Consider the following 49,049-nt stretch of genomic DNA (forward strand, 5'->3'; position numbering starts at 1 on the left):
CTTTTAGTCTGGTGTGGGCGAAGCGCCACGACTTTGATTTAGATTCTATTCAAATAAAATCATTAGCTTGCTAAAGCTGCTAACAAGTTTTGGGGCATAAGCTTGTTAGGGATTTAAGAAAACTCAGCATATTTATTATTGTTAAGCTACTCGTTATCCAGCTCTCGACCCTCTGAATAATCAACTCACTCTTGAGCTTTTATTAGAAAATGCCAGTAAGTTAGTATCAAATAAAAAACCTCTTTGTCGCTGCAAGTATAAGCTGACATAGACCGATTAAAACTTTCAATAACTTAGCTAAAAAATATAACCATATACTGACATAAAATATAACCATAAGCTGACAAATTTATTGTCATTGATAAACCTTCACTTATGACATGTAATTTTATTACAGGTGTTAACTAGCACTTTGCTCTTTCGTAGGTAAATGTCTTTCCATTCTAGAGTGTGCCTCAAGTAAACTATCATGAAGATCAAGTAAACTCGCAACTTTTAGCCCTACACCTAACTCTTTTTGTAATTCATCTACCATTAAATATACTGTTTTTAAAGTTTCTAATTCTGGTTTGAAAAAGTCTTCAATATTATTGAAACTATATCTCTCCTTGATAAATCTAACGAACTGATAAACATCTTCATTAGACCAAGAACGAAGAGCTGCTTCTAATGCTTCTACACTCAGGTTGTGAAAAATAGGTGTATGCATCAAATTTTGGTAAACATCATCCTTTACATTTGCCCAGGATAATTGAAAGTTATGAGAGAATTTCGAATTTTTATTATCTGTCTTTAGAGCATCTAGTTCAGCTTTTTTTAAGTAGAATTTTTTACTTACTTCGTCATCATAAAAGTTAATCCGATATCTATATCCAAACTCATCTTCTGCAGTTGTGATCTTAAATCTATTAACAAGAGTGCCCTCACATAATTCTAACAAACTAGTTTTTGTGTAGTGTTTTGATTCGATAACTTTGTTAGTAAGCATATAGATATATGTATCACAAATACTGAACCATTCATAAATATCTACATCAGTTTCTGAGGATATGAATTCTTCAAGTAATAACACCCCCTTTTGAAACTCGCTTTCAGATAATTGATTTTGTACCCAAGGAGATTTCATGGCATCAAGAAGTGTCTGCTTTATTGGTAAATTTAGTTCTATCTTTAAATCTGTGAATTCATAAAGCCCATCACAGCAGTAATTTATTAATTTTGCATTAGAACCATAGAAGCTACCAGCAAATATTGCATCCAACTTTTTATAATCACTAGTTTCTTCATTGTCTTCTATTCCTCTATCTTTCTTCATTTGACGAATAACTCTTGAATCGATAGCCTCAATGATTTTTTCTTTAGAATAAGAGAGCTCAAACTTTGCACAGCATATTCTTACTATATCCCCTAAAATTCTAGATAGTGCTAGATCAAGAACAACATTTTCTATTTTAGATACTTCTTGTTGAATACGAGTAAATTTTGATATGGCTCTTTTTAGGACTCTAATATTTTTCGAGTTTATAGATGTAATGTTAAGAAGAAGTTCGTTAGCTAATTGGTCACTAAGAGTTGTATATTCTTCTTTAAGGATTGAAGTGACTTCCTCATGTGTAAAACTAAATTTATATTTATCTGCAAATACTTTTTCAATATCATTTTTACAGTTAAGTTTTCCTTCATTTGCAACGACAACTACTTTTATATTTTTTGACTCTGCTAGGCTTAAACTCTCACCTAAAATGTTTTTAATTAATTTTTCATCAGCAACACGTTCTAAGTCATCTAAGATCAATACACAATCATCAAGTTCACCATACAATTTATATTTATATGCCCCTGCAGCTCCGCTTAACACTGCACCAACTCCTCTTTCCCCTAAGTTTATTGCTGCACCATCAATGGCTTTAGAAAAATATTTCGCAAATACAGAGGCTTCTTCTTTGGCAGTTAATGATAATGAGATGATTTTATCTCTAAAGTCATCAATACTAGAAATACCATAAAGAGAAAAAAAATAAATTTTTTGACGGAATTGTTCTTCAATCTTTGCTTTTAAATGGTGTTTTATAAAGTGAGTTTTACCGCTTCCCCATGCGCCATCAAGTAATACAACCTGCGGGAATGAAGTGTCTTGCAGTAGCTCTATTATTTGATCTACTTGCTTCACAATAACCTCGATATTGACCGTGCTAATTAACGCCGTAATTTGCGGCCGTAGTGTAGGTGCGAATCACCGAAACGGAAGTCCGGTAAGCGTAGCGAACGAGGCAAGATCACCTTGTTAAGCGGTTCTTGGCACACGACTAGAATCACTTACCTGTATATTTAGTTCTTTTAGTTTATTCAATGATATTTGAAACTGGCCATTACTTGGAGTTTTCTTTCCGGCGAACTGCTTCCATACCAACTTGCCCGGCCCATTATAAGCTTCTTCAAATTTACCATTTGGAAGAATTTTAATAATAATTGTATGTTCTGGCTCACTACGAAAAGCCACTGACTTTGCTTGAGTAGCTTTAATCTCTACTTCCTTTCCGTCTCTGGCTATAGCATCAAAACCTTTGTTCGATGCTGTTATTAATTCCAAGCCATATGCATCTGCCACAAGGCATTCACCGATACTGCCGACCATATGACCGTCTGGCGTAAAGTGGCGCCCTGGAAACATGGCTTCTAGCTCGCTCACTGTTGAGTAAAGCTGCTTGATTAATCCTTGAAATTTATCGTGATCCATATTTTCCATTTAATTGCCTCTTGTTAGCTGTATTTTAACTGTTATTTTGAGATAACTCGTTGTACATAATTAAATATCTACGGACTAAATCAATTACTGTTATAGACAGAAAAGCGAATATACCCGCTAAAAAATCTTTGTATGAGCTAAATGAGCCTTCACTAACATAACCCCAGGCATTAGGAACAAAAAATAATAATTGCTTAATGCCTGCATAAGTAAAAACTATAATTGGCATGAAACACAAAAATAGATATATTTTTTTGGTGTAGGTTAAAAGAATCATATTGTGCTTGGGGCAAAGAAAGCGGGTATAAAGTGTTTGTGGTGATTTTAATAGGTAGTAAATAAAATGAGATAAGCACCCTAAACTAATTAATGCCATTAAAGTTACAAATATTTGAAAGAAAATTTTCATTAAAGCTCCATTTATCGACAAAACCTAAGATACAGCTAACGAGGCTGTAGATTGACTCGTTTAAAATCCATTTTGATTATTGAATAAACAATATCTGATTTTATATTTTGATTCAATCATTTAGCGATGTTGAGATTATTATTTAACATGCAGATTTATTGTTGTTTTTAGGGGGCTGTAAGGCGATTTTGGTGAGCTTTTGAGGCGAAAAGGGCTTCCCCTTTTAATGCATCACGTTTTGTAGCTTTTCTATATTATGAACAAGACAGTAAGTAACTCTTGGAATGAACCTACTCTCACTGCTTTATAAGTTGCTGGGTATCAAACGATACTTTTGCGGAGGCTTGAGCCTAGTGCAGTGAAAGTTGCACGCTGGGTTCTTAGGAGGGCGGCACTTGGTAACAAGTGTCGTCTGCCCGACATAAATGTGTTATGCCCCTAGCCCTTCAAGAAAAATGTTTTACAAGTTCTGAAAGCTTCAATATTTCAGGTAACATCAGCCATGACAAAGTACAAGTATTACCTACCAGCAAGTGGTCTATTTAGGTAATCCACTACACACTTAAGTATTTGAATAGCGTATCATCCAGACCTTAAAAAGTAGACACTCCCTAGCCCTAAAACTAAATTATTAAAACAATGGTTTACCAATTCTTCATTAAGGGGGAAGCTTCCTAAGAAGGAATCTCCCCCAACAACCCATCTAAACTTGATCACAATCAAAGTTACAACAAAAACAAAACAATAACATAATGATTTGGTTGATTTATTGTTCTTGGGCGTTAACAAAATGCTCTATAAATATCATCTATCTTGTAAGGGTTTTAAATGAAGTCAAATAATTCTATATTGCTAGTTGTCTCTTTTTGCATGGTGGCTTGTGTATCAACAAAAAGAAGTTATTCCCCAGAAGAAAGTGATGACTTTATTTATGATAAATCACAATCATTTGCAATGAATGTAGTAAATGGCTCACTTGGTTTTCATAATGGCATTATGGATGCGAGGATTGCAGAAAATGCAGATATAAAAGCAGATGCATTATCTAAAACAGCTGATACTTACATGGGACTAATGAGTAATGGGATTGGTGGTGCGCTATTAGGTTTACTAGGCTCTTCACACGGGGAATACCCTTTAAACTCAGGATACGGTATCTATTATGTCCCAATTAAAGATACGTCCAACCAGAGTATCGATGAATCATATAATTACGTTAATAGTCAAATAATAAAAGCAACTGAGACGGAATATAACATCAAGTATTCACACAGTATATGGACTCCTGGGCATTCTTATGAAATGATTTATGAAGGATCTTATTGCGCTGATTTACAATCGAAAATCTATCCAAATGGAAAAAAAGTATATACTGAAAAATATATGAGTAAGCGGAACATTACTAAGATTAATCAGTGTGTTAGATCTGGATATAACGATATTTCACTTATGAAGTTCACTACATCTACCCCAAAAGGCCAGCAAGGAAATTATGCGGTAATAGGCATTAAAACAATGGGTTGGTTCAGCAATTTGAAAATCACCGACCAACTTGACTCAAACTTCTATTATATTAGACCAGTATCGAAAATAAATAGTGCTCCGTTTGTATATAATGATGGAAAAGCATGGTTTTTTATTAAACCTGAAAGCGAAGTAAATGAAAGCCTTAGTAAAGACGAGGTTGCTAAACTTTTTCCCAAACTATTTTAGATGCTTATCCTTACTCAATAAAAATTACCAGTTTAAGATCAGCCTCCTTTAGTGGAGAGGTAAACTTTAGTGACTAAGGAATACTGTTTACTACTTTAGAGTTTCTCTAACTAATTACTGGACACATTTATTATTGTTAAGCGACTCGTTATCCAGCTTTCGGCCTTCAGGCTAATCAACTCACTCATTCGGCTTTTGTTATAGAGAAGTCATCCTCAAATAAAAAACCTCTTCCCATAAAATGAGAAGAGGTTTTATTTACTGCCTTTTCGGCAGGTATCTCAAAATCAACTTTTAAGTCACGATTTTCGCGTTTTTTAGCTGCCTATACGGCAGGTCACGCTTCGGATATTGATACAAAAACATTCATAGTATTTTTAGCTGCCTATACGGCAGGTCACAAAGTAACTCAAGTTTATTTATTTTGATTTATATTTTTAGCTGCCTATACGGCAGGTCACGAGTGCTGACTTCAATTACCCAACCTTCACTTATTTTTAGCTGCCTATACGGCAGGTCACAATCAACTTATCAAAAAATCATGATAAAGATCAATTGCTAACTTCAAATATTAACTTTTAACCTAACTAAATCCCAAATGGATAATGTGGTTAAAAATCAACAGCTTGAATAGGTTACACAAAGAAGGTTAAATGGTTTCAACTAAGTCAGATAGATCAGGTACCGTACCATTTAACTGCTCATTAGTAGCAAAGCCATAACTGTTAAATTTCGGCTCAAATTGTTTCCCAACCATAACTTTCTGAATATGAAGAAGGTACTCTTGCTGACTACCATCGCTACTCATTGCAATTCGATGAAACGCTTCTCGCTCTTTTGGTTCAGGGCTTTTGTTTGGATTAAAAACCTCGCCTCTTGCTAACGCCCGCTTTTTCAAACGTTTTAACCTTCTTCGAGTTTCACCAACAAATATTTTTGCTATGCTTTGATTACGCTTAAATCGCACCTCATTACACCCATCAGGAACAGCTTCAATCTCACTGATTTTAAAAAATCCACACTCCTGCATATCTTTAAAATATGATTGCTGCCTGAGGTTATTTAATGCTTCTTCATTAGAGTAAATAAATGCAATGACATTACCGATAGATTCATCACTCCAAGCTGGCAAACTCACACCCAAACCTTGGATCTGATGCTTACGAATAAAGCCATGCATAATCTTAATACACCTCCCAATCAGCAGAGCTAAATTTGCTTCTTTAGGTACAAACTTCACCATAAAGTAAAATCGTTGAGTCCTCATGCTAGACCTTTTCCTTGGCTTCTACCTTTTCTTCATTCTTGGATTTGACGTTCTTCTTAGCCTTTTTCTGAAACATCCCGCCCTTTATTAACACAGCAAACAGATAGTAGATATTTGGACTAATCGAATATTCATCCTCTACTAGGTGTTGGTTTAGCTCAGCAAGATAAAGCTCAGAGTTAACAAACAAAGAATAAAAACTCTGCTCAGATTCTGGTGAACGACGTGCAACACCTAACTCTTTGTCTGCACCATATTCGTGAATACGCAATCGCTTTGAACCGTCATAATCCCACCAGTCATCAATTAACTGCAGTGCTGCCCCAATCTTTACCGAATTAAAGCTCACAGCGTAACGCCCATCAACACATTTCACCTTAGCAAACTGCTTTGAAGCTTCACCCTGTGCCGCCTTTTCACCAAAAGACTGACTTGGGTAGATCTCTTGGCAGAAAGCTGTTTCAATTTTGACAGTAATATTTGCATGCCAAAATACAGTAGGCTCTGTTAACGCTTGATGAACCTCATCACTTAACTCTTCTAATACCTTTTGAGCATCGGCAGGCCAATGACTGTCCCAAGCAAGTTTGCGAGTGTTAGCTATTTGATAGCAATTACCAGAGCTAGTTTGAACCTCTATTTGAGAATTTCCCGTATTTTGGTTACGCCAAAGCCAGGTGCCTAACAGTACGTTTTTACAGTATCGAGTGGCTAATTCTTTGTAACCGCCACACGTTTTAAATTTTGCTGCAAACTCTTCAAGTAAAGCGAATACTGTCGGTTCGCTGCAACCCGCAGGTTTAAGAGAGTTAGCTTGTACTCTTAATGAGAAACGGCAATAAATATGATCAACATTTGGGGGGACGTAGCACTCTTCAAGGATAAGCGGATTACAATGGGCTAAATCTTGCGGTGCTAAGTTTTTGGACTTGAACTGTGGAGTAAAGGCTTCTGTAAACCCAGCCTTTTGACCTCGAATTCGATTAATTTCAGCCTCAAGAGGGACAAAGTCATTTTCTGCTGTTTTGTAGAAGAAAACCGCTTTACTTGGGTACAAAGATCGGTCGTACTTTAAAACATTACATAACTCCATAAAGCATCCTCAAATCCGTTTCATTAGCATTGAAGCTTCTTTTATATCGAGCATCCAAAAAGCCCGTCTAAAAAAGTTACTCATCCCTTGCAACCTTATATCAATCGCGGTTGCATACTCAACTAGTCCAATCGCAGACTCAGCATAACAATGTAATGGCTCCAGCGAATTTTTACGACTATCAGGAATAGCTAATAACAGGTATCCCGACATCACTGGGCACAACGATAAATTTTGCTTCAACAGTCTTAGCATCTCATCAAGGTTAGCAAATTGATATCTAGTCGGCATTATCCATTTACCGGAAGCTGGAAGCCTTCTGAGCTTTAAATAAAGCGATGTTTCACTACGATACAACTCACACCATTCATCGACTGTACCTATCTCAGGAGGAAGCATAACGCCTCCAGCAAAGTTGGCTGGAAAGCTTGCTTTTATAATGCCACTTGCATCATCTAGTAAAGTTAAGTCCTCTTCATAACCATCAATGTGCACCACAAGATCAAACACTAAATCACAATGTTTATTATCTATAATCCCAGCCCGTCTAAACTGGTTTTCTTTTTGCCCTTGCATACCGTACTCAGGCAGTTTTTTACCTGCTACTGATGAGTACTGACGAATAAACCACGAAAATGAAGTCATTCTAATCTCAGTACCTAGCCTTTCATTTAACCGCCGTTGATAGTTATGCATCATCCCCCATACTGCCGTTAACGAAGGGATACCAGCACAATAGGGATTAGATAACGCTTGCGCATCAAATACTTGTATGCCTTTTAAATACAAATAACGCTGTTGGCTATCTTCATCTACTATTTCTCTATTTGACTCTCTAGATAGAGACCCGAGCAACCATTTCAAACTACTTTTCAGCGGCTTCATCAAACGCTGATGGAAAGCATATTTTTGTAACGTATTTGAGTTAGATAAGACAGTATTTAACAGGCTAAACATGGGGTTTAGTAACCCAGCAAGATTTTCTTTTTCAGTAGTTATAAACTGATACTCAAATGAGTTATGAATATTCACTAGTTCGTTAACATTAACCTTGTTCTCTTCTACCTCTAAACACCATTCCAATAATGGCGATAACCACTCAGTCAAAGTTGCTCTTATCTGTCTCATACAAGCTACTTTTTGCTGCCTACGTTGCTTCAGTGCTAACTTAAAACCATTTGTTAAAAGGCCATCTAAAGCGCTGCTAAATTGAGGTTGTGATAATGCACTTTGATTTAATACAGTTTGACCAGCTTGCACCTTTAATACCCAAGAGTCTCTTAATCCATGCACTACATTTCCTATTCTTGGCGGGTAACTCAGTACTTTGACGTTACCACCAAGAGACGCCAATAACTCACTAACAGCCGCAGGACGTGTAAACTCAATATTGGTGTATCGGCCCTTCTTAGACATTGCAGATTGTTGTATTTCTGCTTGCAATGCATGACTAACAACAGGCGTAATCGCCAAATAGCCATCTCGATAAGGCAGGCGAACTTGAATGGAATATTTATCGACACGATTGGGACTTTCATCACTAGGCAAGGAAGCTTTAACCCTGCCGCACACATTCATGAAGAGCTTCACAGGCATACCAAATTGCTGAAAAGCAGACTTCCATTCTTTAGGCGGTTCTAACAATAAAGTGGCAAGACAACACACTCGCTCTTGCCAAATAAAATGACAAGTAAACAACTTTGCCTTATTCACTTTGGCGCTGTCATGTGACCACCCCAAAGTGCTTATGCAGCTTGCACTACTCAATACATTAGGGTGTGATACTGGAGATGCTTTTATCAGTCTTTGCTTACTGACTCGAATATCAGGATATTTCAAATTGTGAGTATGTAGCCATTCCACTTCATTAATACACCCATCAATATGGATCTCATTTTTGAGTGTGGTTTTAGCTAGTTTTTTATCGAGGAGATTATTGACCAACTTTCTGGGGTAAGTTAGGTTGAGTAATATCATTAATGCATCGGCTTCATTGCCCGTCACATCAATCGGTGCTTTATAGGCAGCAAAGGCTCTCCTTAATGCAATATCCCGCTCAGAAATATCCTCAATACCGAGTAACTCTTGGAAACTTTGTTCATCTACCATGATGATAAATACACTCCCTGATTATTACTTCCAAAACTTAATTGAAACTCAATGATTTGCCTTAAATAAAAAACACCAACATGAGGTTCTATTCGATGCCTCATTTTTTGACGAAACTTAGAGACTAAAATACCCTCTTGATAGAGGCGATAAACCTGCTCATGGGTGGTAGACAATAAGACTGCCGTTTCAGCTACAGAAACCAACATATCAGCCACGTTAGGTTTCTTGGTTTTAGGGGAAGACTCTACTAATTTTCTAAGATATTCCATCAAAGCTAGATGAATAAAATGCGGCTCTTTATCTTCTGGATAAATACATTGAGAATTTAAAATAAGCTCACCAAAGATAGAGTGAAATGAAGTTCGATTAAATAAATCAATAAGCTTTAACTCTGCTCCAGCAGTTAGCTTGTCCAGCTCGTTGTAAAAATTATTCGGCCAAGCATCAAAATAGGTAATAGCATTGCTAAAGTCATCACACTTGCCATAGCGTTTTTGATACCAAACCAGTGCGGCAAGCCGATGAGTGGCAGATGTACCCATAAATAACAGAGGATTATTAGATAAAGCGTCACCGTCAAACAAGCTACGGGACAATACAACCTTTTGATTGTCAGCATTAATGCTAGAAGCTAACGCAAACTCAAACCCGCAAGCACAATAAGTAATCGACTCATTCTCAATATAATTGATGGGTAGTTGGCACTCAGGACAGTGATGAAGCAGTTCACACTCATGTTTAGCACATACTTCCACAGGTTTTAGGTGCCAAGCCTGGCGGATATAGGGGTTTTCCTTTAAGCATTGAGGGCAAACAGGTAAAGCTTCAACACCATCTTCAGCGTCGTAACGAATAAAGCTCATCGGAATATCAACACCATTACGGTGCACTGCAGACATGCCTCCCACAAATGTTCTATTAGATCGCAGTAAGGCCAGCTTTTGTAACTCATGAGGAGGTAAATCAAGGAGGGATTCAAGCAAGCTTAATGCCCGCATTCTAAAATGACTATTATGTTTGGCGTGATACACATTAAGGCGTTTTAGCTCAATAGGAAAAGCACCATGAACCTCAAAATCTAACTCATGAAGCTCTTCACGGATCGCTAAACTCAATTGCTGATAGGAATCAAAGAAGTTCTCAGCTACAACTCGTAACAGGTAACTTTCTAATGACTCATCGGAAAAAGCACGTACTTTAGGAGAAAAGAGAAATGCCATACCACACCAAAACTAAGGAATTCTTAGTTTGAGTGTAACCGAAGTCTTCAATTTAATTCAAGGTTAATAAAAGTCACATTTTTTATTAAGGCTTTGAGCATCCTTGATTGTTTCAGGAGAGTTAGGCAGGCTAACATTATCAACGGTCACTCCAGAGATGTTTTTAATGATACTGGTCGCCACTTCTGGCGAAACCCAAGGATACTTAGTACATTCGTGGGATGAACGCTTACCAGGTTTATCCGTGTTATATGGTAGTTGTTTACTTGGGTAGTAATACCATTTCTCGCTATTATTAGCTAAAAATTTCCACACCGGTTTTGGCTTATCCCCAGTAAACATTTTATGGAACCAACTGCCATATACTCTACTTGTTGGCCTCATATGCTGCTCTATCATCAACATTTTATCGTTATGCCAAGCTCCTTCGGCAACACCTGATACAGCATACAAAAGTGAGGCGGGATAAATACCCCAAACAATACTATCCACTTCCTCTTGCTTCCTGCTCAATACATAACCATAAATATTGTCTGCACCCGCTAAATTTTTAAGGTAAATATCGCTAAATCCCTCTTGTGAAATTGCTGGCACAATTAAATTAACAGAAGCCAGTTTTTGCGATTTTTCTTTCATACTTTTGAGCAAATGACCTGTAGGAATAGAACCTGCAGAATGTGAAATGGTATGAATTGGAATGCCAGCCTCCACTAAAGTCTTCACCAACTTGTCACCAGCAGAACCATCAGCAAAACACTCTTGAGCGTTCTTTTTTACAGTATTCCAATGTGCCGTAGCAACCTTTTGAATGCTGAAGCCGCCGATGTTATACGCCCTAAAAGCCTCCTCTTCAAAAGTTGGTACTATTTGGTGATTGGTCCCTAAGGCAATACGTGCAAGTGACTTAGCAATAACCACACTTGTTGAAAAACCAATAATACCTTTTTGAATATCACCATCCTTCAGTGATGTAACAGAGGCACCCGCCAACTCTTCCTCAATTTCTCGAAAGTCTTGATCCAGTTTAACTAAATCATCGTTTATCTGCTGTGCTAAAAAGTCATCTTCTAGAATAGCGTAGTAGTATTCATCACTATCAACAGTAATCGAATTAAATTTATTGTTACTTTTCAAACTAGAAGATACTTGCTGTAGATAGCTCTTAGCCACTTCAGCAGTGGCATCATCAGAATTTAAACCACCAAAACCCTTTTGTGACTTCTTCAGTGTAGAATCTGTAACCATCTTATCTTTAAACTTCTGTCCAGCTTGATTAAAAGCTGTGTCTTTTGCAGCTTCTTCTAGTAACTCAACAAAGCTTTTTCCTAAATTGCCATCTTTATATGGATGAGCATCATAATTAATAAAAACAGGATAGTAGCTATTTAGTGCTTCGGAATTAAAAATAGACTCTTGTAATAGTGGCCCCAAGGTGCCTTTCATATAACCTTCACCACTCAACCCACCATGAAAGTAAAACAACACGCCTTTTAAATCAGATTGGCTAGTAATTTTTTGACTTAAATAATTGAGCTGCTCATCACTTGCTCGTCTACATGCTAAATGATGAGCATCTAGTTCATTCGATGGGGTAGCGACTTGAATATCGGTGGTAATGGGAGTGGAATCGTTGTTTGACGTTGAGGAGCCACAAGCCGACAGGCTCAATAGAGCCAGTATTATAACGAGATATTTCATTTCTCATCCTTGATCAATTTGCAAATCTAAGGTCACAAAAAATCAATACCACAGCAAACATCCATATTGCATTGTGTGACAACCTACTTAAGCGCTAATGTACAAAATAATCATATCCGCACTCACACTAAATGTACAATAAACATACAGGACTTTGGTTAATTCATTATATTTGCGCAAACAAAACCTATTACCCCTCCAACCGCAAAAATAGTAAAAATTCGCCATGGGTTTCTCAACCTTCCTAACTCAACTTTTTCGCGTTTTTTATCTATTTCAGCATAAGGATCTGGCATTGGCTGATAAGGGCTGTCACACATTTCACTGTATAAGTAATGAGTCCCTTACTCTGCTTGATAAAAAGTAAATTTATCAATAGATAAACTGATTTCATCATCGAATTTTATGCAGCATGATGACCCAAAAAGCATTACAGGCATATTACCTTTTCCTCTACCGTTTTTTATCAATTAGAAATAAATGAAAAGCAGGCATAAAAACTTGACCGTAAACCATAACATAGCCATTTTTTACTGATAAGATGAGGTCAATTATTTTCCTATCTAAGACAATGAATAGCCTTAGGCTTATTCAAAGCAACTAATACGACTGACACGCAATGGAGCATCATTATTGGCGTGTTTAGATTATGTGGGAAATGTAGGATAGCCTTCATGACGCGCATAAGCAGCAACAACCAAATTTCACTGACATCAAATCTATATTCGATGCCGGTAACACATTTCAATAGGTAACTCATGTTTGAACAAGTATTTAAAAACGTCGACGACATTTTCCACAAAGACGCAGGTTGCTCTTCTGAGCTAGATTACACCGAGCAATCATCATGGATGCTATTTTTAAAGTACCTCGACGATCTTGAATACACCAAGTCGCAAGAAGCTGAGATGATGATGGAAACCTATGAATACATCATCGACAAGCAATTCCGTTGGAGCGAATGGGCGGCACCAAAAGACGCTGATGGCAAGTTTGACCATAACAACGCCTTAACCGGTGATGACTTAATGGATTTTGTTGATGGTCAACTATTCCCATACCTAAAAGGCTTTAAGCAACGTGCCGATAACGCCAACACCATTGAATATAAAATTGGTGAGATTTTTAGCGAGATAAAAAACAAAATTCAAAGTGGTTATTCACTGCGTGACGCTCTGGAAAAAATTGACTCCTTACGTTTCCGCTCACAGCAAGAAAAACACGAACTAAGCCACTTATACGAAGCCAAAATTAAAAACATGGGTAACGCAGGCAGAAACGGCGGCGAATACTACACGCCACGCCCATTAATTCGCGCGATGGTAGATGTAGTACAACCACAAATTGGTGAAACCATTTATGATGGCGCAGCTGGGTCTGCTGGTTTCTTGTGTGAAGCATTCGATTATCTTTATTATGAAGATGAAAAAAAGCTAAAACCAAAGAGCAGTTTATCGACAAGTGATAGGGAAACCCTGCAAAACAGTACCTTTTACGCTAAAGAGAAAAAGTCTCTGGCGTACGTTATCGCCATCATGAACATGATTTTGCATGGCATCGAAGCGCCTAACGTATTACACACCAATACACTGTCTGAAAACCTGCAAGATATTCAGCCAAGTAACCAACACGATATCATACTGGCTAACCCTCCGTTTGGTGGTAAAGAGCGTAAAGAAGTACAAGAGAACTTCCCAATTCAAACCGGTGAAACTGCATTTTTGTTTTTGCAGCACTTTATTAAAATGCTCAAACCCGGTGGCCGTGCAGCCATTGTGATTAAAAATACGTTCTTAAGTAACACCGACAACGCCGCGATTAAATTACGTAAAGAACTACTGGAAAACTGTAATTTACACACCGTGCTTGATTGCCCAGGCGGTACCTTTTTAGGTGCTGGGGTTAAAACTGTCGTGCTGTTCTTTACCAAAGGTGAACCAACGCTTAATACATGGTTCTACGAGCTAAATGTCGGTCGTAACATGGGTAAAACCAACCCGTTAAACGACAAAGATTTAGAAGAATTTGTTGAGCTACAAAAAGCAGCCATGAGTAACTTAGAAAAAGGCAGCTCAGAAAAATCTTGGGCATTAGCTATCGGTGATATTGACGAAAGCACCTATGACCTGTCAGTTAAGAATCCGAATGTTGAAGAAGCAGTGCCACTGCGTGAACCTAAAGTGATTATTGAAGATATTATCGCGTTAGATAAAGAGTCAGAAGCAATTTTAGTTAAGATTCAGGAGTTGCTGTAATGGTATGGTCAGTTAAAAAATTAGGTGACGTATGCAATATTATTGGCGGTGGAACACCAACAAAGTCTAATAAAAGCTTTTACGAGGGCGTTATTCCTTGGGCTACAGTTCGTGATATGCGAAACGATCGTTTATCTCGTACAGAAATGAGTATTACAGAAGAAGCCATTAAAAAGAGTTCAACTAATCTAATTCCTTCAGGAACAATCATTACTGCGACTAGGGTTGGATTGGGAAAAGTATGTGTTTTAGAGCAAGACACAGCAATAAATCAAGATTTAAAAGCGATAATTCCTAAAACAGAAAGGCTTGATAATACTTTTTTATATTGGTGGCTTAAGAGTATTGCACATGTGATTGTGGGAGCCGGAACTGGCGCTACAGTTCAGGGTGTGAAACTTACTTTTGTTAAAGCCTTGGAAATTCCACTCCCACCAATCCCAGAACAAAAACGCATTGTGGCATTGCTCGACACTGTGTTTGCCGACTTAGAACAAACACGCGCTAAAACCGAACAAAACCTAAAAAATGCCCGCGAGTTATTTGAAAGCAAAAAGCTTAATTTGTTTGAAAGCCTTGGTGTATCTTCGAATTTAAGTTCTTTACCATTAGTTTGCGATGATATATTTGCAGGTGGCGACGCCCCTAAAAAAGGTTTGTTTTCAAAGGAGCAAACCAAAGAGTTTAATATCCCTATCTACGCCAATGCGGTGAAGAATAATGGCCTCTATGGATTTACTGATTACTCTAGAGCCGATGAACCGTCAATAACTATTGCAGCCAGGGGAAGTGGTACTGGTCATATCGAATTGAGAAAAGAACCATTTTTGCCAATTGTGCGACTAATTGTATTAACACCAAATAAAGAAATTATTGGTTTAGAGTATTTGAAGTATGCCCTACAAACATTAGATATTTTAAGAAGTGGGTCGGCTATTCCTCAATTAACAGTGCCTATGATCAAAGAATACTCGCTCCCCGTACCAGATATGATTACTCAGGAAAAGATAGTCAGCGAATTACAAAGTTTGAAGCTATATATTGACAAGATAGAGGCTATTTACCGTAAGAAAATTTTAAAGATAGACGAACTAAAAAAATCCATCTTACAAAAAGCCTTTAGCGGTGAATTAACGCACGACTAAACATCAGCCTAAACAGTAAACACAAGGTAGTGTCATGAGTAGAAACGAATCTGAAACCCGTGCCGAGTTAATCTCGCCTAAATTAGCCTTAGACGGTTGGGGCGTTATTGAACACAGCATAATTCGCCGCGAAGTGAGTATTACTGCTGGGCGTATTTTGGGTGGTGGTAAGCGTGGTTCAAAACTCAGTGCAGATTACGTTTTAGAGTTTCAAGGTCGCAAGCTCGCAGCAGTTGAAGCTAAGCGTGAAAGTTTAAGCTACACCGAAGGTGTACGCCAAGCTAAAGACTACGCTACACGCTTGCAGTGCCGTTTCGCTTATGCCACAAACGGTCATGACATTTACCAAATAGATATGCTAACGGGTGACGAGCAGTTAGTTGAAAGCTACTTAAGCCCAGAAGAAATGTGGGCAATTGCCTTTAATGGCGAAGACGGGAAAAGCGAACCTGAGTTCACCAGCACTTGGCGTGAAAATTTTGCAAAAATCCCCTTTGAATGTAAAGGCGACTGGCAACCTCGCTACTACCAAGAAAATGCGATTAACCAAGCATTAGAGGCGATAGCAAAAAGCAAAGACCGTATTCTACTGACCCTTGCAACAGGTACGGGTAAAACCTGCATTGCTTTTCAATTGTCATGGAAGTTGTTCAATAGCCGTTGGAGTTTGCAAGCGGCTAAGAATCCAAGTAACGCTAAAAAACGCCCACGCATTTTATTCCTAGCCGACCGTAATGTATTAACCAAACAAGCCTTTAATGACTTTGGTGCATTTGGTGAAGATGCGGTAGTGCGAATTACACCTAGCGAAATAAAAAAAGCCAAAGGTGTACCTAAAAATGCCAGTATCTTCATGGCGATTTTCCAAACACTCATGACGGAACCTGGCGGTAATGATGCTGAAGAATTAGAAAGTGAAGAGTTTGATGCTGAGCAAGTAAAAGATACTAGCAACTGCCGATTTAGAGAATATCCAGAAGACTTCTTCGACTTTATCATTATTGATGAATGTCACCGTGGCGGCGCAAATGATGAAAGTTCATGGCGTGAAATTCTTAATTACTTTGCCCCCGCTGTGCAGTTAGGTTTAACTGCTACGCCAAAGCGTACCGACAATGCCGACAGTTACAAATACTTTGGCGACCCTGTTTACTGCTACACATTAAAGCAGGGTATTAGTGACGGATTTTTAACGCCATTTAAGGTGTACCCAATTGTCGGTACCATGGACGAGTATGTTTATACCCCTGGCGATGCGGTTACTTTTAAAGGTGAGCCTGAAGCTGGAAAAGTTTACAAAGAGAGTGACTTTAACCGCATCATCACAATGCCGCAGCGTGAACAGAAACGTGTGCAATATTGGATGGACCATATCAATCCGCAGGAAAAAACCATTGTATTTTGTGCCACCCAAGAACATGCTGGTATGGTGCGCGATTTTATTAATCAATACGCGGTAAAAAAAGGTTGGACAACTAACCCAAGCTATTGTGTTCGAATTACCGCTAACGATGGTGCGGCGGGTGAAAACGACTTACGTACATTCTGTGATAACGAAAAAACCATTCCTACCATATTAACCACTTCACGTAAGTTATCGACAGGCGTAGACGCCCGTAATGTGCGCAACATTGTGCTCATGCGTGAATGTAAAAACATGATTGAGTTTAAACAAATCATAGGCCGTGGTACGCGCATGTACGACGGTAAATCATTTTTCACCGTGTATGACTTTGTAAAAGCACATCATAACTTTTCAGATCCAGAGTGGGATGGCGAGCCACTGCCACCAGATGACAAACCTGAACCAGAGCCTTGTGATATTTGTAACGCCAAACCCTGTATTTGTGTATGTGAAGTCTGTGGTTTTAATCCGTGTAATTGCGGAAATGACGAACCAGAACTCCCTTGTGATAATTGCAATCAGTCACCTTGCGAGTGCCCTGATATTGGCACAGATGAGCCCTGTATTAACTGCGGCAATACTCCCTGTAGTTGTGATACAGACGAAGGCGGTGGGGGAACTGGCAGACCAGAAAAAATATTCATCACGTTAACTGATGGTAAAGTTCGCCAAATACAGCACATGAAAAGCGTATTGTTTATGGGTGCAGACGGCGAAATGCTTACCGCTAAACAATTTGTTGAACAATTGTTTGGTGATTTACCCAGATTCTTTGGCAATGAAGATCAGTTACGTGAAATATGGAGTAATCCAAGCACCCGTGAAAAGCTATTAGCAGATTTACACGAAGCCGGTTACGACGATGAAAAACTCGATAGTATGAAAGATATTATCGACGCCAAAGACAGTGACGTATACGACCTATTAGCCTTTGTAGCTTACGCTAGAGAAACCCACACACGCAAAGAGCGTGTCGCAACTGCCAGACCCAGCATATCAAGTAAGTTTAGCTACAAACAGGTCGAATTTATCGAATTCATTTTAGATAAATACATCGAAGATGGCGTACAAGAATTAGCAGCCAAGAAAATGCGCAGCTTAGTAGAACTTAAATACAACACCATAAGCGATGCTGCAGCAGAGTTCGGCTCACCAACAGCAATACGTGAAACGTTTATCGGATTTCAGAAGTATTTATATGAGTGAACCAACAAAAGTCATAGTTATAGTTGATTTATGCGCCAATCGGCTATAAGTTTAGTTGAAGTCGTTTTTAATTGAAACATGAAAAGCTCTGTGTATAATACGCGCTTCTCCTTATAAGGATATGGACATGATTGCTCAATTAAGTGATTACCAGACATCAAAATCAGCTTCACCAAAGCCTAGAAATGATGTTAATAAAAACTCTAATGTTCGATTATTCGAACAAAAGAAAACATCTATTAAATTTGAACAAGCTAAACGTCAAGTATCTGAAGCTGCATCTAAATTAGATTGGTAAGTGCTTTAGCTTTTAACCTCTGATATCGTATAGTTTTTATAAGATAAGGATATCAGAAATGGCCCAGCCACAACTCGTAAACTTTCCAGGGAAAAAATCCAAAAGCACATTAGATACCATACGAGCAAGGCACTCAAAAGAGCTTGTTATTGGTCTTTGTGGAGCTGTAGGTGCAGGCGTCAAACTGTTGAATAAACAACTTCAAGAAGAGTTAATTTCAGCTGATTACCATGTGGAGCATATCAGCTTAAGTGAATTAATCGCTGCACAATTCGAAAACCCAGAAGAAACACTCAAGCTTAATGGTTATGAACGCTATGATAAATTACAAGATTTGGGTGATGACTTAAGAGCTAACAAATCCCCTTCCATAATTGCTGATATGGCAATACGCAGAATTTCTATTATCCGCACGAGCTTGTTTGGTGATAAAAATACCCCCCCAACTACCGCTTTGAAAATTGACAAAAAAGTGGCATATATCATCAACCAATTAAAAAATCCTGCCGAAGTTAAAATATTTCAAGAAATATACAGAAATAATTTCTATTTATTAGGCCTTTTAAGAACTGAAAATGAACGTATCAACAACATTGTTCAGGAAGGTATCAAAAAATCAGACGCCTACAAACTAGTAGATCGCGACCGTAAAGGTAAAGATGATTTTGGCCAGCAAGTGGAAACTACTGCATTTCTATCTGATTACTTTATCCGAAATATTGATAAAGCCGATAAACTGAAAGCATCCGTTACCCGATTTATTAAACTTGTTCATGGTGTTGAAAATATCACGCCTACTAGAAATGAAAGTGGAATGTTTTCGGCTTATTCAGCCTCTTTACGTTCAGCATGTATGTCTAGACAGGTTGGTGCTGCAATTTCTGATACAGAAGGTCGAATTCTTTCAACAGGCTGTAATGATGTACCGAAATTTGGTGGTGGTCTATACGATACAGATAACGAAGAAGATAATCGATGCTACGGTTACAGAACTGGTGATTGCCATAATGACAAACATAAAGGTTTACTCAGAAAACAGATAGAAGAAGTACTTACAAAAAATGGAATTGATGGCAGCACCAAGTTAGCTGAAGATATAATGGATAACTCAAAAGCCAAAAGCTTAATAGAATATTCTAGAGCAATCCATGCAGAGATGGATGCGATTGTATCTCTAGCTAGAGACACTACCACGTCTACTGTTGGCAAAATTCTATATTGCACTACCTACCCATGCCATAGCTGTGCTAGACATATTGTTGCTGCAGGTATAGAGCGCGTTGTCTATATAGAACCATATGAAAAAAGTTTAGCTTTAGATTTACACGATGATGCAATTTGTTTAATAGATGACAAAAAGGCCAATAAAGTCGTATTTGAAAACTTTGAAGGTGTATCGCCAAACAGATATTCTAAATTTTTTGCATATTCAAAAAAGAAAAAGAAGAATGGTAAAGCTATTGAGTTCGACTTAATTAAGGAAGAGCACATGGATACTCAACCTTTAGATTGCTATGGTGACTATGAACTAAAAGTTGTTGAAATGACGAATGAGCTAGTTGGGGAAGATAATTTTATTCAATACAATTAGATGTATTAGAGTTAACCTTTTTTATTCTCTCAACTAACTCCGCCTTTTCTTCTTCAGTCATTTTCTCAAACAAGCACAGCAACTCAGCTGTGCTTTCTGACTCACAAAAAAAGTAAGCCACGGGCACACCTAACTCGTCGGCCATCGCTTTTAGCGTGGCGTAATCGGGTGTGTGTTTGCCTTTTTCATAATGATTCATGCGTGCGCTCGCCGTGCCCGGTTCCATTCCTAATTGAATGCCCAGTTGCTTTTGGCTGATGCCCATCGCTTTTCTTGCCTGCTTAAGCCTAAGCGGCAGTGGATTGATCTGTTTTTCTGACACGAGTTCATTTTTGTCTGATCCTAGATAACTTAGATTGTCTTAGTTTTTTCACTTAAGGTATACTAAGGAATCCTTAGCTTTTTAAGCTGCATTGTCAAGTTTTAACCAATTTCGTTGAAATATGAACAGGCATTGAAAGAAATAATGAGCGGTATTAATTATTTATAAGTCACGCAACAGCTCATTACACATTGAAATCATTAACAATTGGCAAGCCAAATGAACCAGTCAAAAATCCGATTACACAAAATACTTATCAAGCTGCTGAAAAGTAAAACTCTTACTCAATTTTCTGCAATTGAATTAAAAAAAATGTTTATAGAAGAATTACCTGGCACAAAAAACAAAGATGCAAGCCAAATAGTGCATAGAGCACTGAGTAAGCTATGTAGCGTTGGTTTTCTAGAAAAACAGACTGATGGGAAAAAGGTTTCATTTATCAAAACTTCCATGTTTGATGAAAGCTGTTTCTGCACCACAGTGCCGCGCAATTCCTCTCCTAAAACACCGGTTGTTAATGACTGCACTCCCAAGCTAATAAAACTAAAAGCTACACTCAATCAATATCAAATTGATCTACTGAGCCACATTGGTGAAGCTGAAGAGTTCAAACGGCTTTTCAATGAGTTCCCTGAAACAAAAGCAAACTTGTACTCCCGCTATATGCATGCGCGCAACCAAGGCTCATCAATGGTAGGTAAGATTAAAGCCATAGAAGCCTGTATCAAGACCTTAGAGAGTTAATATCGTGAAGTTAAGACATTGGCAGCAAGACTGCGTTAAAAAGGCCCTAGAGTTATATCAATCTCAAAGTCACTTTATGTGCTTAGCGACGCCTGGAGCAGGTAAAACGGTAATGGCTGCAGAGCTATCAGCAAGACTCATTGAACAGGGGTCTATTGATTTTGTTCTTTGCTTCTCACCATCGTCTGAAGTTAATGAAAGTATCCGTTCTACATTTTCTCGACGATTAAAAAAACGTTTTGATGGCTTAATTGGAGCAATTGGCAGTGTTTATACTTACCAATCTATGCCCTCTTTGACAGCGGATTTCTGGCAACTTCTAAATAGCCATAACGTTTTAGTTATTATGGATGAGGTGCATCATTTGAAAGGAGTTGAACTTAATGATGCCAATGCTTGGGGGGAAGAAGTTCTGCTCAATATCCAAAATAAGGCCAGATATACATTAGCCCTTTCTGGTACGCCTTGGCGTTCAGATTCTGCACCGATTGTACTATCGCGATTTACCGAACCAGATAATACGGTTCATTGTGATTTTATTTATGGCTTAAGGAAAGCTATTGCTGAGGGAGTATGCCGACAGCCACATATTACACTCATCGACAATGAAGAAATTAAATTAGATAACAATGAAAAATCAGAAACATTTACTTCTATTGCGGCACTTTTAGAAGGCTCTAGTTACAGTTATCGCTCATTATTAAACAATCAACAAGTCACACATTACTTACTTAAACAAGGCGTCAGTAAGCTAGAAGATATTCGCAAAAGCAATCCACTTGCTGGCGGGCTTATCGTTGCTACATCGATTAAACATGCTAAAAAGCTCCATCAAATGCTCATTGCCAACTTTCAGCAGACGGCATGTATCGTTACATCCAAATTTAAAAATCCCTCAGGAACAATTAAAACCTTTAGAGAAAACGATACTCAATGGATAGTGAGTGTTGGCATGATCTCAGAAGGTACCGATATTCCGAGGCTACAGGTTTGCTGTCACCTAAGTAGTATCAAAACTGAAATGCATTATCGCCAGGTGTTAGGTCGGATTTTGCGAGTCACTTCCGGTAAAGAGCAACAAGCTTGGTTATTCACATTAGCTGAAGCTAATCTTAGTGAGTTTGCACACCGCATCGGTCAAGACCTTCCCGAGATGCCTGTGATTACAAGTCAAAAAGCACGGCTACCAATCAATTTAGCATTAGCAAATAATTCAAACTATGTCGAAGTTGAGCAAGATGAAGATGAAAATCTAAAATTCTCTAGCTTATCGCTATCAATCGAACAGAGTACTGCTTCAAATAAGTCTAATATTGAGGAAGAGAATGACTATAACTTAGCCCTATTAGGCGGGTACAAAGAGCAAATCGTAAGGATGTTTGATGCTTATTTACATTAATAGGTATATTCAAACACCCTATCAATAATTTCATCTTTCTCTTCTAGAGCATTTGGGTTATACCTTGAAGGGATTGACAGCACTGGAATAGGAATTTCCTTAAACTTTATAGTAAATGGGTTTGAACTTAAGTGTTCACAGCCTAGTTTCTCAAAAGTTTTAGCAAGTATTTTTCTATTTAGAGTAGGTTCTTCATTCAGAAGCGCCATTTTACAAGCTTCATATAGAAAGACCATGAGTTGCCTAAATTCCCCTCGACAAACAGCAAAGAGCGCTCGAGTTAATTCTTTGCTATGCAAAACCGGACGTGTATCAAACGACATTCTTTTTGAAAAGCCAACCAAAAGGAATCTAAAATGTTCACGATCTTCTTTACGTATATAACTAAAATATTCCAAGTGCTTCCTGCGCCGAAGTCTAGACCCCCATTCAGAATCATTAATTATATCTTTCATCCAAGGCATTCCTACTAATACAATAGGTATATTTGCTTCTTCACTAATGAATTTTAGTGCACTCGTAATTATCTGGATCTCTTGGTAACTTTTAAACTTAATTAAATCATGAAATTCATTAATGATAAGTAATTCAACATTAGCTGCTGTTAAATTTTGCACCACTTTTTTGGTCAAGTCGGCTTTCATGCCACGTTTTTTTTGGTGACATCCAAAAGTATCTAAATCTGACAATATTTGTACTAAAGTATTTTTTAATCCCTTATTACTCGAAATATTTGTAATGAGCACAGGAACATCTGAATGCCTAAAGCCACTATTAGCATTCACTCTTCGCCGATACTCTTGGATCAAACGTGTTTTACCTGATCCTGTTTCACCAGTAAGCATCATACATTGAGGATCTGATTGATAATCTCTATTGAATCTTAGATCATCAAAATCTTTAAACGTTTCTGACACTATGGGAAGTTCAATAAAACAAAGCCCAAACTCTTTAAGTGCTGTGTCCTGTTGAGGCGTCAATTTAGTCATCAATATCCTTCCAAATCCATATCCCAATCATCATCTTCCATCTCTGCCTCTACTTGATTGCAGCTAATTAACTTCTGCGGTTCACTTTTGGGGAGGACTATTGTGGATTTACCTGTTGAGCTAATATCAGCTAGTTGAGCTTTCTTCTTAACTCCAGAGAGTGTGGCTTTAGTTTTAGATTCATTAAAGGTTTCTTGCTCTTGCTGTACTCGAGCATGGATTGCCATTCTAGCTTTAGCTAAACCTAAATTATCCTTACTCTCGCGTATAATTTCACGGTTAATCTTCTTAGTTACTTTATGTTCGTGAAGGCTCAAACCATTAGCATACCCAGTAGTATCAGTACAAGGTACTTTGAGGTAGCCCTCTAACTCTTCTAGGTAAACTTGGATATTAGAGAGATCATCAGGGTCTATCTTAATGAGTTTTTTTATAGAGCCTTTCGTTTGTGGATAGTGCTTACGATAATCAGCCAATGCGGTGGAGTCATACATCAACTCTTCGAATTTAAAACCATTTCGAGTTAGCGTTCTTTCATCAGTGATACCCATCAGCACATTAAAACGCTCTTCATCCTCTACGCCCATCTTTAACGGTGGATATATATCAAAACCATGCTGCCACTGCTTTATTGGTATACGTGTATCACGAGAGTCTGAGTCCTGATGGTAAATATCAACAATCCAACGATGAAATTCTTCGACAAATACTGAAAAACGCATAATGGCGTCTTTTTCAGGTTTGTAGTCCTCTTTCTCTAGAATATTTGAAAACGTTTTCCCTGGGATTTCGGTTAAAAAATATTGATTAATCATGCCAAAGAAACGCTCAACAAACGGCTTTAACCATGGCTTACGAACCGGGTTATATTGAATATTGATACCTGCTTCTTTACAAGCATGGTCTAAACTCTTTGACCAAAACTCTGCTCCATTATCAACAACCAAAGTTTCGAATTTACCATAACAAGGCCAATCATTTTGAAGCTCTATTCCGACATTACCCAGAGTTTTAGGCTTTATCGCATGCACAATCGCTTTAGCAGCTGAAACATAAGAAGGAGCTTTATAACTCAAATGAAAGCCTAAAACACAATTGCTAAAAACATCTACAATTAAAGTCAGGTAGGGTCTTCCAAGGGGGAGCAGTAGTTCATCATCGAGAAGGATTAAATCAAGTGGAGTATGATCTATTTCTACCCGTTCTAAAATCCGAGTGGGCGGTATATGAGAAGAGCAATATGCAAACCACTGATCAGCTTTGAACTTACCATGCCTAGCGACAGCTATTGGATAAGGTGGTAGTGACTTTATTCTTTGATTGAAAGCTGTATAGGAGATAATAGGGATTTTCCCATCCACAATTGTTTCATTCTCAATAGTGATGGAATCTTTATAGTACTGGTAGGCAGTTGTCACTTTCGGTCTTTTGGCATCTAGAAAACGAGATAATGCTCGCTCAAAAAATACCTCATCGCCTTCTACTCGCTTATTTCGGTTGCCCATTTTATGACGCTTAACAACCAAAGAAGCTAAATCACCATTACTATCTATATAACTCTTGCGCCAACGAACCACGGTACGCCAATTAGGCCGCTTGTCTACATTACCTTCAAATAGTTTATCAAGAATTGGATCTAGTTTTTTTTGCGTCCAGCCCCCTGAATTTGCCTGCTCAATAAAGCTAATTAGCTTGTATTTATCGAGCGCTTTTTCTTTAAGGAAGTCAGGAAAAGTATCAAGATCGCGCTTAACTAATTTTGAATCATCTAGCTTGACGTATTGAGCAGGGGGTTCAGGCTTTTTGACAGATGCAGACTCTGTAAACTCATCTTCAAAGTTCATCATGCATTACACCAAATAGATGGGTTGCAAGTTAGGTCATCTTGATTCAAATCTGCTTTTATCAATCCTTTATTCATTAACGAATAAAGAAAAGAGCGTGTTTCACCGATTGAAAGTTCATATTCAGCCGCAACATCATCTAGTTGAATTATTCCAGATTTTTTAATCAATTGAAGCAATTCAAGTTGAATATCACTAACACCATAGATACCGGAATACCGGTGCAATAATTTGAGATTATTTAAGATTGGATTTACACGAATTTGCTTATCTGTAACAAGTATAAGCTCAGTACCAAATACCCGAGCAGCCTCTTTTTTAGCTACAAACTTTGCTCTAAAAACTGGATCGAATGTCTTACTGTAAGGTTTATATTCATGAAACTTTGTCGTCCCATCAATATAGTGAAGTATCGCGTCTGGTGTATAAGGTAATCTTTTACCCTCAAAATAGTAATAAAACCCTTCAGGCTGACTGCCAAAATCCTCAATAGTCTCATTATATTCATGGTGAAAACATGCATCGAACTCCAATGTGCTTTCACACATTATCGTTTCGCTCACTTTTGCACTCGCGAATTTAAAGACGTTTTTATTGGGTGAAGGCTTACGTAAATTCCGAATATACATGCGCAAAACTCGAGCAACTTATGTACATTTAGTGTACAGTTGCTCGATATTTTGTCAAATTTGTCAGGCTATGCTTTAATTTTTAACTCAAGCAATTGATTTGTATGAAATTGAATTATGTAGTTAAAATACAAAATATCATTTTATGTCAAACTATGCTTTAAATTTGTCAGACTATGGTTATCTTATGTCAATGTATGCTTTCAGCGACACTCTTCTCACACAAAGCAAGAAGAGGTTTTACTGCCTTTCGGCAGGAGTATCAAAATCGACTTTTAAGTCACGATTTTCGCGTGTTTTAGCTGCCTATGATGTCATTTATGCAGGCTTATGCTTTAAGCAACGGTTACTCATGACCCCAAGGCGTTGGCGGTAATGCCACTGGCTTAGTTAAGTCAAAATCGACTCTAAAATCACGGTTTTCGCGTGTTAAACGATAAGTAAACGTCTCAGGTTCAATATACATGTGCCACACGTTAGTTACTGAAGCTGTTAAACCATTTTCGTTAAAGTTATCAATCGACTCTTGGTCAACAGGAAATGATTGCTGTGTTGCTGTGCCCATATCAGCAGTATCACCGCCGTACATAGTCACTTTGTCTTCAGTGCCATCTTCATGGCGATGATCATGCTTTAAGCGCAAGCCAGTCTCTGTTTTAGTAATAACCCAGGTACGCGAGTGATCATCACCCACATGAAATGGGATTTTAAGTTCTGTATCGCTGCATTCACGAACATGCATAACCAATGCTTTGTTGCTGAATGCTGAGTCAGCTTCATTACCTGCGGTCACTTCACCTGCGAACGCTTTACCGCAATGGGCAGCAATGGCATCAAAATATTGATGCTGTGGGTTTTCTTTAGAGGCATGAGCCATAGCCATCGCAGGCACCATGCTGCTGATTACACCAGCGACCAATATTTTTTTCATTATTATTCCTTTTGGTATCGATCAATTAACTTTTATTAACACACCACAATAACAGTGATTGTTTAATTTAACCTGAAAAAAAACCGCCTGCAAAGACGGTTTTTATATGAGACTCATGACTAGCTATCAGGCTTTATTTCGCTTTAGCTGGTCGTTTACCTTGCTTATGGCTGGAGTTAGCGCCATTGTTAGCCCCTTTTGATGGGCCTGAACTTTTAGATCCGAATGGCTTTTTTTTTTGCGACCATCCCGTTTTTGCTTTGCCCGCAGTGTTATCTTTGCCTTGACCTTCACCTGCTGCCTTGGCTTTATTCGCAGCAGTTGGCTTTTTACCTGATGACTTTCTATCATCAAACTGATTACCCGAGAACCGAGTGAAAGCTTTTTTACTGCCATCATTCTTACCGCCACCTTTACCATTTCGATAACTTTGACGTTCATTGCGCGACTCTGGCGGTACGATATGCTGCACGCCATTACCAATTAAGTGCTCTTTGCCCATAGCAACCAGCGCTTCACGAATAAGTGGCCAACCTGCTGGGTCGTGATAACGCAGTAATGCTTTATGTAAGCGACGTTGACGACCCTTTTTAGGCACGGTGACTTCTTCACTGGTATGTTTTACATTTTTGAGCGAGTTCAGCTCAGTATGATAAATCGTAGTGGCATTCGCCATTGGCGATGGGTAGAAGTTTTGTACTTGATCAAGCTTGAATTTTTCTGATTTCAGCCAAAGCGCCAAGTTCAACATATCTTCATCAGTTGTACCTGGATGCGCCGAGATAAAATACGGGATCAGGTACTGTTTTTTACCCGCTTCTTTCGAGTAAAAATCAAATAACTCTTTGAATTTATGATAACTGCCCATACCCGGCTTCATCATCTTACTTAATGGGCCATCTTCGGTATGCTCAGGAGCAATTTTTAAATAACCACCCACATGATGTTTGGCTAACTCTTTAACGTAGCGCGGATCTTCAGTGGCTAAATCGTAACGCACACCAGATGCAATTAAGACCTTTTTAATCCCAGGGACATCACGAGCTGCGCGGTATAAATCAATGGTGTGTTTATGGTCTGTACCTAAATGGCCGCAAATACTCGGATAAACACAAGATAAACGACGACACGTGGTTTCAGCCTTAACACTGGTACAGCCCAAACGATACATGTTGGCTGTAGGGCCGCCTAAGTCAGAAATAACCCCGGTAAAACCTGGCACTTTTTCTTGAATATCTTTGATTTCTTTGATGATTGACTCTTGCGAGCGGCTTTGAATAATCCGTCCTTCATGCTCTGTAATAGAACAGAATGAACAGCCACCAAAACAACCTCGCATAATGTTAATCGAGGTTTTAATCATGTCATAAGCTGGAATGACCGCTTTACCATAACTTGGATGCGGCACACGCTGATACGGTAAATCAAATACCGCATCCATTTCATCGGTATTAAGTGGCCATGCTGGCGGGTTTACCCATACAGAGCGGTTACCTTGGGCTTGGAATAATGCCCGAGCACAACCTGGGTTTTGCTCTTGATGTAAAATACGCGAAGCATGGGCATACAAAAATTTATCGTCAGCCACCTTTTCATATGCTGGCAGCAACACATAGGTTTTTTCCCATGGCTTTGGTCTTGCAGGCTGGACACTGATGGCTTTAGGCGCATCATTGTCAAAAATTTTCTTATCTGTTGGGCCAGAAAGCTTTTCACAACCCACATCATCCGCGCCATAGGGGTTAGGAATTGGATCGATTTTATGCAGTTGGTCGAGCTTGCGAGAATCCATGCCTTTCCAGCCCGGCAATGGCTCGTGACGAATGACGGCTGTACCACGAATATCGTGTAAATCGGCCATTTTCTCGCCGTTAGCAATGCGATGAGCCACTTCCACTAGCGGACGCTCGGCATTACCGTATATCAAGATATCGGCTTTGGCATCGAAAATGACACTACGACGCACTTTGTCAGACCAATAATCATAATGGGCGATACGGCGCAAGCTTGCCTCAATACCACCAATAACTACTGGCACTTCTTTAAAGGCTTCTTTACAGCGCTGGGTGTAAACAGTCACTGCGCGATCTGGACGTTTACCGCCTTCATCATTTGGGGTGTAAGCATCATCACTGCGAATACGGCGATCGGCAGTGTAACGGTTAATCATCGAGTCCATGTTGCCTGCGGTAACACCGAAAAATAAATTCGGGCGGCCTAGCTTCATAAAGTCGTTTTTATTCGACCAGTCAGGCTGACAAATAATACCAACACGGAAACCTTGGGCTTCGAGCATACGACCAATAACAGCCATACCAAAGCTTGGATGGTCGACATAAGCGTCGCCGCTGACAATGATAATGTCGCAACTATCCCAACCAAGTTGATCCATCTCTTTTCGAGACATAGGAAGAAACGGCGCCGTGCCATAGCATTCGGCCCAGTATCTTGGGTAATTAAATAACGTGGATTCAACTTGCATGAGATTTGCCTACATTAAAACATCATCAATCTGGTGAGTTGCACTACATCAAGTTTAGTTCAACTCACCCAACTTTTTTCTGGAGGCGGAGTATAGCAGTTACGCCACAGCAAGTGTGACTAAAAAAACACCAATTATGGTGTTTTTGTTGTTTTAGGATAATAATATAACCTTATTAAAAACAATGACTTTATAAATTTTGCTGCTTAACTATCTTATAAACCGATAAAAAAACCAATATTTACAATCGCTAAGCCGATAGTCACCACCCAAGTCAGTAAAACACCCCAGATCCGTCCAAAATGCACGCCGCCTTTTCCTGCTGTCAGTCCGATAGCATGTAATAACCGCGCCACAATCCAAACCGTACCAAAACAATGTAATAGTGCCGCAGACAAACCATTATATTCTGCCAGCAAGAACAAAATCAGCACCATAGGTGCGTTTTCAAGTAGGTTCTCGTGTACTCGTTTTGCTAAGGCTAAATCGCTATTGCCACCAGTGCCGATACCGACTTTGTTAAGTCGTCTTTGTTTAATCACTCGTATCGATAGCCCAATGGCTAATAACGCTGTGATACTTGCGTAAAAGCCTGAAATCATCAATGACATGTTCGATATTTCCTTATTGTTATTTTTTACAGCATAAAGCCATTTAGTGACTACAATGGAGTATTCATTCTATACAGATTGAGCCAAAATGGAATTATCACATTTTTAACAAAGATTTGATGATTTGAAGGTATTCAGCCACCCCCATTTCGGTTACTATTCGCGCCAATGACCCACTACCGATGTTAACTAGAGTGACCAACGCCAAATGAACGATGACAACTTCATTGAAAAACGCAGATTTATCATAAGATTAGGCAAAGCGCTGCACAAGTTTGGTACCCCAGCTTATCGGTTAGAATCTCATCTTCAAACCGTGTCTTCTACACTGGGAATTGAGGGTTATTTTTTAATATCGCCAACCTCTATGACATTCGTACTCCAACATGACACCGAGCAAGAATATAATCATGTTGCGCGAGTGAAACCTGGCGACTTGGATTTAGGCTCTTTGGCACGTACGTTCGATTTAGTTGAAGAACTCAGCACGGGTCAACGCACACTGTCTGAAGCATTAGACCGATTAGAAGAAATCAGCAATAAACCTAATCCATATGGTCATGGACTTACCCTAATGTCATTTGGCATTAGTGCGGGTGCTTTTGCCATGCTGATGGATACCAGCTGGAATGACGTATTTTGGTCAGGCATGCTCGGATTACTTGTTTACGGTTTGGTTTTTTGGGCTGAAAGATCTAAGCGTGTTGCAGAAATGCTCGAACCGTTAGCCGCGGTTGTTTGTGCAATTTTAACCTGCGGCATTGCTGCTGTGATTGACCCAAGCATCAATATTCCGGTGGTGATTTTATCTGGCATCATTATTTTTGTGCCCGGTTTAGCGTTAACACTCGGTCTTGCTGAGCTTGCTGCTCGCGATTTAATATCAGGAACCGCGCGCATCATGGATGCGATAATGCTGTTATTTAAACTGTATTTTGGCGCCGTGCTTGGAATGACACTGGGTAAAGTGATGTTCGGTGAGTCAGTATATATTGAACCAGATGCCTTGCCTCGCTACGCCTCTTGGGCGGCTGTTCCGCTATTATCAATGGCATTAGTTATCATCTTTAAAGCACGCATAAAAGATTCACCATGGGGCATTTGCGCTGGTATCGTGGCTTATTTTTCAGCCATGTTAGGTGGCCTTTATTTAGGCGAATCTATTGGTATTTTCGTCGGTGCATTGGCTGTTGGCATATACTCAAACCTTTATGCTCGTTGGATGAAAGCGCCAGTTTCTATCGCCCTGCTTCAAGGTATCGTTATCTTAGTGCCCGGAAGTAAAACCTACATTGGCTTAAATGCGATGATTTCAGGTGAAACCATGCTGGATCAAACGCATATTGGCACCCAAGTCTTCTTAATTTTCATGTCCTTGATCGCAGGGCTGATTTTTGCCAACGTCATTGTGCCACCAAGAAAGAGCTTATAACTTAACGGTTAGCGCTTGATCATTAAGGGAGCATTTAGCTCCCTTTTTTGTCTTCTAAATATGAGCAATGACTCTTATCGCTTTACAGAGGTTGTCAAAAATCTCAATTTTAATTTAAATAATCGGCGAAACTTTGAATACCCGCCATACTTGTTAAAGGTAAATAATTTCAAGGTTCAAGATTAAACCTCTATTTACTCAACAGCTTAATTAGCATCACCTTTAATAATAATTGGGTAGGTATTAATAATAAAAACAAAACAAATAGCGATAAATTTATCTCATTGCGCACTGAGACTTATCGTTGCCAGCATACTCCTTCTGCCCATTCATACGGCAAATGCTAACCAGCAGCCAAAAGCAGAAAAAGCGGTAGCTGAAAAAAACCAACAAACCCCTATGACAGTCGATAACATTGTCGTGGTCAGTAATGCTATTTTCGATGAAACCGATCCCGATGCTTTTTTTATCCATCACTGGGCTAATTGGCTACACATTAATACCACTGAACCCACTATCTTAGACAAACTCACTTTTGAAGAAGGTGATGTTGTCAGCGAGAAAACCTTTGCAGAATCCCAACGCCTATTGCGCGCTGAACCATATTTACGTGACGCAAAAATATATACTTCGAAAAAAGCCCCTGATGCCGATACTCACGAACAAACTGTGGTTGTCGAAACCTGGGATAACTGGTCTTTACTCCCCACTTTTAGCTTAAGCTCAAGCGGCGGTGAAACTAAATATTCAGTAGGGATAAAAGAAGATAACCTCATGGGACTGGGGATTAAAACGCGCCTAAAATATCAATCAAATGCTGATAGAACCGGTTATAAATTTGGTGTTAGCGCGCCCCTTAAAGTCATTAAACACGCCACTGTTTCAGCCAATATTTATGATAATAGTGACGGTCAAGCAGTACATCTTTATTTTAATAAGCCATTTTATTCGCTAGATAGTCAAAATCAGTATTTTGCTGAGTATTTAACAGACCAAAGACTCGATACCCTAAGGCAAAATGGCGAAGACATTAATGAATTTGAACATAATGTTGATTATGCCGCTCTATCTTATGGTTGGCTGTTAAATAAAACTGAAGCAGACTTATCAAGGATCACCCTAGGTATCACCCAAGACAAGCATCAATTTGCCCCCAGTGACACTTTTCCAAATGGCGCTTTACCTCAAGACCGCGACTTTATGTATCCTTGGCTTGGGTTTGAATACCTACAAGATGATTATCATGTATTTACTAATATCCATCTTATTAATAACAACGAAGACTTTAACCTAGGCTGGCGCCATTATGCACGGCTTGGGATTGAGACTAACGATGTCGATGAAAACTCCTCTGTAGGCTACCATCTGAATATGAGTTCTAGCAGGGGGTATCAACAAGATAAAAACCTGCTACTCCTAAACTTTAGTGGCCAAGCCAGCTTTAACACCAGCCAAAAAGACTTTTATAACATCAGTGCACAAGCTGAATACTTTTATAAAATTCACCCCAAGTGGACAGCCTATGCCAAAACCCGTATTGCGACCTCACAAAATAACTATCTCGATAAGCCATTTGCTTTAGGTGATGACACCGGCGTACGTGGCTACCCCAATAATTATCAATACGGTGATAATCAATGGCTCGTCACTGGCGAAGTCAGGTATTACCCAAACATTAATTTATATCAGCTAGCCGAATTAGGCTGGGCAACTTTCGTGGACATGGGGCATGCCTTTGGCGGAACAGATGCAAACAATGAAGTCACGACTCCCATTGGCAGTGTTGGAATTGGTGCTCGGATATATTCTTCTAAATCGAGTTACGGCAGTGTTGGCCATATTGATTTAGCGGTACCTTTTACCAACGGCGAAAATGTCGATGATTGGGAATGGCGATTTCAGGTTAGAAACCGCTTCTAGGTAAACCTTTAATGCTAAATATTAAATGATAAGCGTATGCCTACTTTACACAAGTCAGCATTATAGAATGACACGAGCATGACATGTAAAACACAAAGCAGTATTTTAAAAAGAATTGCTTTCAGCTTCTAAAATAATATTGTTCATCTCACCTGATGCCATAAGCTTGTTGATTGTATTATCAATAATTGGCGCTAATTCAGCATGGTTAGGGTGAATATAAATATACACAGGATGAGTATCTGTTACCGCTGACAACTCAACGATCTTATCAGCATTCATTGCTGCAATGGTGGCTTTTCCATCAACATAACTGCTCACTATGGCATCAACACGCTTTCTGGTAAGCAAGTTCACCAACTGCTCTGGCGTTGAAGCCTTAATCACACTTTTTGCCTCAATAGCTAAGTTTTGGCTATGCTTAACGCCTTCTAACACTCCTATAGTCAGCCCCTTTAAATCTGCGGAGGTTTGAACGTTAATGTCACTTCCTGTTCGAACATACACTGCCGTTTTAACACTGTAATAAGACGTAGGTACTCTAATAAAGGTGGGATGTTCTTCACCGTAACTCCACACTCGCATCACTTCACCTACAGCCTGTGATGCAACCATACTGCGCTCTGCACGTGGGGCAGGTAGCATTTCAACATCACAATTTAATTGCTGTTCAAGGCATAGCTTTTGAAAAACAAACTTACCAATATTTTGAATAGAGGAGCCTTCAACCCCCACAAAATGATAGTCCTCAGCCAACGTTTGTTGGCTCAAGATTATCATTGGCAACGTTAGTATGATTTTAATAACCATAGATTGAATATGTTGAGTCATTTTCAATGATGAACTGAAACAGGCGAATGTGAAACTTAATATTTTATTAGTAGGTGAAGCTGTTAAAGACAATGTGAACTCCAATTCCGTTTGTATATCATGGCTATCATAGAATAGCCTAAGCTAACCAAATAGTAGAAAATTCTGTTATTTATAACTCTAATCACTTCTTATATTGTGGTAGATATTCACAAAAAAGCCACATTTTATGTATGGTTTATGTATCTGCATTGAAACCACTTTATAAAATACTTCAGCCTGTTAGTTAATTTACTGAGAATGATTCAATTTTTGCTCTTATTTGCTGTTCTTGTTCTTTACTTTCGATGCGATAAATTTTCTTAATCTGAGTTCTAGATCTTGGCTCTGATCCTGTCATAACGCTATCAAAGCCGACAGTCACTTTACCCATTCTGGACGATACCACTAAGGCTTGAGCAAACTTCAAATTACTATCAACACCATTTAATACCAACAAGTATGTTTCCCGAGGCCGACTATCAACAAACACGGTTCGGTTATCCATAGTACGCCAGCCATCCATACGAAAATTATCGATTGAATTGACTTCAACCAGCTCATCAAATTGATAAAGCGCAGCTTTCTTTTGTGCTGACTCAGATGCTGTACAGGCTGTCAGTAGCAGCATTGAGCAGATAAGTATTAATCTTTTAATCATAAACATCCCCTTTCACCTTAATCGACTTAATTAACTATCGCCATGCTCTAACGTTATGACATTTATATGAAAATAAACAATAGCACCTTTAATATATATTTGAGTATAGTGAAAAAAGATCACTCCATGCACTTTTAAGAAGTTAATGCGATTACATCATTCCATAACTAGATTTTTAATGATGTATTGAGTTGAATTCCTGTATCCGACTAAGTGCCAAGTCAATGATATAAAATCTTTGATATCAAGTCGCTGACATAAAAACAGCCAAGCTTTTTCAAGTAAGTATTCAAAACCTTAGAAATAAAAAACCGCATCAAAAGATGCGGTTTGGTAACAAGTTTATGCCTCTTAGATTCGGTTTATTTTGACGCTTTTTTACGTCTAAAGCCTAATAAACCTGCTAATAGGATAAATCCTCCCATTGCACCACCACTTGAATCTGAACCTGATTCAGGCTCTGGTGTCGGTGCAATCACCTCAGCCGTGATGGCAATATTAGCCACTGCCGCTACTGCGGTTTTATTACCGTTACTCACCACTAGCTCAATTACTGCCGTACCGTCAGCATCAACGGCAGGTAGCGTTAGCTCAGTTTCCATCGCTGTTGCATCAGCAAAGGTTACCTCAGGGCCAGAAACTTGAGTCCAAGTGTAAGTCAGCTCGTCGTCAGTATTTGGTGCTGTACTACCAGCAGCAGTTAATGTCACGCTAGTAGACTCATCAGCGGTTAATGACACCGAAGTGGCACCATTAATCATGGCAACAGGGATCCCTTCAAGCATCACTGGAGCAAGCTCATCAGATAAGCTTAGCTCTCCTAACTGATGAGACACGTTAAACGTTAATGCTTGCGACATCACAATGGCTTGAGTATCAAAAGCAACAACAATCGTTTGCCCAGCTTCATTCGCTGCTTGAACCATTTCCCAGCTGATCATATCACCTTCAAGTGTTCCTTCATGGCTATCACTATCAATACTTAACCCTTGTGGAATGGTTGCTGACACAGTAATGGTACGCTCTTCATCAGTGATATTATCTGTTAAGGCAATAGATAAAGTGACGATATCACCTGTATCGGCAGCATCAACATCAATACTACTAAAAGCAAAACTTGGAGTGCGATAAAGCTCAATAGGCATTAAACCAATATTGTCCTTCACATCTACACCAGTACCTAACTCCAATACCGTAGTATATAAGGTGTCTGACTTTAACGGCTTATTCCAATTTAGCACCAGTTCAATATCTTCATTACTACCGACTTCCGACTTATAATCTACTGTCAACGCGCCATCATCTTTACCAATGATTGCAAGCTCTAAAATCATTTCATCTTCAACATCTGAAGGTGCTGAAAAGTCACCGAAGTTATGCACTGTTACGTAATATGAACCTGGCTCTGGATCATTAATCTCACACACTTCATAAGCAGTTTCTGTTGCACTCATACATATCAGAGGGTCCATCTCTAATGCATTATCAGGACGGCCGTTATAGTTACTATCTCGACCAATATACATATCTAAATCTGGTGAACTAGTATGCTTTACTCTTGCCACAATACGTTTAGTATTTGGGGTCACATTAATTAACTGAGAATAATATTTACTAGGGTCATTATAGACATTAGTTGGCCAGTATGAGTTATCACTGTCATCACGCGGAATGGTCGTTTCAATCACTTCCACTTCAGCTAATTCAAATACACCTACCTGTAAATCACTTGATCCAACGGTAGTAATTCCTGAGATTTCTGCACTGCCATTATCTTTGGCTGTTGATAATTGCACATCGCTTGGGAAACTCCCTGCAACAAAGCTACCAATAATCGGCATTTTTGACGGTGTTAAACCATTATCGCTTGGGGTTAATACTAAATGCCCCATGCCATATTCTGATGCGTAGCCATTACCAATAGATGCTGTCACATCGAGAGTAATACTTTCACCCGCTGCTAATGTAAAGCTACTTGGTGTAGCGCTTACAGACATACCCGTTGTATCAGAAGAACCAGTCACAGCCCAAGTTGAGTCTGCAGTAGCTGTAAAGGTACGAGTCCAATTACATTCCATCATGCATTCATTTTGTAATGCAGATGCTATGTTCATGTCTTCAGGGACACCGTCTAAGCCAGGGTTTGCATTAAGGTAATCGTCATGAGACATGTCCATTAATAAACCGGCATTTAGCGCAGCATTAATACGTGCACTACCTGCTCCAGCAACGAAGAAGTCAGAAGGGGTCACGCCATCTTCTAGTAAAGTATCGGTTTCAGCACTGAGCATTAGCGCTGACTGAGCCTGCGCAGGTGTCCATTCAGGTCGCAATGCGGCAATCAAGGCATAAGCACCAGTAATATGTGGTGTCGCCATTGATGTACCATCCATGAAGGTGAATGGTGATTCGTTTTTATTAGCGTCGTCATGCCAAGGTTGGTATTCAGTATTAGCCGCATAAATTGCCACACCAGGCGCTGCAATATGTGGCGTTAACCAACGATTCATAATTGATTCTGGACCGCGAGATGTAAACGAAGCGGCAATATCGGCTTTAGAAGGATCTTTTTCCATCACTGATGCACCAATGGTGGCGGTGTGGTCACTACCTAGTGCTAACCAATCCATGAGCGACTGACCCTGGTCAATATCCAGATGAATCGCGGGTAATACATGTAAATCTGCATCAACGGTTTCATCAACACTGGTGACATTAACAAGCACTAACCCACTTGCACCACCAGCAAGCACATTTGTTCCCTTACTCACTCGAGCAATTTCACCACGTTCACATACAACAATTTGATCTGAGAATGTGCCTGCATCAAATGGCTCAAGACAACCCGCATTCCCAAAGTCACCAGCAAACACAATATCCCCTGATATTCCGCTAGTCGCTCCTTTACCTGATAGTGCTTCTAAGTCGTAATCTCCTCCTGTTAGGGTGACGTCCTTGTCTGTGAAGTTACGATCATGGGTATAAGCCGCTACGGTGGTTAACCACGGAGCATTACCCGGAGAGCCAACAGTTTCAGCGCCAGGGCCGTCATTGCCCGCTGCCACAGCAACATGAATGCCCGCTTCACGTGCTGCTAGAAATGCCATTGCATCGCTATCATTCCATGGATCGCTTGCGCCGCCACCGATTGAATAGTTAATGGCTTTTACACCATGCTCAATTGCATGCTCTACGGCATCAGCAGTGATGTCAGTCCAACAACTACCATCAGCCACACACACCTGATATGAAATAATATTTGCATGAGGAGCAACACCACTGATTTCGCCTAGGCTAAATTCAGCTTCCTCGCCGACAGCATTAAACACTGGGACATTTTTAACCACATTACCAGCTGTGGTTGATGCTACATGAGAGCCATGGCCGTTATGATCTATGGCAATTAAATCGTCACCTTCAGGGGTATAATCAGCAAGAAGTTCAGGATGCCCCCAAATGCCGATGAGCTTGTCATTACAATAATGTGCTAACTCTGACTTGGCACAATCACCGGTGTAAACTCCTTCGCCTAATGGATTAGTGTGGTCATAACCATCTGCACCAACGTCAGCAAATGAAGGATGCATTGCATTAATACCGGTATCAAAAATCGCTACTGTGATACCTTCACCCATGCTGCTAACACCAGTTGCAGTGCCATCCCATGCACTTGGTGCTTCAATATGTGACGGGCCGCTATCTGTATTGATGTGACGTAATTCGACTTTTTTAACGCTTTTAATCCCAGCAACTGAAGCAAGCGTTTGTGCTTCTTTATCTGATAGTTCAGTACTAAATCCATTTAAGGCAATTTGGTATTCACTTTTAATTTCGAGTTGACGATTGAATCGTGACTTGGCTTGAGCAAGCGTTTGTTGTCTTTGGCTTTTCAAATACTGAATATAGTTCTGGCTGGCGGCACTGTTAATATTTAATACGCCATTACCTTTACGGCTATTAGTTGGATTACTTAGCAAGCTCGTCGCCGCTAAATTATCAACATCACCACGGTATGTTGCCAATGGCTGATCATCTAAAAGCACAATATAAAGATTTTCAATATTACGCTTACTTGTTGTAGCTAAGCGCAGGTTAGTTACATTTCCATCCGTATCCAACCCTCGAGTATCAATAACATTGGCATTGATACTAGGGGCGAAAGCTAAAGATAATGCAGCGGCTATTAAGCTCTTTTTATAAATCGACGTCACAATGTCTTCCTCGTTATCATTATTATTTATCTCACAAACCGACCGCGGATAATCTTGAGTGTTAGCCTGCAAATTGGAATGTTGTTGTTTGCTATAACCTTGATACTCGATTGATTTATTGCGAGGCAAATATACGGCGACTATTCGATTTCATTTAAGCTTCAATTTTCTTTCAATTCCTTTTTTTTCATGCAGTTACAAACCACACTTGTATCCATATGTATCAAGCTGTCACTAAAAAAAGTCATTATGGCTCCTAACACAAAAATATGACAATTATCTGGTAACTCATCAAAGAAACCTCAAAAAATGCAATCTGTATCTTATTGTTTTAAAAGCAATTGAAAGTTTTATGAAACATAAAAGAAACAAAATCAACAGCGTTTAACTTGTGGTTTAGCTGCAATTGAATGAAAACCTTATGTACGAGTGTTGAGCAGGATAGTTCTGACTTAACTCGCCGAGGAAGCAAGAGGCTACTCAAGCAAAAAAATAATAAAACGATTAAACGTTAACTTTGAAGGGAAACCCTATGTCATTTAAGAAGTCAAAACTCGCAAGCTGTATCGCGCTAGCAGCATTAGCACCTACTGCAGTCTATGCCGCCACACAAACAGATACCTTATCTGCATTTTCAAGTTCTGTAGCGCAAACCCAAAACGCCACTCTATTTGTTTATCTGTCAGAGCAGGGTTCATTGACTAAGGCAACTATTAACAACAAGCAAAAGTTTGCTGCATCTTTACAGCAAATCGAAACCAATCAACAAGCAATCATTAACGACATAAAAGCCCTTGATGGCAACATCAAAACCCTACCAGGCTCCAAGCTTGTCAGTAACTTTATTCGAGTTCAGGCAGACACCAGCTACATCGAAACAATCAAAAAAATGCCAGGTGTTCAAGCGGTTGTCGTCGCAGCTTCTCCTATTCAAGTTCCTCGCAATGCCCTTAAAACAGCCAATACTGCAAAACAAGCAACTGATTCAATTAAAGCACCTGCATTATCAGATGACATAACAGCTGGCGAAGGCATTAAAGTCGCTATTATTGGTAGTGGTGTGGATTACACACACACTGGGCTAGGTGGTGATGGCAGCGTTGAAGCTTACGCTGAAGCCATGGAAAACTCGATCAATGCTTTTGATGGTTTTCCAACAGAGGTCGTCGTTGAAGGAATGGATTTAGCCAGTGATGCAGGCTGGGGAGTTGATCCAAACCCAATTGATCAAAATGTTTATTTTACACGTGATTATGATGGTGCAACTCACAATACGGGCCACGGCACACGTCTAGCAAGTGTGGTACATGCCTTAGCACCAGCTGCAAAAATTGCAGCTTATAAAACCTCTAACGTGTCAGACCCATACGGCTATGGATATAGCCTTGCGGCAGAAAGCTCAAGCAGCTTTATGATGGCATTAGAATACGCTTTAGATCCAAACCAAGATGGCAGTTTTGATGATAGAGCAGACATTATTGTTGTTGATGCACTGGGTGGTAATGCCTTTTACGCCGAACATGACAATGGGGTTTCTAGCTCAATTATCGAAGCCTATGCCATCCAAATGGCTTCTGCATTAGGCAGTTTAGTCGTGGTTAATGCAGGTAACGGCGGAGAGTGGTACGACAATAACTTCAATATGACATGGCGTGGCGCTGCGCCTAGTGCATTAACCGTGGGTGGCATCAAAGCTGATACTGAAGACAGCATGATGGTGACAGATAAAACACCATACGGCCCCGTACGTGGCGCAACAAATTATACCAAACCTGACATGGTCAGTTACGCTGAAAATATTGATGTTGCCGTCGTCGGTGGTGGTGATGAAATGGACACCACATCTCACACGGTAATGGCAGTGGCACGCGTTGCAGCAGCAGCGGCAGTGTTAAAGTCAAAACGTCCTGAATTATCAATGACCGAAGTCAAAGCACTATTGATGAACACTGCTAACAACGAAGTGATGGATCTCAATAGCAAACAGGGTGAAATCACTCTGATTGGTAGCGGCGTTGAAGATATGGATGCAGCCTTAATGTCTAGCGCTGTCGCATGGGAAAAAGGCAGTTATCAACCAAACTTAAACTTCGGATTCCAAGAAGGTACTGGAACACAGCGCTTCATGAAAGAAGTGCAGCTGAAAAACCTGTCCGAAGAAACAGTAACCTATGATGTTGCTTTAAATAGCATCGAGAAAAGTGGCACTCCTGCTCTAACATGGGAATACCCTTCAACCATCAGCGTACCAGCAGGTCAAACTGTTGTATTCCCAGTGACCATGGTGGTTAATTTTGACCAACTTGAAAACTGGCCAATGAAAATGGGTTCAGACTTAACCATTGAAAACTGGCAAGCGGTTGAGCTTTCGGGTCAATTACAATTAACTGCTGAAGAGACTCCAACCATTGCGATGAACTGGTTAGCAAAGCCTCGTAATGGCAGCAAAATCACTCGAGACTTTAATACCTTTGAAGAGCACTACGGTACTGAATTAACAGCAAAATTCAGCGCAGATGCTGGAGCACATGTTCAACAATTTACTAATGCCAGCACGACTGAGAGCACATATGCTGTATTCCCAGCTATGTTCAATAGAACCCAGCTCCCCGTTGGTAAAGAGAATACCCAAGGCAACATATTAAAAACAGTAGCCGGTGGTGTTTACGATGAAGCCATGTGTTCATCAGGTAAAAAGCTAGTTGTGGCTGGTCAGTTTTTTAAACCTAACGATGTCGGCATGGCAAACCACTTTGATAAAGCGGGCGCTGCGATGGTGTTTTGGAGTGCTTACCAAGAGCAATTTGTACTAGACCAAGGCTTAGATCAAGCAGTCACTGGCGATCCATATATGTGGGATGAAGCGACCCAAGCAGCCATGAGCGGATTTATTGAAGTCGATGAAAATGGTCAGCCACAATCTTGGTATATTGATTACAAAAAAGAGTATGACTGGACAGATCATTATGGTCGTTACACTAAATCGACCCTTCCGACTTATTTTACCGGCCATGGACAAAACTTTGTGGCGCAATACTGTATGGAAGAGCTTTATCACGGCGAAAACATGGCTAGCATTGAAGACTTTGATCAAAATCAGGGTTGGATATTTGGTACTGACCGTGACGCTGCAGACGAACTAGGTGAACCTATCATCATGTTCAACCCGGTGAAATACGGTAAAACTGTAACATCTGAAGTATTTGATTGGATGACAGGTGAGATAATTGAAGTCGAATCTAATGGAGGAGCCCTGCCTCTATTATCTCGTCCTGTGGAAGAAGGCGAAACCAAACAATACAGCCCAATGGAAACATTAGCCTCCGGTGAAAGTATTGAGCTCGGTGTGGCAAGCACCTGTAGCTTTACCTTTGGTTTTGGCAGTGTTGGTTGTGATAACCCTGGCATGCTATTAATGAGCCTTGAAGATAACTGGGCAATGGCAGTACCTTCTGGCCAAGGCAACTATGCCTTTATTCCTCATCCTAAAGACGGTCAAATGCACAGCATTAACGAAGATGCAGATATGGGTAGCGTGGTAGCTACAATTGAGCTTGATGCTGAAAGTTTCTTTGCCAACGGTAACTTTGAAGCTGAATGGTCTCCTTACTCTCTTTCTTTGGCTAAAGCGATTCCTGGGGATCCATTCACTGTGACTAACACAGGCGATATCGTGATAAATAACCCTGCGGCCATTGATTATGACGCTGGTAACATGAGTTATGAGCTGGAAGTGATTGGTAAGCAAGGTCAAAGCTATACTGCAGTGTCTAAAGTAACCATCAATATCAATAACGTTAATGATATTGCTCCTGTACTGAATGAAGCGATGCCTGAGGTGACATTAGATGACCAACAAGCTGCTGAAATTGATGCGTCGATGTACTTTACTGATGCTGAAGGTGATGCCTTAACATTCAGTGCAACAGGCTTACCAGAAGGTATCAGCATTGATAGCAAGACAGGTATGATTTCAGGTACTGCCGCCGCGGGTGCTTATGAGGTTGTTGTCACCGCTGACGATACCGTTAATAAGACTGAAGCAAGCTTTACCATGACGATTAATGCCCCTGTTGTGGAAGCTGCGCCAGAGCCAGAATCAGATGACGATGGTGGTAGCTTAGGTTTCTTAAGTTTGAGTTTATTAGCGTTACTTGGTTTGCGTCGCAGACAAAAGTAGCCTTAAGCAATCATTCAATATGAATAAAAAGCGCCTTATGGCGCTTTTTTATTCCCCCCGATACAAAATGAAACAATAATTCAACATCTGTGCAATAACTATTAAGTCCATGTAATTATTAAATAATGCTCATCTTCAAAATTAAACCTTAACATTTCAAAACGCACTGTTTGTTTCAAAAATTAATAGATCGGTTATGTTACTCATGGTTATTAAGCAATGCGTAAAACGCATCGTTCAAATATGACGACTAAATGAAAATCAAATAAAACTTCATTTTCAGACGCTATGACAAAATAATCCTCTGAACATAATAATAATTAGAAAACACTCAGGAGTTTATGCTGCATTCATGATTTCTCTTCCTTATCAGCGATATCAAATTGGTCAATGCACTATCAACTGTTATGACATGACCATCACTTCAAATGACAATACGGTTGCGCTACCTGCAAAAGTATTCGAATTTTTGAAGTTACTGATCTTGCATCCAGAACAAACTGTCACTAAAGAACAAGCGATTGAACAGGTATGGCAGGGGAATATTGAAGTCGGAAAACGAGGCACTGGAAATGCAATTTGGCAGCTGAGAAAGTCCTTTTCAGAGCTTGGGCAACAGCCTGAACATTATTTTAAAACCGTCACAAAAGTCGGTTATCAGTTATTAATACAGCCCACCCCTATCGTTAAAACGAATAGCAATATTATTCGCGAAACCGTCGAACATAAAAAAAATGTTTTCATCGCTGTTACCGTGTTAATGCTAGCCGCAATAGGCTTATTTGCGGTGCAATCAGCTGATAAACTGACCCAACCAAATACGATAAACACGTCTATCACGCCACAGCGCATTACCAACTTTGAAGGAGTGGAAGAGCGCGCAGCGATTTCGCCAGACGGACGCTTTATGGCATTTCAATGGCGTAAAGCCAATGCAAAGGGCCACTTGTATATTAAAGATCTTGATGATGATAAAGCGCCATTGAGGCAAATTTCGATGAGTAAAGACACTGAAGGCGTACCGACTTGGTCGCCTGATGGACACTCATTGGCATACATGCGCCATACTGCAGATAATCAGTGCTTCATACATGTACGGGATTTAATTACCAACCAAGATAAACAATTAGATTCAGGGTGTATAAGTAAAGGCTATTTACACAGCCTTGAATGGTCGCCCAACGGCAAATATTTAGCATATTCAAAAGCAAAAGAAGATCGTTCAGTCATTCATCAATACCGCTTCAGCGACAACACCGTCACGGCGATCACCTCGCCTATTGCCGGTGAACACGATTTGATGGTGACTTGGTCAGCTGACTCAAGTCAATTAGCCATCATGCGATCACAAGAAAATATGATAGCCAAAGTCATGCTCCATACTCTTAGCACCAATACAACTGAGGTCATTGCAGATAATGAAACCTTAGTCATTGGCTTAGATTGGGATCACAACAGCAATTTATTGTATTTTACTGCATTAAGAGAAGCGGCATTTATCATTCAGAGATACGACTTCGACAGTCAAACGCTATCGAGTTTTCATCAAGACGAAACCATTAGTAGCATTGCTATCAGTGAAGCCACCAATGACTTGTATTATTCGCGGCATATTTCCCAAGAATTCATTACCCAGCGCTCATTGACTGACGGCAGTATCGTCAAACAGCTCATTTCATCATCACGGGACTTATACGGCCAATACTTTGCTAAAACAGGTGGACTCATTTTTCTATCAAATCGCTCCGGAGACTGGGAGTTATGGCTCAAAGAAAACAATCATAACACCATGCTGACCGACAACATCGGCATGGTGAGCATCCCAGCGACCTCTCCCACCAGCAGCTTGTATGTCGCCCCGATCAGAACCAAAGGCTTGGATTACAACGAACTGTATTTAGGCGATACCGCCAGCCAAAGCTTAGTGAAAATTCCACAAGTGACAGGTAACGTTCGTTACGCTTCTTTCTCGGTTGATGGCAGTCGCGTTTATTACTCTGCACTCATTGATGAGCAATGGGGGTTTTATCAGTATGACTTAGGCAGTGAACAGGTAAAACTCATCCTCAATGACAACATTAAGTATGCCGTTGAAGATAATAATCAAGGCATGTATTACACCTTAGACAATGTCGCTGGCATTTATTACTTAGCAGCAGGCTCAAGCCAGCCAATCAAGGTGAATAACACATTAAGAGCCAAAGATTGGGGCAGCTTTTTCTTCCAAAATAATGGGCTGTATTATCTTGAACGCAGTGACGAAAATGATTTTATAAAACGCTTAACAACCAATGGTGAAAGCGAGATAGCGTTTAAATTGCCCGCCATGAGCATTCGTAATGAACGCAGTATTGCAGCAGCAAGCGACGATACCATCATAGTGAGCATGCAAGGGATTAATGACGCTGATATTTATCGCATACCGCTGCACTAATCCACTCCCCCAATTTAAACAGATAGTTGAGACTAATAGTTGAGCCGATGGTTAACCCATTTCTATCAGGTTGATGGCTTGCATAATTTCAATTCATTACTGACATATTCTTTTGCAATTCAATAACCTTTTTCGCCTCAAACCCAGTGCATTTTCACAACAGATTTGACACACTGTGAGGTTAAATATTGGGTTTAGAACAAAATAAAAAGCAAAATAAAAAACAAAGAAAAAATCAAGCAAAGAATCAATAACAACAAGGATGCCCCATGAAAGCACTTTCTCTGGCTTGTGCCAGTATCGCTTTGGCGTTTTCAGGCTTTAGCCAAAGCGCAGACATTGACAGAAACAACATTCAACAAATTGGCCCAGTCGCCTCTATCACTTCACAAACCTTATCTGCAGGTAGTCATAGTGATGCGTTAACCGCTAACCTCGCCACAGCGCTGGCACAAGATAATAACGACATCCGCATATTTGGCCAAGACTACCAATGGCAATCAGCAACTGCGGCGGCAGACAAAGGCTGGTTAGGTTATAAAGTGCAGTTAAGTGTGGATCGCTTTACCCAAGGAACGTTAACGGTCAATGGCCTAAATGCACCGAAAATTTACCTTAACGGCACTTTATTTAATGCTGCGAATGAAGCAAAACTTAAACTGCCAAGTGGCGATCATCAAGTCCTTATTATTGCCGATGGCAACGATGCTGAAACCGATTTCAGTCTAGACTGGCAAGGTAAAACCGATATTGATGCGCCAAGCTTTAGCCAAACCAAAACCCAACGGGTATCGGCTGAGCAGTTATTTGACTCTGAAGTCATTACTAGCCTTAACTTATCGCCAAATGGTAAATATTTACTGCAAACCAAAAGTCATTATCCAGCCAACAATGACAACAAACCTGTTGCGGTAACAGAGTTAATTAACACTTCAGATAAAGAAGTGATTTATCGCTGGCAAGACAGCGCACCAGCAAGTGCAGCCTGGTCAAACAACAGCAAGCAGTTAGCATATGTTGCTGATAATCAAATTCAATTGCTGACAGTGTCAGACATCAGTATTGATATCGCAGCGACTGATATGGAAAACGTCTCTAACCTGCATTGGTATGGCGACAATGTATTATTCAGCTGGCAAAAGCCGTTCAAAGCAGACGAAAAAGCCACTAACAAACGCTTCAAAGCTCTAGAGGATAGGTGGAGTTACTGGCGCAATAACAGCCAGATTTACTTATTAGACAAAGATTCAGGCTTTATCCGCCAACTGACTGATGGCGAGCTCAGTAGCAACCTAGTCGATACCCACATCGACAACAACACCTTACTACTTACCCGCCACCCAGTGGATTATAAACAACCCGCTCACGGCCTGACTCAGCTAGTTGAGCTTAATCTTGCTGACTTAACTGAAACCCAGATTGGCGAGTACCGCACCTTTAATTCTGCCACTTATACCGATGACGGTATGTACATCATGGCAGGGCCAGACTTTATGAATGGCTTAGGCGTTCAGGACCCCAAAGTGGTGGTTAATAACTATGACGGTCAACTTTACTGGCGTGACGCTAACGGTAAGGTCATTGCACTGAGTAAAGACTTTGACCCAGCCATTGGCGGCGCAGCAAAACTCAGTAATGACGACTTAGTATTGCGCGTTGGTGAAGGCGATCGTGGCCAGCTGTATTTGTTTGATTTAAGCAAAAAACGCTTCAGTAAAATTAGTGCTGGCATGGACATGGTTAACCGCTACAGTGTGGCCAGTGACCTATCAAAACCAGTCATCGCTTATGCAGGCACCTCTGCAACAGTGCCGCAAAAAGCCTACTTTATGAAGTCAGGTAAAAAATCGCTACTGTTTGATAGCAAAGCTGCCAGTTATGCCGATACCCGCTTAGGTAAAATTGAAGATTTTGATTTCACCAACAAGCATGGACACAACATCGACGGCCGCGTGTATTTACCTGTCGATTTTGATGCTAACAAGCAATACCCAGCATTAGTGTATTACTACGGTGGCACCTCACCTGTAACCCGTAACTTCACTGGACGCTGGCCATTTAACCTCTGGGCTGCAAAAGGTTACGTGGTATATGTACTACAACCAAACGGCGCAACGGGATATGGTCAAGCATTCAGTGGGCGTCACGTTAACGCTTGGGGAGATTACAGCGCTGACGATATTATCGAAGGTACGCAAGCTTTCTTGAAAGAGCACACCTTTGTTGACCCTAAACGCGTAGGTAACATGGGCGCCTCTTACGGCGGCTTTATGACCATGTATTTAGCCACTAAAACTGACATTTTTGCAGCTTCTATGGCTCACGCAGGGATCAGTAACTTATCGGCCTATTGGGGCCACGGTTGGTGGGGTTACGGCTACTCAGGCGTAGCCAGTAAAGGCAGCTTCCCGTGGAATAATCGCGATTTATACGTCGACCACAGCCCGCTGTATCATGCAGATAAAATCAATACACCGATGTTACTGCTTCACGGTAATGCCGATACCAATGTGCCAGTAGGTGAAAGCCACTACATGTACACGGCCCTTAAGATGCTGGATAAGCCAGTTGAACTGATTGAGTTCAATGGGCAAGACCATCACATTAATGGCCGCCAAGCACGCTTTGACTGGTGGGATGCCACATTGGCATGGTTCGATTTACACCTAAAAGATGAACCACAATGGTGGAACACACTTTATCCTGATACAGCTTCTGCAAACAAAGACGTTGCTGAAAAAGAAACTGCTGACACGAGTTCGGTAAAATAAGCCGCAGACTAAATCAGTCATAACAGCATTTCATGTTAACTAGCCCTGCAACAACAGGGCTTTTTTATTTCATTTAATTGCCATGGATAAAGTCATCCAGTGTAAGCGCAACTGCAACCTCCATGACATGGCTCATTTTCACTGACTCTGAATGAGGTGCTGAATGAGAGGCTGACAGTGAATTAGATTAAAGTGATTATTCTCAGTAACAGAGCCAATTTATATGAAATATAAAATTGGTTGCCGTAAAACATTTATGCCCCAAGATTTTTTAGCAGCTATAGTCAGCTAATGATTTATATATTTGAATAAAAACCTAAAACAAAGTCTAAGTTAACGTCTAAATCAAAGTAGTGGCGCTTCGCCCACACCAGACTAAAAGGGAGTAAACTGCGACTCCCTCTATACTCTTTATTAAAGAATTAGGCCCCGCAGCTCCGGCGAAATTTAAACAGCAAAATTTCCAACGGAGAATCATCCAG

At 39.9% G+C, this 49,049-nt stretch carries 31 protein-coding genes; 13 read left to right on the plus strand and 18 right to left on the minus strand.

From position 1 onward, the window contains the following. Positions 1-400 precede the first annotated feature (400 nt). From LMH66_RS17945 to LMH66_RS17955, 3 genes are all read right to left on the minus strand, one after another. Positions 401-2,170, minus strand: a complete 1,770-nt coding sequence (locus LMH66_RS17945; protein ID WP_229372058.1) for a P-loop NTPase fold protein — start codon at positions 2,168-2,170, stop codon at positions 401-403. Between the two features lie 114 nt (positions 2,171-2,284). Further along, positions 2,285-2,746 carry a DUF6998 domain-containing protein gene (locus tag LMH66_RS17950; RefSeq protein ID WP_229372059.1) on the minus strand — a complete coding sequence of 154 codons (462 nt, stop codon included), beginning with the start codon at positions 2,744-2,746 and terminating at the stop codon, positions 2,285-2,287. Positions 2,747-2,771: 25 nt separating this feature from the next. Next, complete coding sequence (locus LMH66_RS17955; protein WP_229372061.1) at positions 2,772-3,155, minus strand: hypothetical protein; 384 nt, start codon at positions 3,153-3,155, stop codon at positions 2,772-2,774. 828 nt (positions 3,156-3,983) lie between these two features. On the opposite strand from LMH66_RS17955, the gene LMH66_RS17960 reads away from it, so the two are divergent. Further along, on the plus strand, positions 3,984-4,868 hold the full coding sequence (locus tag LMH66_RS17960; protein ID WP_229372063.1) for a hypothetical protein: 885 nt from the start codon (positions 3,984-3,986) through the stop codon (positions 4,866-4,868). A gap of 649 nt (positions 4,869-5,517) precedes the next feature. On the opposite strand, the gene cas6f is transcribed toward LMH66_RS17960, so the two are convergent. The 5 genes from cas6f to LMH66_RS17985 all read right to left on the minus strand — a co-directional run bounded on the left by cas6f (position 5,518) and on the right by LMH66_RS17985 (position 12,258). Continuing rightward, positions 5,518-6,135 (minus strand): type I-F CRISPR-associated endoribonuclease Cas6/Csy4, encoded by a 618-nt coding sequence (gene cas6f, locus LMH66_RS17965; protein WP_229372065.1) that lies wholly within the window; start codon positions 6,133-6,135, stop codon positions 5,518-5,520. Position 6,136: 1 nt separating this feature from the next. Further along, positions 6,137-7,228 carry a type I-F CRISPR-associated protein Csy3 gene (gene csy3, locus LMH66_RS17970; RefSeq protein ID WP_229372067.1) on the minus strand — a complete coding sequence of 364 codons (1,092 nt, stop codon included), beginning with the start codon at positions 7,226-7,228 and terminating at the stop codon, positions 6,137-6,139. Between the two features lie 9 nt (positions 7,229-7,237). Continuing rightward, positions 7,238-9,337 (minus strand): type I-F CRISPR-associated protein Csy2, encoded by a 2,100-nt coding sequence (locus LMH66_RS17975; RefSeq protein ID WP_229372069.1) that lies wholly within the window; start codon positions 9,335-9,337, stop codon positions 7,238-7,240. Then, positions 9,331-10,560 carry a TniQ family protein gene (locus LMH66_RS17980; protein ID WP_229372071.1) on the minus strand — a complete coding sequence of 410 codons (1,230 nt, stop codon included), beginning with the start codon at positions 10,558-10,560 and terminating at the stop codon, positions 9,331-9,333. Before LMH66_RS17980 ends, LMH66_RS17975 begins: the two co-directional genes overlap by 7 nt. 63 nt (positions 10,561-10,623) lie before the next feature. Next, entirely contained in the window at positions 10,624-12,258 is a 1,635-nt protein-coding gene (locus LMH66_RS17985; protein WP_229372073.1) for a hypothetical protein, read from the minus strand. Positions 12,259-13,016: 758 nt separating this feature from the next. Here LMH66_RS17985 and LMH66_RS17990 point away from each other — a divergent pair. The 5 genes from LMH66_RS17990 (at position 13,017) to LMH66_RS18010 (ending at position 20,158) form a co-directional block, all read left to right on the plus strand. Further along, on the plus strand, positions 13,017-14,513 hold the full coding sequence (locus tag LMH66_RS17990) for an N-6 DNA methylase (RefSeq protein ID WP_229372075.1): 1,497 nt from the start codon (positions 13,017-13,019) through the stop codon (positions 14,511-14,513). After that, entirely contained in the window at positions 14,513-15,658 is a 1,146-nt protein-coding gene (locus LMH66_RS17995) for a restriction endonuclease subunit S (protein ID WP_229372077.1), read from the plus strand. The genes LMH66_RS17990 and LMH66_RS17995 overlap by 1 nt, the downstream gene beginning before the upstream one ends. A gap of 34 nt (positions 15,659-15,692) precedes the next feature. Next, entirely contained in the window at positions 15,693-18,269 is a 2,577-nt protein-coding gene (gene hsdR / locus LMH66_RS18000) for an EcoAI/FtnUII family type I restriction enzme subunit R (protein ID WP_229372080.1), read from the plus strand. A 127-nt stretch (positions 18,270-18,396) separates the two neighbouring features. Then, positions 18,397-18,567, plus strand: a complete 171-nt coding sequence (locus tag LMH66_RS18005; RefSeq protein WP_175609491.1) for a hypothetical protein — start codon at positions 18,397-18,399, stop codon at positions 18,565-18,567. 58 nt (positions 18,568-18,625) lie between these two features. Next, positions 18,626-20,158, plus strand: a complete 1,533-nt coding sequence (locus LMH66_RS18010) for an anti-phage dCTP deaminase (protein WP_229372082.1) — start codon at positions 18,626-18,628, stop codon at positions 20,156-20,158. On the opposite strand, the gene LMH66_RS18015 is transcribed toward LMH66_RS18010, so the two are convergent. Beyond that, positions 20,142-20,480 carry a helix-turn-helix domain-containing protein gene (locus LMH66_RS18015; protein ID WP_229372085.1) on the minus strand — a complete coding sequence of 113 codons (339 nt, stop codon included), beginning with the start codon at positions 20,478-20,480 and terminating at the stop codon, positions 20,142-20,144. The two genes, LMH66_RS18010 and LMH66_RS18015, sit on opposite strands and share 17 nt — an antisense overlap. A gap of 219 nt (positions 20,481-20,699) precedes the next feature. On the opposite strand from LMH66_RS18015, the gene LMH66_RS18020 reads away from it, so the two are divergent. After that, positions 20,700-21,224, plus strand: a complete 525-nt coding sequence (locus LMH66_RS18020; protein ID WP_229372088.1) for a hypothetical protein — start codon at positions 20,700-20,702, stop codon at positions 21,222-21,224. A gap of 4 nt (positions 21,225-21,228) precedes the next feature. After that, positions 21,229-22,623 carry a DEAD/DEAH box helicase gene (locus LMH66_RS18025; RefSeq protein ID WP_229372090.1) on the plus strand — a complete coding sequence of 465 codons (1,395 nt, stop codon included), beginning with the start codon at positions 21,229-21,231 and terminating at the stop codon, positions 22,621-22,623. On the opposite strand, the gene LMH66_RS18030 is transcribed toward LMH66_RS18025, so the two are convergent. The 6 genes from LMH66_RS18030 to LMH66_RS18055 form a co-directional block, all read right to left on the minus strand. Continuing rightward, positions 22,620-23,612: a TniB family NTP-binding protein gene (locus LMH66_RS18030; RefSeq protein ID WP_229372092.1), complete on the minus strand. Its 993-nt coding sequence runs from the start codon at positions 23,610-23,612 to the stop codon at positions 22,620-22,622. The genes LMH66_RS18025 and LMH66_RS18030 overlap by 4 nt on opposite strands. After that, entirely contained in the window at positions 23,612-25,459 is a 1,848-nt protein-coding gene (locus LMH66_RS18035) for a transposase family protein (protein ID WP_229372095.1), read from the minus strand. Before LMH66_RS18035 ends, LMH66_RS18030 begins: the two co-directional genes overlap by 1 nt. Beyond that, complete coding sequence (locus tag LMH66_RS18040) at positions 25,456-26,004, minus strand: TnsA endonuclease N-terminal domain-containing protein (RefSeq protein ID WP_229372096.1); 549 nt, start codon at positions 26,002-26,004, stop codon at positions 25,456-25,458. The genes LMH66_RS18035 and LMH66_RS18040 overlap by 4 nt, the downstream gene beginning before the upstream one ends. Positions 26,005-26,431: 427 nt before the next feature. Continuing rightward, positions 26,432-26,980: a hypothetical protein gene (locus LMH66_RS18045; RefSeq protein ID WP_229372114.1), complete on the minus strand. Its 549-nt coding sequence runs from the start codon at positions 26,978-26,980 to the stop codon at positions 26,432-26,434. Between the two features lie 169 nt (positions 26,981-27,149). Continuing rightward, complete coding sequence (locus tag LMH66_RS18050; RefSeq protein WP_229372098.1) at positions 27,150-29,498, minus strand: YgiQ family radical SAM protein; 2,349 nt, start codon at positions 29,496-29,498, stop codon at positions 27,150-27,152. 215 nt (positions 29,499-29,713) lie between these two features. Beyond that, positions 29,714-30,109, minus strand: coding sequence for an MAPEG family protein (locus LMH66_RS18055; protein WP_102527648.1), 396 nt, complete (start codon positions 30,107-30,109; stop codon positions 29,714-29,716). A 208-nt stretch (positions 30,110-30,317) separates the two neighbouring features. On the opposite strand from LMH66_RS18055, the gene LMH66_RS18060 reads away from it, so the two are divergent. After that, positions 30,318-31,541 carry a threonine/serine ThrE exporter family protein gene (locus LMH66_RS18060; protein WP_229372100.1) on the plus strand — a complete coding sequence of 408 codons (1,224 nt, stop codon included), beginning with the start codon at positions 30,318-30,320 and terminating at the stop codon, positions 31,539-31,541. Between the two features lie 399 nt (positions 31,542-31,940). Further along, positions 31,941-33,461 (plus strand): ShlB/FhaC/HecB family hemolysin secretion/activation protein, encoded by a 1,521-nt coding sequence (locus LMH66_RS18065; protein WP_229372102.1) that lies wholly within the window; start codon positions 31,941-31,943, stop codon positions 33,459-33,461. A 105-nt stretch (positions 33,462-33,566) separates the two neighbouring features. Here LMH66_RS18065 and LMH66_RS18070 read toward each other — a convergent pair whose 3' ends face one another. From LMH66_RS18070 to LMH66_RS18080, 3 genes are all read right to left on the minus strand, one after another. Then, complete coding sequence (locus tag LMH66_RS18070) at positions 33,567-34,232, minus strand: substrate-binding periplasmic protein (RefSeq protein WP_229372103.1); 666 nt, start codon at positions 34,230-34,232, stop codon at positions 33,567-33,569. A 325-nt stretch (positions 34,233-34,557) separates the two neighbouring features. Further along, a complete protein-coding gene (locus LMH66_RS18075) occupies positions 34,558-34,971 on the minus strand; it encodes a DUF6491 family protein (protein WP_229372105.1) in 414 nt (137 codons plus the stop codon). Between the two features lie 362 nt (positions 34,972-35,333). Further along, positions 35,334-39,182: a S8 family serine peptidase gene (locus LMH66_RS18080; protein WP_229372106.1), complete on the minus strand. Its 3,849-nt coding sequence runs from the start codon at positions 39,180-39,182 to the stop codon at positions 35,334-35,336. A 532-nt stretch (positions 39,183-39,714) separates the two neighbouring features. Between LMH66_RS18080 and LMH66_RS18085 the strand changes: the two genes are divergently transcribed. From LMH66_RS18085 to LMH66_RS18095, 3 genes are all read left to right on the plus strand, one after another. After that, complete coding sequence (locus LMH66_RS18085) at positions 39,715-43,362, plus strand: S8 family serine peptidase (protein WP_229372108.1); 3,648 nt, start codon at positions 39,715-39,717, stop codon at positions 43,360-43,362. Positions 43,363-43,714: 352 nt separating this feature from the next. After that, on the plus strand, positions 43,715-45,796 hold the full coding sequence (locus tag LMH66_RS18090) for a winged helix-turn-helix domain-containing protein (protein ID WP_229372110.1): 2,082 nt from the start codon (positions 43,715-43,717) through the stop codon (positions 45,794-45,796). A gap of 269 nt (positions 45,797-46,065) precedes the next feature. After that, positions 46,066-48,567: an alpha/beta hydrolase family protein gene (locus LMH66_RS18095; RefSeq protein WP_229372112.1), complete on the plus strand. Its 2,502-nt coding sequence runs from the start codon at positions 46,066-46,068 to the stop codon at positions 48,565-48,567. Positions 48,568-49,049 lie beyond the last annotated feature (482 nt).

Source organism: Shewanella sp. 10N.7 (assembly GCF_020806285.1).
GTDB classification, from domain to species: domain Bacteria; phylum Pseudomonadota; class Gammaproteobacteria; order Enterobacterales; family Shewanellaceae; genus Shewanella; species Shewanella electrodiphila.

Coding starts and splice junctions, on each gene's coding strand:
- LMH66_RS17950 (WP_229372059.1), bottom strand. CDS start 2,746: ATGGAAAATATGGATCACGATAAATTTCAAGGATTAATCAAGCAGCTT.
- LMH66_RS17955 (WP_229372061.1), bottom strand. CDS start 3,155: ATGAAAATTTTCTTTCAAATATTTGTAACTTTAATGGCATTAATTAGT.
- LMH66_RS17960 (WP_229372063.1), top strand. CDS start 3,984: ATGAAGTCAAATAATTCTATATTGCTAGTTGTCTCTTTTTGCATGGTG.
- cas6f (WP_229372065.1), bottom strand. CDS start 6,135: ATGAGGACTCAACGATTTTACTTTATGGTGAAGTTTGTACCTAAAGAA.
- csy3 (WP_229372067.1), bottom strand. CDS start 7,228: ATGGAGTTATGTAATGTTTTAAAGTACGACCGATCTTTGTACCCAAGT.
- LMH66_RS17975 (WP_229372069.1), bottom strand. CDS start 9,337: ATGGTAGATGAACAAAGTTTCCAAGAGTTACTCGGTATTGAGGATATT.
- LMH66_RS17980 (WP_229372071.1), bottom strand. CDS start 10,560: ATGGCATTTCTCTTTTCTCCTAAAGTACGTGCTTTTTCCGATGAGTCA.
- LMH66_RS17985 (WP_229372073.1), bottom strand. CDS start 12,258: ATGAAATATCTCGTTATAATACTGGCTCTATTGAGCCTGTCGGCTTGT.
- LMH66_RS17990 (WP_229372075.1), top strand. CDS start 13,017: ATGTTTGAACAAGTATTTAAAAACGTCGACGACATTTTCCACAAAGAC.
- LMH66_RS17995 (WP_229372077.1), top strand. CDS start 14,513: ATGGTATGGTCAGTTAAAAAATTAGGTGACGTATGCAATATTATTGGC.
- hsdR (WP_229372080.1), top strand. CDS start 15,693: ATGAGTAGAAACGAATCTGAAACCCGTGCCGAGTTAATCTCGCCTAAA.
- LMH66_RS18005 (WP_175609491.1), top strand. CDS start 18,397: ATGATTGCTCAATTAAGTGATTACCAGACATCAAAATCAGCTTCACCA.
- LMH66_RS18010 (WP_229372082.1), top strand. CDS start 18,626: ATGGCCCAGCCACAACTCGTAAACTTTCCAGGGAAAAAATCCAAAAGC.
- LMH66_RS18020 (WP_229372088.1), top strand. CDS start 20,700: ATGAACCAGTCAAAAATCCGATTACACAAAATACTTATCAAGCTGCTG.
- LMH66_RS18030 (WP_229372092.1), bottom strand. CDS start 23,612: ATGACTAAATTGACGCCTCAACAGGACACAGCACTTAAAGAGTTTGGG.
- LMH66_RS18035 (WP_229372095.1), bottom strand. CDS start 25,459: ATGATGAACTTTGAAGATGAGTTTACAGAGTCTGCATCTGTCAAAAAG.
- LMH66_RS18040 (WP_229372096.1), bottom strand. CDS start 26,004: ATGTGTGAAAGCACATTGGAGTTCGATGCATGTTTTCACCATGAATAT.
- LMH66_RS18045 (WP_229372114.1), bottom strand. CDS start 26,980: ATGGTGCCTGCGATGGCTATGGCTCATGCCTCTAAAGAAAACCCACAG.
- LMH66_RS18050 (WP_229372098.1), bottom strand. CDS start 29,498: ATGCAAGTTGAATCCACGTTATTTAATTACCCAAGATACTGGGCCGAA.
- LMH66_RS18055 (WP_102527648.1), bottom strand. CDS start 30,109: ATGTCATTGATGATTTCAGGCTTTTACGCAAGTATCACAGCGTTATTA.
- LMH66_RS18060 (WP_229372100.1), top strand. CDS start 30,318: ATGAACGATGACAACTTCATTGAAAAACGCAGATTTATCATAAGATTA.
- LMH66_RS18065 (WP_229372102.1), top strand. CDS start 31,941: ATGACAGTCGATAACATTGTCGTGGTCAGTAATGCTATTTTCGATGAA.
- LMH66_RS18075 (WP_229372105.1), bottom strand. CDS start 34,971: ATGATTAAAAGATTAATACTTATCTGCTCAATGCTGCTACTGACAGCC.
- LMH66_RS18085 (WP_229372108.1), top strand. CDS start 39,715: ATGTCATTTAAGAAGTCAAAACTCGCAAGCTGTATCGCGCTAGCAGCA.
- LMH66_RS18090 (WP_229372110.1), top strand. CDS start 43,715: ATGATTTCTCTTCCTTATCAGCGATATCAAATTGGTCAATGCACTATC.
- LMH66_RS18095 (WP_229372112.1), top strand. CDS start 46,066: ATGAAAGCACTTTCTCTGGCTTGTGCCAGTATCGCTTTGGCGTTTTCA.